The sequence below is a fragment of the Acinetobacter sp. YH12129 genome (genome assembly GCF_013418685.1).
GTDB lineage: Bacteria > Pseudomonadota > Gammaproteobacteria > Pseudomonadales > Moraxellaceae > Acinetobacter > Acinetobacter amyesii.
Genome location: NZ_VPBP01000026.1, coordinates 1 through 45387, shown reverse-complemented (window position 1 = coordinate 45387; position 45387 = coordinate 1). Strand labels below are relative to the sequence as shown.

Here is a 45387-nt window from a genome sequence, read left to right as displayed (position 1 = left end):
ACCGGTAATTCAAATTATTTTAAACTTATCAAATAAAACCTAACTTAATCAATTCAACCAAGTCATTGTTTTATCAGAAGTTTTAATCTTCATCACCGCCGATGGATGTGCATTCTACAGCATTTCATATTCGTTGCAACACCCTTTTTCATTTATTTTTAGTTTTTCATTACGTTTGTTTATTTATTCTACTAAATCAGTGTGTTTTACTTAAAAAAGTGTTTTTAGCGTACAGAAAGCATGCAATACGCCACAGGCACCCATATGATAAACATTAAAATTGGCATAACACCGTGCACTTCTTCAGGTTTTCTATACAACCATTGAATAAATGGAATGGCGATACAAAATAATGTCGCCATCAATAGCACATCAACGAATCCACCTTTCAGCAGTAGCCACAGCAAAACTGGCACACTCATCATTAAACCCATTATCAATAAAACGCAGTATTCGTATTTTCTGAGCTGCCATCGTGTGAACCCTTGAATGATCCAGAATCGCTCTGCAGATTCAAAATTTGATTTTAAGTCCATTTTGATCACACCTAGATTGAATAAACTCAGTGCAATATAGATAGCACACATCAATTGGAATAATTGTGAAGCAGTGAAATCAAGACTCATGATGTTCCAAGTATCCGCCTGTGTGGCGAACCAATACAAAATCACAACCGCTGTAACCGAAATACCGATACTGACAATACGGTGGGTTAGAAATCTTTTATGAAATGCCTGACGAATAATTAGTTTATTTTGATTGAGCCAGAGTGGGCTATATTTCTGTATCACAAATACGCTAGGTACTTGCAGCTTTATTGGTTTTGATTTCCTACCGAGCAGCCAGAATTTTATTGCCGCCATACAGATGAAAGTAGATAACAACACCGCAACGAGTTGAGCTTCCAATATCGCTAGGCTCAAAATGGGCAAATATGTCAAAAGGCAGACTAAGCCGAAATATTGATTCTGTTGTAAAAACAGGATTTGTATGATTAATAAATTAAAGATCCAAAGAAGCATCAATACACTAATACCAATGGAAGCCAAAAGTTCATACTCAACCCAAACATATAGAAGCGCTAAAACAAATGGCAGTATCAGCAAGAAGCTTAAACTGCCTAAAAATTTGATTTCCACTGCAAATCGACTTTTGAGTGTGATGGGCAATAGCGCTAGATAGCGATACCCTTCTCCACCACTCAAAGCTTTACGCTGTATCGCACACCAAAATACATTTAAGGCAAGAAAGCCAGTCCAAAGAAACAAATTCGTGATTAATGATTTGCAATAAACCAAATCAATAATGGGCTGTACTAATGATAAGAGCAGTCCGAATATCATTGGCCCGAGAATTAATGTGACTAAAATAAGTAAATGCTTTTGCCGTGCAACAGCGTCTGCTGTGGTTTTGACATAAAATGTCCATCGGTATTTCAAAAGCGTTTTTATAATTATTCGCTGCCCAACATGTCTTTGTTTATTCATGCCGCCTGCTCATTGGACTTTAGCCGATCTAGCTCGATGATTTTTGCTGCAAGACTGTCTCTAAATAAAGGATCATGGCAAGACAATAGAATCAATTTTGATTGGCTCTGTTGTAAAAGTATACTTGTTAATTCAGCCAAGGCATTTTGATCTAAGCCATTGCTCGGTTCATCCAAAATCAGTAATGGTGCCGTGGTCATTAAGGCTGCGACCAATAAAAACTTTTTGGTAGTACCAAAAGACATTTCAGCAAACGGCGTGGCTAAATAGTTTTCTAATTTAAATTTTTCAATGAAGATTTGATACTGCTCATGCGCTATCCCTCGAATATTACATATTAAATTCAAAAACTCCTGCCCTTTTAAAAAGTCATAAATAGGGCTTTTATCTGGCACATAGGCCACAAGTTTCTTGTATTCATTGTTATGAGGGGCATATTGCTGATCATTAATCAAAATATTGCCTGCATCAAAATCCAACATCCCAGCAATCATCGCAAGTAAGGTGGACTTCCCTACTCCATTCTCAGCAACAACAGCGACAATTCCGAATTCGCTTAACTCTAAATTTAAATTTGAAAATATACATTTTCCCGCAAAAGATTTGGACAATTGCTGCAAGCTCAAAGAAACCATCATGATGTTCCTGATTTATTATCTTAAGTTATTGATTTATTATTAACCTATCTTCACATATCTTGGATCAGAATTAAATAGATTCTTTAATAGACAAATTTATTTTTTCAGTGTTATACACTATCTAAATACGCCAAAATCATCTTCGACAATTCAACTTTAAGCTGTTGTTCTGTAATTAAAAAATTATTATTGCTTACGTATCGCATCATGGTAAATAAAGTACTGTTAATGATCACAAAAGAACGATGTTTCAGCGTTTCAAAGTTCCAATGTGAATAATAACGATTAAATAAATACATCCCAACTTCAAAAAAATGCTTTTCCAAAACCTGAGAGGCATCTGAATGACTGTATTGATGCCAATGTTTTAAGATCTCAATGAAGAAGCCACGATCAGCTTTCAACATATCAAAGCCAAACTGAATACAAAGTGGGATCACCTCATAAATACTGTGCTGCTCTTGCTCCACGACTATATTTTTTAGTGCTAACCCCAATTGTTCTGATTCTCTGAGCAGTAACTCTTCTACGATTTGCTCTTTATTTTCAAAATATTGATAAATCGACCCAACGCTCACCCCAGATTTTTCCGCAATTTTGGGCGTCGTCAGCTCCAGTAAACCTTGTTCTGCAATACACAACTGCGCAGCTTGCAAAATGCTTTCCACAATCATTTTCGCGCGTTGTTGTTGTGGTCTTTTTCTCATTGTACGGCTCTCCAATGCGATAGTGTTATGCGAATTGAATGCGAATAAATATTCATATTAGTGTGATATGCAACAATAACATTGAAGATCAAAACATGACCACTCACTTCAATACCCGACTGACTTCATTTCAGGCCATGCAGCAATCTAATCTGCTGAGTTTTCTACTGTCTTATTTGACGGGTCAGGCTGCACAGCCAAATTACGCCCAATATCTTGACCTCAATAAAGCCTTGCAATGTGGTGACCCACAGATGGAAAAAGTGCTCACGTGGATGATGCAGAACCCTAAACAGCATCGTGAATATTTTGAAATCGCTCTATTTAAAGGTGTCGAGCAGCTTCCCTTTTCTATTCCTGAACTCGAGCATTTTTTTAAGCATGTTGAACAAACACCGCCGTGGGTAGAGCCAGAAAAAATACAGCAAGCCCTTGAGTTCACCCATCGACTCGGGATTAACAATGGCTTTATTTTGCGAGACCTTTCACTCATGGTCGGTTATCTCTTCCCCGGTTTCAATCAGCCACTCATGCTGACCGGTGCTTTAAATAAACAAGCCGGTACACGTCTAGCTGAAACCACTAAATGGTGGGTAGATATCACTGAAGAACGCGGACTCGAACGTTTGCATGCAGGATTTACATCGACGATTTATGTGCGTTTTATTCATGCTTTGGTACGGCATCAACTCCAAAAAGGTAAAGACTGGGATTTTGCAACGTGGGGGGTGCCGATGAATCAATTTGACTTGGCGATGACCAATCTGGCCTTTAGCAGTGTGGTACTTTTGGGCATTCGCGCTTTAGGGATTTTTCCATCAAAACAAGAGACTGAAAGCTTTTTGCACTTTTGGCGTTATGTGGGTTGGTTGATGGGTATTGATGACAAATGGTTAATTGAAAAAGAATCTGATGGTTGGAAACTGTTGTATTGGATGCAATTTGTACATCCTCAATCTGATGCAAGCAGTATGGCTCTCGGCGCCAGTCTCTCTAAAGAACCTTTTGAACGACAGTACAAATACCTCCGAGCACTTCAGCAAAAACTGGCTTATCGACAACATCTGGAGCTGACACAATTTTTTATTGGCAAAAAACGCATGCATAAATTAGGGCTCAAACCCCAGTCTGCCGCATGGTTTGCTTATTATTTATTGGCTAGAAATCTTGTCCTGTATTCAGGTGCTAAGCATCTCCCAAGTTTAAATCAAAAATTACAGCAAAAAGGCCGTGCGATTCAAAAACTCGGTTTAGCACTGTATCAAAGTAAGGCCAAACAACTGGCGAGTATGCACCAATAAAAAAAAGCAGAGCGATCGCTCTGCTTTTTGGATGACAAATATCAAGATTTAGAATTTCATCGAAATACGTGCCCAATAATTGCGACCAATATTATTAAACTGTTGATCGGTCGCTAAACCTGTCCCTGCATCACCCAGTTTATTTAGATGTTCGGTATAGGTTTTATTCAAGAGATTATCTACACCCACAGATACATCTACACCCTCATCAATATGATAAGTACCATTTAAAGACAGTGTGCCAAAACCTGCACTTTCTTTCAGGTCATAACCCACGATATTGCCTTGGTGCGCACTAATACGATTTTGCCCATCAACCACACGCCAAAACGCTCCCAAAGTATAATTATCTTGGATATAACGTAAGTTGATACGTGCTTCTAACGGTGAGATTTGTGGTAATGGCTTGCCATCTGTGGTGTTTTTACCCCACGCATACATTGCGCTGACATCGGCTTGAATATGATCGCTAAATTGATAGCCAATCCCTGCTTCAGCTCCCGCAATGGTGGCATCCACATTTCGGCTATGTGCTTCCATACCCTTCATCATTCCTGATCCAGACTTATAACTTGTTAAAATATAATCTCTCACTAAACCTGCATAAGCCGATACCCAGGAATTCAAAGCACTATGTTCATGTTGATAACCCATATCTAACTGAAGCGTTTTTTCTGTATCAATATGATTGAATGTATTGTTATGACCATTTCCTGATTTTGGGCTGAATAATTCCCAATAATCTGGCATACGTTCCACATAGCCTAGACCGATATAGGTTTTACCATTGTCATGTTCAGGGTGCTTATTTTCAAAACGAATAAAAGCACTTGGTAATGTTTCATTCAGCTCCGTGTTATAGCCACTCGCTTTCGAAGCGGCGCGCTCATCTTTCACTTGCACTTGATCGAGACGAAGTCCCGAAACCAACTTATTGTTGTCACTCAATTGATAACTGACTTCTCCAAAACCACCATATGACTGAAACTTCATATCGGGTTCACGTGCTTTGTCTTTATAGCTATTGCGCATCCCTTTGCGAATGCTATGTTCATTGTTCTGTGTGTCAATGCCTGTGACAAAGTCAATCTTATCCCATTCATGTGTCACAGCCATACGTGCATTTAATGTTCTGCGAGCAACATTCGATGCCATTGGCATATTCATCATGCCACTTGGTTGAAACTCACGTAAGCTGAAGTTATCCATGACATGATCATTAAAACTATAGTTGACCTGTGCTTCGATTTTTTTAATCACCTCTGTGACATTTTTTTTCTCGACACGAAGGCCTAAGCTTTCACGGGCAAATTGCGAACCATCCATTGAACGGCCTGCGTATACCGCCTCACCATCGGCTTTACCTCCAGTAAGTTCGATCCATGTATCTTCGTTTGGCGTCCAACCAAGAGCCAAATCTGTATTCCACCGCTCCCAGTCTGACGGCACAGTATTACCATCTCCGTCTTGGTAGCTATCCGCAACAGAACGACTGGCATTCAAACGGACATATTTATGTTCATCGCCCACAGCCGCTTCGATATTATGATCTAAACGACCATAAGAACCGATCATCACACTGGCTTGACCACGGTAGTTTTTATCAGCATCCAACTGTTCAGGTTTGCGTTCAAACAAGACTGTTGCAGCAGAACCTGTATTGGCATATTGAACCGTTTGAGGGCCTTTAATCACTGAAATTCGGTCATAACTTTCAGGTGAAATATAAGACGTCGGCGAATCCATACGACTTGGACACGCCCCTAGATTTTCTGTGCCATCGGTTAAAATTTTAATGCGTGAACCAAACATGCCACGGAAGGTGACATCGCCATTGGTTCCTGCGCCACTTTTCACTGCACTAAAACCCACAATGCTTTTTAAATAATCGGCCCCATCACTGGCAGGTATCGGTTGAATCGGCTGTTTGGGGTTGGCACGAACAATCAGGCCATTGGCATCATTCCCCTGATGTGACGTCACCACAATCGGTGCCAAAGTCTGAACGGCATTGGTTTCCGTCATCTCTACTGACATCTCGTCAGCCATCACCGTAGTTGAATAGCAGGCAACACAAATTGCAGCCGCAAGAGGCTGTAGAAAAAATTTAGGCTGAGCCATGTTTATCTCACAAAATACATAAATAAAGGCGTACCTGAGTCCTCAAAGACCCAAGTTTAAAAAACGTCGGATTTATACAGCGAGTGGCGGGGCTCGACCTTGCGGAAGTAAAAAGAGTTGTTGAAGAACAAACCAGACATGCTTGAAAGCTTTTTGAAAAGCAATTAAACGAACTTGAATTCGATCAAGCACTTCTTTCACATCAAGTTCAGGGGGCAAAACCAAATTGCCATAGACCGTACAATACTGACATTGATGACTGGTATCATGTTCATGGGCAGTATGATCGACTTGAACCTGCTCAGCGTGAGCGGAAGATGAATGGTGTGAATGTGCGGTATGTTCAGCATGAACATTGGGAAGTAAAAGTGCACGCGTAATGGTTTCGCAGACCGGAGCAACTTGATATTGCTTGGGCAACAATGGCTGTAAAAAAACAGCAATCTGCAAAAAAACGGCTGCAAAGGACAGCAGCACTCCACTACGAAACAATACAGGCAAACCCTAACATTTGTCTGACCCAAGTATAACAAAGCCCAATCGAAATTGGGCTTGTCTCAGGTATTTTTTAACCGCGATCAATTAACGTTTAACTGCGACTTTATCTTTTTGACGTTGGCGAACCAACTTTTCCACTTTGTCACGTGCACGTTGACGTTTCAAAGGCGATAGATAGTCGACGAATAACTTACCATTTAAGTGATCCATTTCATGTTGGATACAAACTGCGAGAAGTCCGTCCGCTTCCACTTCAAATGATTGACCTTCAAGGTTAATTGCCTGAATTTTTACACGTGACGGGCGCTCAACTTTATCGTATATTTGAGGCACTGATAAACAGCCTTCTTCATAGGGCTGCGTCTCTTGCGTCAATGGCGTAATTTTGGGGTTAATAAACACCATGGGTTGATCTTTTTCTTCAGATAAATCCATGACTATCAGCTGAATATGGTGATCTACCTGTGTTGCTGCCAGGCCAATTCCCGGTGCTTCATACATAGTTTCAAACATGTCGGCTGCTAACTGACGAATTTCATCAGTAACTTCTTCGACTGGTTTTGCAATGGTACGAAGACGGGGATCGGGGAAACTTAAAATAGGTAATAAGGCCATACGACGTCCTCACTTATGCCATTGATCAAAAAACAAAATGAAGGAATGCTTCATCAAAAAATTGTGTGTAATATCGTTATTATAACGCAGTTACATACATAATTTTAGGAATTATGATAATGAAAAAGGTTTTGAAGGGCATGCCAACTTTTAGTGCCTTGGGGTTTAAAAAACAATTATTGGCACTTACAGTCTGTGTAAGTGTGGGGATGGGAATGGTCAGTGTTGCAGAAGCTGCCCCTGCTCGTAACATCAATCCACCATCATTGAAGGCAGGTGCGCCTCAAGTTTATGTGGTGAAAAAAGGCGATACGTTGTGGGATATTTCCAAGCGTTTCTTAAAAAATCCTGTGCGCTGGCCTGAAATCTGGGCGAGCAATAAACACGTGAAAAATCCGCATTGGATTTTCCCAGGTGACCGCCTATTAATGTGTACCTACAATGGCCGCCCAATCATCGGTAAAGATGAGGGTGATGGTTGTGAAGGCATTATTCGTCGCTATACAGGTGGCACTAAACTTCAACCACAAGTTCGTGTTGAATCCCTCAACAGTGCGATTCCGGTTATTCCATTGGAATATATTAAACAATGGCTTGAGCGCAGCATGATTGTTGCAGCTGATTCTGTGGAAGGCACACCTTACATTTTAGGTACAGCTGATCAACGTGTATTGGCAGCCAAAGGCCAAACAGTTTATGCACGCGGCCAAGGCATGCAAGTCGGTCAACGATATGCTGTTTACCGTGAAGGCGAACCGTACATCTTTACCGATGCAAACGGCAAAAAATACAACGCAGGTTTAGAACTGACTCAAGTCGCTTCAGGTGTTGCCGTTCGTGGTGAAAATGACATTACCACTTTAGAACTGACCGATACTTATAATGCCGAAGTTCGTCGTGGCGATCGTGTTCTTCCTGAATATGACCCAATGCTGCCAACACTGTTCTATCCAACCAATGCAGAAAATGTCACTGCTGGCGGTAGTATTGTTCGTGTCATGGGCTCGATTGGTACTGCAGCGGTTCACAGTGTTGTGACGATAGACCGTGGTAGCTTGCAAGGCGTTCAATCTGGTCAAGTCTTTAGCGTGAACCAAAAAGGTGAAATCGTGACTGACCCGAAAACCAAAGAACGTGTTCAACTTCCAGGAAAACGTATTGGCAACATCATGGTATTCAAAACGTTTGATAACCTAAGCTATGCTTATGTACTTGAAAGCGAATTACCAATCAAAGTGGGCGCAACGATTCAGCCACCACTGATGGATGACTAAGACCAAATCCATAAAAATGAGGCTGTATTTCAGCCTCATTTTTATTATCCAACAACAATATCACTAATAATTTTAAACCATAAAAAGAAGACATATTCAAAGGTCTCATTATGCTCAACTCATTAACTGACTTGCATTTAGATTACATTCGCCTGTGGTTTGTGGTGCAACACTCACTTCGTAGTTTCTATAAAATTCAGCAGCACTATCCTGCCCTACACTACGCCCTTAAGCCTAATCAAATCACCACATGGCAAAAATTAGGACTGCATAAAAATCATTTAAAGCGCTTTGAAGAATTTCATAGTCCAAGTGGACAGCTTAGCTTTGAAAAATGTCTCAAGGATATTGAACAATACAGTGACTTTGTACTGATTCCTGAAGACCTAAACTATCCACAACAGCTTTTACCTTATAGCGACAAGCCGCCGATTCTATTTGGGCAAGGTAATGCCCAAGCCTTGATGCAACCCCAAATTGCGATTGTGGGTAGCCGCAAACCTAGTCCCCAAGGTCGGCAAATTGCTTATGATTTTGCTTATTATCTAAGTGAGCAAGGGTTCTACATCAATAGCGGTTTAGCACAAGGAATTGATGAGGCGGCACATCGCGCTGCCATACAACACCACAGAACCATTGCCGTGATGGGCACAGGTTTAGATCAAACTTATCCGACCGCACATCAGCGTTTAAGACAAGAGATCATCCAACATGGTGGGACCGTAATCAGTGAGTTTCTTCCACACACTCCACCCCTGCAACACCATTTTCCACATCGAAATCGTATCGTCAGTGGGCTCAGCCTTGGTGTCATCGTGGCGGAAGCGGCATTAAAAAGTGGCTCACTGATCACGGCTCAACGCGCTGCCGAACAAGGCAAATCTATTTTTGCCATTCCAGGCCATATTTATAGTGAGTCACATCAAGGTTGCCATCAACTCATACGCGAAGGTGCAATTTTGATTGATCATCCACAACAGGTCATTGAAGACTTGGCATTGGCTACACAATGGCAATCGCAGGCTGCTAAAACCTTAACAACCACCGAAATAGCGACACCCGAAACAGCAATACCGGACACCCCGCCACCCGAACCTATCCCAGAACATTTAATTGCGCTGTATCGGCAACTCGATTGGGTCGGCCAAGGCCTTGATCAATTGTCCATTCAACTCAAAATTGATACCGCGACATTGACCAGTCAACTGATGGAATTAGAGTTAATGGGCCATGCCACACAACAAGCCGGACACTACCTACGTTGTCGAATGGGTAAATTAGGTTCACAATAGTCCTTTGTCGAATCAGATAAGGTCTATAGAAATGATTACCACCTCTGTTGCAGAAGCAGCTTCCTGTCTTAAAAAAGGTCAGGTTCTCGCATATCCTACAGAGGCTGTTTGGGGATTGGGCTGTGATCCCTACAATGAGCAAGCCTTTCTCGAAATTTTGCGCTTAAAACAACGTCCCATTGAAAAAGGCGTGATTTTATTGGCTGCCAATGTCGCTCAAGTTAAACACCTGCTTCAAGGCTTAACAGAAGATATGCGTCAGCAAGTCATTGCGACCTGGACCAACCGTAAACCCAATGAACGTGCAACCACATGGTTATTACCGGCTGGCGACCATATTCCAACATGGATTAAAGGCAATCATCCAAAAGTCGCAGTCCGTGTGACGACCCACTCTTTATGTGTGGCTTTATGCCAAGCTTTTAATGGCTTTATTGTGTCTACCAGTGCCAATCCTGCAGGATTAACCCCTGCACGTTCCTTACAAGAGGCCAATCAATATTTTGCCAATGAACTAAATTACTTAAATGGTGATCTCGGCCTAAGCCAAGAACCAAGCAAAATTATTGATGCTGAAACAGGTGAAATCATCCGCGCATAAGCTCGGATGCCTGTCTACACCAGCCTTTCGGGAAAATACAGACAAAAAAAAGCTCAGCCATATAGGGATGGCTGAGCATAAAAAAGGATGTGTATAAAATCACATCCAGAGGGTCTTGCAATCTCTGGGTAAATATCAAGTAATTATTAAGAATTACTTCATCATTTACGATGAAAGTATTATGTAATATTTTTTTAAATTTAACAAATAGATTTTTTATATAAATAAAACTACTGATAAGCACTTTATTTGTGATTTTATAACCACTTAGTCAAAATATGTATCTATTTTTGATTGATTTTTAAGACGAGCATTTGTTTTTTTAATTCAGTTTTACATTCAAAAATCCATTTTCAAAAGATTTGCTCTATAAAAAAATAAGTTTGTTTGATTATTTTCTAATCAACACTTCTCGTAAATTTTCAACTTTTTACTGGATTTACTTACGCTGCGCTAAGATCACCCCAGTAATCGCCATCACTGTGCCGACACTATGATAAAACATCCACTGCTCAGCCAACCAGAAATAGGCAATGATCGCAGTAAATACCGGCATCAAATTCATAAAAATACTGGTGCGATTCGGGCCGAGATGTTGTACAGCCAACATCCATACCAACGGTGCAATCAATGATGGAAAAATTGCCGCATAAAATACACTTGGCGCATTCGCAGGATTAATCGCGTCAATGCCTAAATACAACACGAATGGCAAGTGATATAAAACGGCAAAGAAAATTTGTACATATAAGCTCAACAGTAGCGGAAGTTTCAATTGCCATTTTTTTAAAAACACCCCATAAAAGGCATAAAAGAACACTGCGAAGATCATGAGGATATCGCCGAAATGTCCGCCCATATTCAGTAATTGACTGAAATCTCCTTGCGCAATGACAAACAATAGCCCCGTAAATGAAATCGCACAGCCTAAGATGGCATAGCGGTTGGGCACATCTTTAATTAAGAAAAATGCAACTGCAATCGTAAAAACAGGGATAAAGGCATTGATGATGCCCATATTGGTCGCCGTCGTATAATGCGCAGCGGTATAGCCCAAGCCTTGATATAACACCATGCCAAAAGCACTCAGCACAGCCAATTGCTGCCAATGCTGCCCGATAAGCTGTCTTTGCTGCCAAACGGTTTTGAGCATAAAAGGGGTCAGAATCAAAAATGCAATAAACCATCGATAAAAACTGATACTGACTGGTGAAATATAATCCGTCACATAGCGGGTGACGGTAATATTTAACGACCATATAAATACCGCGATCAGAGGCAAACAAATTGCAAATTTCGCCCAACGCGCTTGAAGCAACATGTCTGACTCCTCAATATATTGTGCAAAGATTGGTTTAGGTATTTTGAGTGATGTCTGTTTTAATTGAAATACATGATTTCAGACATTTATATTGTAGTTCAGACATCGACACTTAGGCTTATATGACATCAGCACCGATTGAACAACAAATCGAGCTTTTTGAAGCACACTACACCACATTAGATGCTGTCTATCCGCACAGTTGTCTTTGGGGTGATTTTAATTTTTGTCTCGATGGTATTTTCGAATATGAGATACAAGGGCAACATCATCTCTCACCTGCCAGTTATGGGGTGTGGATTCCCCCACAGACAGAACATTGCTCAGTCGCGATTGATGAGCAACCCATTCATTATGTGGCAATCCGACTAGCACCTGATCTCTGCATAAATTTCCCCAAGCAGACGGAAGTATTTAGCATCCAGCCTTTCTTTCGTTTATTGGCGCAAGAAATTTTGGCCTTTCCTACAGAGCAACATACCACACCACCCTATCGACACCTGCTACAGGTCTTATTCGACCAGTTAAAAACAGCACCCAAACATCAACATTATTTACCGCAAAGCCATGATGCGGTGTTAAAGCCGATCTTGGTGCAGCTTGCAGATGTAGATCATTTTAGCTTGAGCCTACAGCGATGCTTAGCCAATGTGGGTTTGAGTGAGCGTCAGTTACTGCGGCTGAGTCAGCACGAACTACAAATGAGCCTTTCTGAATGGCGAAACCGTGCCAAAATTATTTATGCCATTCAACAACTCCGCGCTGGTCAGTCTATTAAAGCTCTCAGCTATGAATTGGGTTATCAACACAGCTCAAGCTTTATTGAGTTTTTTAAACGCTATACAGGAAAAACCCCAAACCAACACCGTGCCACTAGTTAAATGCCAAGCACTCAAGCAAGCATCAGCTCGAATTCTGCAAACTACTACAAAAATTATGCGAAAAGCCTATCGATAAAAGCTTGCTGTTCACCAGATTTCCCTTTAAAACAAGGATGAAAGGCACAACTTCAATTAGGAACGAATATGTCAGCTTCAGTTTACGATATCCCGGTAAAAACCATCCAAGGTGATGACACCACACTCAATCAATACCAAGGCAAGGTTTTATTATTGGTCAATGTGGCCTCTAAATGTGGGCTAACACCGCAATATGAAGGCCTAGAGAAACTCTATACAGAGAAGAAATCACAAGGCTTTGAAGTCTTAGGTTTTCCTGCCAATAACTTTTTAGAACAAGAACCTGGTTCTGAAGCTGAAATTCAAGAATTTTGCTCAATCAACTACAAGGTTGATTTCCCACTTTTTGCAAAAATTTCTGTTGCAGGCACGGATAAACACCCACTTTATCAAACCTTGACCCAAGCCATTCCTGAGCGCATTGGTGAAGGTCCATGGTGGGATGATTTAGTTGAATACGGTTTAACACCAAATCCAAAGCCTGAAGTTTTATGGAATTTTGAAAAATTCCTCGTGAATAAACAAGGCGAAGTTGTGGCACGATTTGCACCTGATATCAAGGCAGATGATGCACGTATTGTCGATGCCATCAACGCTGAGTTAGCCAAATAATTCGACAATATCTCAATCTCTCAGTTAAGATTATTGTGATTTTAACTGAGATTGATCATTTTAAATTATCACAATAATATTTAATAATTATCACATATTGATAATTTACATAGTTTATCCATTATTTTAATATTTCACATATACATTGTTCAAAGTTTCCCTGTAAATACTCATTATGATGAGTCTTATCAAATCACATCCAGCAGTAAACAGGTGAACTTATGAATACATTAATGAAAGCTATCGTTTTATCTATTTCGACAGCACTTGTTGCTGCTCCAGCAATGGCTGCACCGCAAAATAGCCAACAACATGCACCTGCGCATAATCAAAATACGAAAGCTCAACAGCACACTAAACAAAACACACCAGTAAAAAACCAAAGCCAGAACAAGAAAAAAGCCGTAAATCCTTCACATGATTGGCGTTCTGGACAAAAAGTACCTTCTGAATACCGTGGTCATAGCTACAAAGTAGACCACACCAAATACAAAAAATTGTCTAAACCAGGCAAAAACCAACAATGGATTAAAGTGAATGGCGACTACATTTTAATGAATGCCGTCAGCCATGCCATTATCAAAATCATTGCGGGTTAAACCCACCAAAACATCAAAAGAGGGCAAATGCCCTCTTTTTTTTGTTCAAGCGATTATTTTGTTATTGCTTTGCAACAATCTATTTTTAATCCACATTCTGCCCCTATATTCAAAGCATAGACTTAACACATAGTGATGATTGAATGAAAAAGCTCGTGCAGAATGCTCTTCTCCCTTTTGCCATTTTTAGTGGTGTTTTGGTGCTGATTGGTTGTGAACCTGCTACAGCACCGCAACAGGAACAAGAAATCGCTGCAGAAAATGATCATCCTGCAACTGCACCAACAAGTGAAAATCAATCCGCGACACAAAGTCAGGCGACCGATCAAAACCAATTAAAAAGCGGCAATATATTTTATATCGTTCGCGATGTTGCGGATATGCAACTTAAAGCCGGCAATTATGTTGAACAACTCAAACAAACGCAGGTCGATTTAGAAGCCGCAGTCAGCAACCAAGATCATCTCCAATTGCAAAAAGCGGCAACCCAGCTGCAACAGCAGCTCAAAGGTTTCAATCAAGCTTTGAATGATTTAAATCTAAAAAGCACTGAGATTAATGATATTCGCAGCAATCTACAGGCAGCGAATCAGCAAGTATTGGCCTCACCTTTTCTCAATGGACAAGTCGATTTAAGCAAAGTTGATTTTCAGAAAATTCAAAATCAAATGGGCAATATTCAAGCGGAAATGCTGAAATTAGCAGGTATGTTGATCCAAGACCAAGCAGCTAAAAGCTCATCTAATGCACCCACTGAAACTGAATAAATAGCTAAATCTAGCATTTCCATTGCATTCTACCTGTTGTAAATCAAAAAAGCGTTAGACCTTGAGCTAACGCTTTTTTCTTACAGTTCCGCTATAGAACACGACTGTTTTTCCTTTTAGATTAAGGCTTAATAATAAAGCCAATGATGGAACAGTTATGTCAAACGCTGTGATTTATAACATTACACCCATTACCTTTCGTTTAGATTTAAAAGATCCTTTCTTATTTACTGCCCATAATATTGATCATTTTCCTGCTGCGAATACAGACATGGGGCCAAAAACAGCCGCCGAGAAAGATGAATTCAATATGTACTATGGCGATGTGGTTCCAGGTTTTCCAAAGCATCCACATACTGGCTTTGAAACCATTACCTTGGTCGAACAAGGCTATGTCGATCATTTCGATTCATTAGGCAATGGCGGACGCTATGCTGCTGGTGATGTGCAATGACTGTCCACAGGCAATGGCGTTGAACACTGTGAAATGTTCCCCCTACTGCATGAAGATAAAGCCAATCCTTTTGAACTTTTCCAAATTTGGTTTAATTCATCGGCTGAACAGAAAACCCATGATGCCGACTATAAAATGTTTTGGCGTGAAGAGATTCCTCACGTCTTTGAAACCGATAGTGAAGGAAAAAAATCGGATATTCGCGTGATTTCAGGGCAGTTCAAATCCACCGATGCCATTTCCCGACCGACACACTCATGGGCGGCTGCCGCAGAAAATAAGGTCAATATTTATTTAATCACCATGCAAGCAGGTGCAGAGTTGGTGATTCCCGCAACAACAAGTAGCTCAAACCGTTTTGCTTATTTTTATCAGGGCAATCCATTAGAAATAGAAGGTCAAACCATTCAGATGAAGCATTTGGTTGAACTCCAATCAGATGCCGACGTCCATCTCAAAGCAGGCGGATTAGAAGCACGGATTCTGTGGTTAGAAGGTGAACCGATTAATGAACCCGTGGCGATGCGCGGTCCATTTGTGCTCAATACCACTGAAGAACTCGATGCCGCTTTTAAACGCTATCGTGAAACCCATTTTGGCGATTGGCCTTGGCCGACACCAGCACCGGTCTTCAAACGTGATCAAGCTCGATTTGCCAGTTATGAGGGCGGTAAACGTGTAGAGCACCCAGAGCAGGAAAACTCACAAGCGTCTTAAAGTTCAATTAGTTGGATTGAGCAAATTCATAGGTATTACAGTTTTTATCTTGTCCAAGTGCGCGCTGAACATCTTGTTTAAAACGTGCTTGGGCAAAGGTATATTGCTTCGGCAAAAATAAGGTAATACGTGTCGTCTGTGGATCTAAACTTTCGACCAACATTTTATGCAAATACGCCCCATGTTCAGTCCGTGCCATCAATGTCCCCTGCTCCAAATGCTCTTCTAAACGATTATCGGTATAGACGTAGCGATTGTTCGCGGTAAACGCAACACAGTGATTATAGGCTTGTCGCAGATTTCGAAAGGCGGTCAAATATGGAATCTCAAGCTCCGTACTGATGCCATTATCAACCGATTCAGCGACAAGTGCAGCTTCAGTGGGAAGATTGGGTGTCGTGACGTATTGGCTTTGACATGCTAGGAGCAAACCACAACAAAGACACAGCGATAAACTGGTAAAAAATTTGAGCATACAGACCTATGTAAATTGTTCTTATTCATTTTGCAGCGATTGTAGCAAAACTGCGTTGCTGATTTAATACTCTATTATTCATTCCATGCTTTCATTGCAGACACCATGCAGCTGATTATTTTTACAGGCGTTCAAGCCTCTGGCAAATCAACCTTTTACATGTTGAATTTATATCATAGCCATTTACGTATTAATTTGGATATGTTGAAAACCCGACATCGGGAAAATATGATCTTTGAAGCTGGTTTGGCATCCAAAACCAAAATGGTGATTGATAATACCAACCCAGATCGGGAAGCTCGTGCTCGCTATATCCAACGTGCAATTGATGCAGGTTTTGAGGTGATTGCTTATTATTTTGAAACCGATTTGGACAGTACCTTAAAACGCAACAGTTTTCGTGAAGGCAAAGCCCATATTCCAGAAGTTGGCGTGCGTGCTACTTATCGCAAACTTCAAGTTCCATCACAGGATGAAGGCTTTGATCTAATTTTTAAAATTAAAATTATCAGTCACGGCGAGTTTTCAATTTTACCCATGCATGAATAACAACCATTAACCTGCTTTTTGGCTATCTTGCCATTTTTTAAAAGCCGATTGCATGGCCTGACGTTCATATGGTTTCACTAAACGACTTTCTAATGAAGCAAAATCACCTTTATAGGCAGCAGCAACCATCGATTTTGCCAGTTCTTGAATACTCACGCACCCACGGTGTTCATATTGTTGAACTTCTTCATGGGTGAGTTCAACATCCCAACATGACACTACAGAACTGAGATCAACCGCAATGCTCAAGTAATATTGATCAAAGTCTTGATAAAGTTCCCAAAAATGCGGCTCATAGGCGATAAGATTCATGGTGCAATGCTAGCTGATTGAATTTAATCACTATAAAGATTGTATTGAATAAAATATATTCAACTTTAGGTGATAGATATAAAGCCTGAGCTGAAAAGTTTAGGGGAAAATTTTGATAAGAGATTTGATGTGAATATTATGGAGAATAGAAATTTCTCAATTATTCATTACAAATAAATCACTTCAAATTCATCAAAGACAATCAAATGAAATTTACTTACCAGTTATGTTCTTTGAACTCAATATTTGGGCAATATTGTTGTATTATCTTTTCTACGTCATTATTAATTTGGTCTAAGGGCAAAATAATCCCTATACACATACCGAAGAAAACAATTAAATGAGTTTGCGTTTTCTCAATATTTGATACTAAACTCCATGAAAAAATTTGAGTGTAATACTCAGTACTTTCGATAAGATTTTTCTCTGTAATCTCAATTTCTTTATCCCCAATAAGAATTTTCGAATTTTCAGCCATTTGATCGATATATCGTATCTTAAACATATTTTGAAAAATAGAGTTTACTTTGGGCAACAATCCCAATAAAAGAGCGACCAACAAAATCAAGTAATTCAAAAGTGAAGAGTCATTTTTGAAGAAAATAAAAATAAAGAGACCGACTATTAATAGTATAAAAAATTTAAACACTAATCTGAGAAACTTAACTTCGAATTTGTCATATACAACAGGATTAATAAGCTCTTCGTTTAGCACCTGAAATACATAAAAATCTTCATTGGTTAATTTAATATTGAGTTTCATTTTATTTTTTATATCAAGATTTATTTGCTAAATATTATATCCATCTCGATTTAAGTTGTATATTTGAACATAAAAAAACCACCCTTTCGGGTGGCTCTTTCAATCTCGAACAGCGTCTTATTGAGCGCGGTTTTTGATTTTGCGGATGGTTTCCAACTGAGCAGCAGTTTCTGCAAGAGCAGCCAAAGCAGCAGCTGAGTCCAAGTCGCTCTTTTGATTTGCTAACAATTGTTCAGCTTGTTTACGAGCTTCAATAATTGCTGCTTCATCAAGGTTGTCAGCACGTACTGCAGTATCTGCAAGTACAGTAACAACGTGCGGTTGAACTTCTAGTACACCACCTGATACATAGATTAATTCTTCTGTACCATTTTCAAGCAGAACGCGGATTGCGCCCGGCTTGAGCAAAGTTACTAGTGGCGCATGGCCAGGCATAATACCCAACTCACCACCAGCACCTTTAGCAATTAGCATAGTTACAGTGCCAGAGTACAAAGACTCTTTAACACTTACAACGTCACATTGCATAGTTGACATGAGAATCTCCTAAATTAGGTAACTAATTAAAGTTTCTCAGCTTTAGCAATAACTTCGTCAATACCACCAACCATGTAGAACGCTTGTTCTGGAATGTGGTCGTATTCACCAGCTAGAAGACCTTTAAAGCCACGAATTGTTTCTTTAAGCGGTACAAGTTTACCAGGAGCACCAGTAAACACTTCAGCTACGTGGAACGGTTGAGAGAAGAAACGTTGGATCTTACGTGCACGGTATACAGTAAGTTTGTCTTCTTCTGCCAATTCGTCCATACCAAGAATTGCGATAATGTCTTTCAATTCTTTGTAACGTTGAAGAACGTTTTGAACTGAACGAGCGATTTCGTAATGCTCAGTACCCACTACAAGTGGATCTAACTGACGTGAAGTAGAGTCAAGTGGATCGATCGCTGGGTAAATACCAGAAGATGCGATGTCACGGCTCAATACAACAGTCGCGTCCAAGTGAGCGAAGGTAGTAGCAGGCGATGGATCTGTTAAGTCATCGGCAGGTACGTATACCGCTTGGATTGACGTAATAGAACCAGACTTAGTAGACGTAATACGTTCTTGAAGAACACCCATCTCTTCTGCAAGAGTCGGTTGGTAACCTACTGCAGATGGCATACGACCTAGAAGTGCTGATACTTCAGTACCCGCTAGTGTATAACGATAGATGTTGTCGACGAACAATAGAACGTCACGGCCTTTACCGTTTTCGTCTTTTTCGTCACGGAAGTACTCAGCCATAGTCAAACCAGTCAACGCTACGCGTAAACGGTTACCTGGTGGCTCATTCATCTGACCGTAGACCATTGCTACTTTGTCTAGAACGTTAGAGTCTTTCATTTCGTGATAGAAGTCGTTACCTTCACGAGTACGTTCACCAACACCAGCAAACACAGATAAACCTGAGTGAGCTTTCGCGATGTTGTTGATCAACTCCATCATGTTTACAGTTTTACCAACACCGGCACCACCGAACAGACCAACTTTACCACCTTTAGCGAACGGGCAAAGTAAGTCAATGACTTTAATACCAGTTTCTAAAAGGTCAGTAGAAGCCGCTTGTTCTGCATAAGAAGGCGCTTGACGGTGAATTGGTAAACGAGCTTCAGTACCAACAGGACCAGCTTCGTCGATAGGACGACCAAGAACGTCCATGATACGACCTAAACATGCAGTACCTACAGGTACAGAGATAGGCGCGCCAGTGTTAGTTACAGTAAGACCACGCTTAAGGCCTTCAGTAGAACCCATTGCAATAGTACGAACTACGCCATCACCAAGTTGCTGCTGAACTTCTAATGTAGTTTCAGTACCATCAACATGGAGAGCGTCATAGATCTTAGGAACGCTGTTACGTTCAAACTCGACGTCGATAACCGCGCCGATGATCTGAATGATACGACCGCTACTCATTGCTGTCTCCTCAATTCAAACTAATAATGTTAAACGGCAGCGGCACCACCAACGATCTCAGAGATTTCCTGAGTAATCGCGGCTTGACGCAGCTTGTTATAAATAAGTTGTAGGCTCTTGATCAATTCACCCGCGTTATCAGTTGCAGCTTTCATTGCAACCATACGAGCAGACTGTTCACATGCGATGTTTTCAATCACACCTTGATAAACCATAGACTCAATGTAACGAACCAATAAACCATTTAAAAGCTCTTCAGCTTCTGGTTCATAGATATAGTCCCAACCGTATTGACGGTTTAGACCTTCGCTTTCCTCAGCAGCTGCTAAAGGAACAAGCTGTTCGATTTTTTGGTTTTGAGTCATGGCGTTGACAAAGCCGTTTGACACTAGATAAATACGATCTAACTCGCCTTTATCAAACGCGTCTAACATCACCTGTACAGAACCAGTTAACTGTTCAAGACTCGGAGCATCACCTACGTTTGTAGTTGCACCAAGAACTTTACCGCCGTAGTTTTTAAAAAACGAAACCGCTTTTTGACCAATTAAAGCAAATTGAACTTCAATTGACTGCTCTTGTTGCTGTTGTACGTGTTTTACCACTTTTTTGAACAAGTTAATGTTCAAACCACCAGCAAGGCCACGATCTGAAGAAACAATGATATAGCCAACGCGCTTTACAGGACGTTCAACCATATAACGGTGTTTGTATTCAGGGTTCGCTTGTACCAAATGAGCAATTACACGGTGCATATTTTCGGCATACGGACGGCCTTGAGCCATGCGCTCTTGCGCACGACGCATCTTAGAAGCTGCTACCATCTGCATCGCGCGAGTAATTTTCTGCGTGCTTTTGATACTAGCTACTTTGGCGCGAATTTCTTTTAAATTTGCCATACGCTTAACCTAGTATTCGAAAGCCCTTTCGAGCTTCCGAAGGTTGATCCGTGAACCAAACCAAAACCAGATTCAACACAGTTGAATCTTAGTAAGTTTGAGTCGCTTTAAAGCTTTCAATACCTGCTTTGATTGCTGCTTCGATTTCTTTATCGTAAGCACCAGTCTCGTCAATTTTTTGCATTAACGCAGCATTTTCTGAACGGAAGTAAGAGATCAACGCAGCATCAAATGCAACGATTTTCTTCACTTCTACGTCAGCCATGTAGCCTTCGTTAGATGCATAAATTGAAACAGCTTGGTCAGCAATTGAGTATGGAGCATATTGTTTTTGCTTCATAAGCTCAGTTACACGTTGACCATGTTCAAGCTGTTTACGAGTTGCTTCGTCAAGGTCAGAAGCGAACTGAGCAAACGCAGCTAATTCACGGTATTGCGCAAGAGCGGTACGGATACCACCTGACAATTTTTTGATGATCTTAGTTTGAGCAGAACCACCAACACGTGATACAGAGATACCCGCGTTCACAGCAGGACGAATACCTGCGTTGAATAATGATGTTTCTAAGAAGATCTGACCGTCAGTAATCGAAATTACGTTAGTAGGTACGAATGCAGATACGTCACCGGCTTGAGTTTCAATAATCGGTAATGCAGTTAATGAACCAGTTTGGCCTTTAACTTCACCGTTAGTGAATTTCTCAACGTAGTCAGCAGATACACGTGAAGCACGTTCAAGTAAACGTGAGTGTAGATAGAATACGTCACCAGGATATGCTTCACGACCTGGTGGACGACGTAGAAGCAATGAAATTTGACGGTAAGCAACAGCTTGTTTAGACAAGTCATCATAAATGATAAGCGCGTCTTCACCGCGGTCACGGAAGTACTCACCCATTGTACAACCAGCATACGGAGCAAGATACTGCATCGCTGCAGGATCAGCTGCAGCAGCTGCTACAACAGTTGTGTACGCCATAGCGCCAGTTTCTTCTAGCTTGCGCACAACGTTAGCGATAGTCGATTGTTTTTGACCAATTGCTACGTATACACATTTAATGCCAGAGTTTTTCTGAGCGATGATCGCATCGATCGCCATAGCTGTTTTACCAGTTTGACGGTCACCGATGATCAACTCACGTTGACCACGACCAACAGGGATCATTGTATCTACTGATTTATAACCAGTTTGTACAGGTTGATCCACTGATTGACGCCAAATTACGCCTGGTGCTACTTTTTCAACAGCATCAGTAAGTTTTGCGTCAATAGGGCCTTTACCATCAATTGGGTTACCAAGAGCATCTACTACACGGCCTAAAAGTTCTGGACCAACCGGAACTTCTAATACACGACCTGTGCAACGAGCTTTTTGACCTTCTTGAAGGCTTAAGTAGTTACCTAAGACAACGGCACCCACTGAATCCTGTTCTAGGTTCAGTGCCATACCAAATAAGCCGCCGTCGAATTCGATCATTTCACCGTACATTGCATCAGCAAGGCCGTGAATGCGCACAATACCGTCGGAAACCATAACAATGGTCCCTTCGTTCTTAGCGGTCGCGCTGGTGTCCAGATCGCCGATACGCTGTTTAATGAGCGCACTGATCTCGGATGGATTCAGTTGTTGCATTGCGCTATACCTCAATCTTTTTAAAGTTCAGTCTTCGAGCTGTTAAGCAAGAAGACGAGTCCGCATTTTTTCAAGCTTGTTAAGCGCAGAATCATCTATCACTTGGTCGCCTGCACGAATAACTACACCCGCGATTAACGCTGGGTTAACTTCTACAGAAACATTTACGGCAGCTTCGAATTTTTTCTCTAATGCATGCGCAAGTAATTGTTCTTGTACAGAAGTCAATGGGAATGCAGATTCAATCACTACATCCACAGTATTGTTATTCTGTGATTTGAGCTGTTCGTATTCTTCTGAAATTTCAGGAAGAAGTGCCAGACGGTCATTATCGGCAAGCAATGTCAAAAAGTTTGACACTGCTGCAGTCTGGTCTTCACCTAAAACTTTTGCGAAAACACTTACCTGCTCAGCAGGAGTAAGCTCAGGGCGATTTAGATAAGCTGAAAATGCTTCGTCTTGCACCGCAGCACTGAGCAAATTCAATGCATTTGACCAAGCGTCAGTTGCATTTTGCTCAGAAGCGTAAGCAAATGCTGCTTTAGCGTATGGGCGTGCCAACGTCAAGAGTTCAGCCATAATCCGCCTCTCTTAAAGTTTAGCAGCCAGCTGAGTCAGCATGGCATTGTGAGCTTCTGCGTCAACTTGCTGGTTCAGAATTTTTTCTGCGCCAGTAACTGCAAGAGCAGCAACTTGTTGACGTAATTCTTCGCGAGCAGCATTGATTTCAGTATCAACAGCTTCTTTAGCTTGTTGACGAATACGCTCACCTTCAGCCGCAGCTTGAGTACGCGCTTCTTCTACCAATTGCGCACCACGACGGTTCGCTTGTTCGATCAATTGAGCCGCTTGTGCTTTAGCCGCGTCTAATTCAGCTTTCACTTGTGCTTGCGCATCCGCAAGGTCAGCTTTTGCTTTTTCAGCAGCGTTTAAGCCATCAGCGATTTTACGCTGACGCTCACTAATCGCATTGATTAGTGGTGGCCATACAAACTTCATGCAGAATGCGACAAAAATCGCAAATGCAATCGCTTGGCCAATCAATGTGAGGTTGATATTCATTGCTATTCCTCAATAGTTTAATTTAGGAATTAAGCTGATTAACCTACAAATGGATTAGCGAAGATGAAGAACAAGCCAATACCAACACCGATCATAGGCACAGCATCAAGAAGACCTGCGATTAAGAACATACGAGTTTGAAGTTGTGGAGCCAATTCTGGTTGACGAGCAACAGCTTCTAAGAAACGGCCGCCTAGAAGACCAAAACCAATCGCAGTACCTAAAGCACCAAAAGCGATCAAGATAGCAGATGCAATTGCAACTAGACCTAAAGTGAGTTCCATGATAATTCCTCAGAGGTTAGGTTTATACCAAATTAAGTTAAAAAATTGTGTGCCCAACCACCCTTTGACAGTTGAGCAATACCATTAATGCTTTTCGCTAGCCATACTCATATATACGATAGTCAACATCATGAAAATGAATGCTTGTAACGTAATAACAAGAATATGGAAGATCGCCCAAGGCACAGACAACGCCCACTGGATCCAGAACGGTAGTAATGCGATCAAGATGAAGATCAACTCACCCGCATACATGTTACCGAACAGTCGAAGAGCCAATGAGATTGGACGTGCAATAAAAGTTACTAATTCAAGAATAATGTTTACTGGAATAAGTAATGCTTTTAAAACTGGGTTACTTGGGTTAAATGGGTTAAGTGCAAATTCTGCACCGAATCCGACAAGACCTTTCTCACGGATACTATAGAAAATAGTTAACGCAAATACTGACAATGCCATACCCAAGGTAATGTTAGGATCAGTAGATGGAACGATTTTGAAGTAAACGTGGTGAGGATCCATACCAAACACGTTAGCACCGATCAATTGAGCTGTATAAGGAATCCAGTCAACAGGGATCAAGTCCATCAAGTTCATGAGGAAAATCCACACGAAGATGGTCAACGCTAACGGCGCGATTAAGCGCGATTTGCCATGGAAAGTGTCACGGACACTTGAGTCAACGAACTCGATAATCATTTCGATTGCAGACTGGAACTTGGTCGGAACACCAGAGTTTGCAGCTTTCGCTACAACCCAGAACAACAAACAGAAAACAATACCAAGGCCAATAGACCAACCCATTGAATCCAAGTGAATAGCAGTGAACCCCATCTCTTGAGCTTCTTTAGCAGTCTCAGCTAACTTCCAAGTACCATCTGGCATTTTGCCATAGGTCAAGTTAGTCAAGTGATGCTGAATGTACTCGGTCGAAGTAAGGGCATGTTCTTCAGCAGCCATAAATCACACCTGGTCAATGTCAAAACTAATAGAGAAAACGAATATCGCGTGCTGCCTGATATCTCGTTACTCTCCAAAAAACTTTTCAATTTTTTGTTGTGTTTATACTCGTTTTTTTAAGCGTGTTGCCCAAAAAGGAGCGACCCACGACATACTTTGTACGAGCATAAAACCACAAAACAATGCCACCGCTGACAACGGTTTGACATTGATCAAAATCAAAATGAATCCAACAATCACGATTGCAAACTTGCCCATTAAGCCACGATACATGTTTGACAGCACCTGTTTAGAGGCACGGGCACCAGCCGCACGAAACGACTGCCATGAAAAGTAGCTACTTGCTAGCCAACATACCAACGCACCCAAAGCTGCACTATATGCTGTGATTGTGTCTTTAAGGACCCAACCAATCAGGGCTGAAACAGGAATCATTACTGCTTGTAAGATGACTAAAGCTTTCGCTAATCGTCGATCAATCATGCGACTAGTTCGACTCATTTTTGTTCACTCACAGCAATTCTGCTTGACAAGTTTAACTGATGATTATTTTTAATCGCAGGCATTATAGAGTTACACCCCTTAACTTGCAATCTTTTCCCGACCTTAGTCGTGTTTTTTTAAATTGGCAAACTGCTTTCAAACTAATCAATAGTTGTTTATTTTTTACTTTACTTTCGTGCATTTAGTGTGCATTTCAGGGTTTCATCAGCCAACATCTTCCATGCTGTTACAAAATCCCCTGCCCCACTCATCGTTTCGTCCACCGGCTGAAAGACGATGCCACCGAGCTTTTGATACTGATTTTGGCTGGCATGTGCTTCTGCAAGTAAGCATATTTTTGGCTGCGCGCGATGGTCTTTCAGGTATTTGATTTGTGCCAATGTCGGTGCGACATGTGGATCATCGGTCAACGCACCGGTAAATTTCAAATTCAGTGAGCGCTCAAGATATTGATAGGCATCGTGGTAAGACCAGTAAGGCTGAGCACGGCTCGACACATCTGTTTTTTGGGCTGTGATCAAGAGTTTCTGCGCAAATGCACGCGCATTAGCCCAATATTTTTCACGATGTTCTGGAAACTGTTGTGAACGTAAAGCAGCAATAAAAAAGCCGATTCGAACCGCATTGTTTGGTTCAAGCCAGACATGTGTATCGATTGTGCCTTTTAATGCATTGCCACGAACATCCCGCAAAGGCAACGCACTGATAATGCCTGAGTCTAAAATAGCGATACTTTTGCCACTTTCATCCAACATTTTTGCTAAAGGTGCTTCGTGTGCATGGCCTAACCATAAAACCAAGTTGGCATCTTGCACGGTTTTACGGTGTGCAGGCGTCAAGCTCACATCATGTCCAGATTGATGGTCAAGCAGTAGTTTGGGCTGCTCTACGCCCTTAAGTACATCCTTCGCGATTAAATAAATCGGTTGTGTAGAAACAACGAGACCTTGCGCCCAGCTCATCACACTGAATAAAGCCAAACTACAAAAAAGAAATACACGGGACATGGGGAGAGAGCACCATAAAATGAATAGTGTTATAATATAACAAAATCGTAAAAAAACCTACGTCTGTTCGTAAGTCCTTACGCTTCATGTTAAGATTTAAAGTCTTTTTCTTTATACAGTTTCGTACTCGAGGTTGGCTATGAGCGCATGTTCACACGAACATCATAATGCTTTGCATGGTGTACACGATCATCATAATGTCGAACAGCGCCTTGCTGAAGCTGAGAGTCTCTGTAGTGCGACGGGTGCTCGACTTACGCCCTTGCGTAAAGAAGTATTGGAACTGATCTTAAATGCAACGGGGCCAATGGGCGCTTATGACCTTTTGGCTAAAATCAAAAGTGAGTCTGACCGACCTGCAGCGCCACCGACGGTATACCGTACGCTGGATTTTCTGCTTGAAAAAGGTTTGATTCACCGTCTAACATCGATTAATGCTTACATCCCGTGTTGTCATCCGCGCGAAGGACATCAAGCCGCATTCCTGATTTGCACCGATTGTAAAATAGTCAAAGAAGCATCTGCTCAAGGCTTGATGGCGCAACTCGATGAATTGTCTGCATCCGATGGCTTTACTGCACATCACAGTATTATTGAAATTTCAGGGATCTGTCAGCAGTGCCGCAGCAAACACTAAATATGAAGCCCATTGTGGCTTTAGAGCATGTTCATGTCCGAATCGATGAACGTGACATTTTAAAAAATGTAGATTTCGCCTTACACGAAAAAGAAATTGTCACCTTGATTGGTCCTAACGGTGCAGGCAAATCCACGCTCATCAAAGTGTTATTGGGTATTGTAAAACCTGTATCTGGTAAAGTGATCAGCATACAAAAATTAAAATTCTCATATGTGCCACAAAAATTTAATCCATCACACAGCTTACCGCTACGTGTGTGTGATTTATTGGCATTAGAAAAATGTGATGCCAGCATTAAGCAAGAAATTATTCGTGATACAGGCATTGCCAAGTTACAACAATCTAAAGTTCAGCAACTATCGGGCGGCGAACGTCAACGTGTATTGATTGCACGGGCTTTATTGCGTCAACCGAATGTATTGGTTCTGGATGAACCTATGCAAGGTCTAGATATCCAGTCTGAAGCGGAACTGTATGACTACGTGCGTAGCCTGCCTGAAAAATATGGCTGTGCAGTTTTGATGGTCTCTCATGATTTACAGTGGGTCATGCAAGGAACACATCGTGTAGTTTGCCTCAATAAGCATATTTGCTGTAGTGGCTTGCCTGAAAATGTGCAGCAACATCCTGAATATCAAGCGATCTTTGGGACAAACCGTGTGTTCTATCAACACCATCATGATCACTGTGCGCATGGCGATAGTGCAACGCCTTGCCAGCATGACTCTCGTCCTCATATTCACCCTGAACCGGAAGCATAATCCATGATGGAATGGCTACAACTCCTTTTGCCAGCATGGATCATGGGCACTTTGCTGGTGTTCCTGACTGCACCGCTTGGCTGTTTAATGTTATGGCGTCGCATGTCATTTTTTGCGGACACCATGGCACATGGCACCTTACTCGGTGTCGCCATTGCCGGTGCAATGAGTCTACCGCTTTGGACGGGCGTTACATTGATTGCGCTCTTATTGGTTGCAATCTTATGGGTGTTACACGATCCACGCTTGCCCAATGACGCCTTGCTCGCGCTTTGTTCGGCTACACTCCTGTGCTCAGGCTTACTCTTCATACAACATTTGCCAAGCTTAAGACCTGAATTACTCAGCTATTTATTTGGTGATTTACTCACCATTTCTTGGTCAGATTTGCCTGTCTTTGCAGTGGTGATCATTGTGGCACTGACCGTGCTGTATAAAAGTTGGCAATCTCAGATTCAGATTGCCATTGACCCCGATATTGCGGTCAGTGAAGGTGTCAGCGCTAAATGGCAACGTCTGATTTTTATGTTATTACTGGCATTATTTACTGTATTGGCTTTACGTGCTGTCGGCTCATTGCTGATGGGTGCATTGTTAGTGATTCCTGCATTAACCGCTCGTTTATTGGCAAATTCCCCGAAGCAAATGGTACTGTGGTCTTTCATCATTGCCCAAGTCGGTGTAACTGTAGGTTTATGGTCAAGTGCTGGTTTAAACACCTCTACAGGACTGACCATTGTATTAACTATGGCGCTGCTCTTTGCCCTGATTTTTATTATGCAAAAATTTAAGAAAGTCGCTTGAGTAGCAACGTTCATTGCTCAATTCGCCACATATCAAAATAAAAAAGCCATGCAACTGCATGGCTTTTTTTGCACGTCAAATACGATGCTCAGAATCATCTCACTGGATTTATTGATGCACCAAACTCAATAAACTCGCAGCACAAGCAAATAATACCGCAAAGGTTCGATTCAAATATTTTTGTTGTTTAGGTGATTTTAATAACCGCAGCACTTTTGCAGCGAGACCAGTATACCCCGCCATGACAATCAGATCGATGCTAATCATCGTTGCCGCCATAATGACATATTGAATCCATTGGGGTTTGGATAAATCTAAAAACTGCGGCAAAACCGCCAACAAAAATACAATCGCTTTAGGGTTGCTCATATTGACCAAAAAGCCATGTACAACTAATTTTAAACGTGATTTATTTGGTAAATTTTGTTGGATTTCAATTGACTGTGTTGGCGCTGTCCACTGTAAATAAGCCAAATACAATAAATAGCCCACACCAAACCATTTCACGATCAGAAATGCCCATGGTGTCGTCGCAAATAAGACTCCTGCCCCAGCTGCAACAATGGCAATCTGAACCAAAAGTGCCAATTGCAGGCCGATTGCATTCCAATACCCATGCTTAAACCCATAATTCAAACCACTCGACATAGACGCAATTGCACCTGCACCTGGGGAAACACTAATCACCCAACATGCCAACATATATGCAATCCAGATTTGATAGGACATCATTAGCTCAAGTTTGAAATGGGTCTGTATTATATGACATTTACTCTATTTTCATGACAATAATGCACGCTAAAAGGCCAAATGAAGGCTACACTCTCAGCGCTGCTTAAGGCACAATACACACAGCCACTCAGAAATTATAATTTTTAGGAGCCATGAATGTCTGCTCAATCTGTAATTTTGCCATTACCCTCAGATCATGCTCGTTTTATTGTTTTACGTTTAAAAGATTTAACGATTAGCGAATTAAAAGAACAACTTGAAGACTTACTTAATACTCGTGATCGTCTGATTACCCAACATCCAAATGCACAGATTAAAACGGCTGTGGCTTTTGGACCAGAACTTTGGGCACAACTTTACAGTCAATCCCCGGCAGGCTTTAAACAACTTGATCCAATTCAAGGTTCATTTAACATGCCTGTAGCCCCAGCAGATGTATTTATCCATATTGCAGCACAGCGTACAGATATTTGCTTTGCGCTGAGCCAAGCATTCTTTGATGGTATTCAAGATAAAGTTGACGTACTGGATGAACGTGTGTGCTTCCGCAATTTTGATGGCCGTGATTTAACCGGCTTTATTGACGGAACTGAAAATCCGCAATTTCCAGATGATCGTGCTGAAACAGCATTACTAGCTGAAGAAGCTGGCGTATTTGCCAATGGCTCTTTTATTTTTGCACAGCGTTATGCGCATAATTTGGATAAATGGAAAAAGCTGAAAGTCGATGCGCAAGAGCATGTAATTGGCCGTACTAAACTTGAGTCTATTGAGTTAGATGAAGATGAACAGCCTGAAAACTCACATGTATCACGTACAGTTGTAGAAGATGGTGAAGGTGAAGAAATGGCGATTTTGCGTCATTCACTCCCTTATGGTGATGGCCGTGGCGATCAAGGCTTGTTCTTTGTGGCATATACCAATGATTTAAGCATTATCGACAGCATGCTAGTACGTATGTTTGGCACCAGTGGTGACGGCATTCATGACCGCTTACTTCACTTTGTTACGCCAATGGACGGAGCGTATTACTTTGCACCGAGTGAAGAGTTATTAGAAGAAGTTTTAGAAGGTTAAATAAATAAAGCCGACGAGAGTCGGCTTTTTATTCTTAGAAAATCAAATTATTTTAAAATAAATTTTCTCTCCCTCAGAACACACTCTATAAAAAATTCCGGAAAAATTGTTTTTTGGATCTAAATCACTCATATAAGAATTACAATCCAATAAGTAAGTATTGTCTTTTTGTTTTTCCAAAATAATTTTTTGCGGTTGCTTAAATGAATATTCATCATAATATTCATTAAGGTAATAAATACTTTCTTTTGATTTAGATGATTCAACATCTTTAAAAGAATCACCTCCTCCTATTGGGTTCATCTTTCCATAGGATTGAAATATTTTATCGACATTAAAAATCAGATTTTCATTATTGTTTAACCGAGTTAACTTGGCCCATCCCATCTCAATATTTTCTATCATAAAAATTTTGTAAAAAATTTCGTAATTTTCACCATTTTTTTTGATAAAAAACTCATCGTTATTTGGTTTGTAAGCATTTAGAAAATAACTTTCATCTAGCACACTAGGCTTAAGAATTCTGCAATTCCGTTTGACATTGCATTGTTTAAACGCATAATAAAAATCAACTCTTTCATATATTTTCTCATTTTTATTACTAACTGCATTTAAATCAATATTTTGTTCGCGATCCGATGAATTACATCCTACTAACAAACTACAAGCTATTATTATATGATAAAAATTCATTGCATAATCTCAATATGCATAGCGCCCTCACCTTTTGCATCACCCGGAATAAATCCAGAAATTTTTCCTTCAGACTTAGCTTTAATACAGACATTTTTAAATTTTTGCCCTAAATTACTTAAGTTTGTATTCGAACCAAATCCATTACTATTTAATCCAATGTCTACTACATTCATCTTTTCATACTGAGTTTGAGATACACAATGCAGCGAAACTCTTAGTCCTTTACCTTGAAACTCAATAATTTTTTCAACCATTTTTTTTATGGTAGCATCTTTAGATAAGCCTTTTTTCTTACAATCATCACGTACTCTTTTTACTGCCTCACCAGGTGCACTGTAACTAATAGTTGTGTTGTACATTGCTCTTGCTTGTGATTCTGGAGTTCTTATAGTACTTGTGATCAGAATTTCTTTCATTCCCGCTTCCTTCGCAAGATACGCTAGTACATTTTTTGTTTTTTGACTAACAATATCTTTCCTCCACTGTTCAGCTACACCATTAAATCCAACATTAACTCCTTGTACTGCCAATGGTATTGAAGGTTTATCTATTTTTAAATCTATATCTTTCATTCCATTTCTGATTACATCATTAAAATGGACTATCTCCTTTTCAGATTCAAGTGTGATAACTTTTATATTCTGACCAACATTAGCTTTATGTATTTTTTTTCCTAATCCATGAGTACCACTTGAATGATTTCTTTTGTTACCTCTATATTCTATTAAATAATTACCACCACTAAATAGCTGATCAGTTTTTTTATCATATGTAAGAACACTGAACTCTGCTTCTTCATTATTGTCATTAACTGTAGTTTTTGGGTGTCCATCTTGACTTGTTGCTTGTGTTTGATCTCTTTTGGGAGTTTCATCTCGAGTTTGTTGCTCTTGGCTAGTATTTTTGGTTTTTGATGATTTTTTTTCAGCATTTATCAAATCTAAATCTTTACTTGCTTGTTCCAACACCTGAGAGTCAACATCTATGAATCTAATAGTTTTATTTTTATCGACTTTTATTGTTAATAAATTTTGACCATTTCTTAATTTATAATTTAAATCAAAACCTGGCATAGCATTTACAATTATCTTACCTTCATCATTAGTTTTTTTAGGGTATTCTTTACCTCTGTACCATTGTACTAAATTTAAATTTTTTATAGATTTTCCACTTTTTTTATGCCTAAAAATTATTTCAAATTTATGTAACTTAATTTGTATATCATATATTTTTTTATCATTTAATACAGTGAAAATTCCAACTTCTTGTTTGGAATCTCTTCCACTAACTAAAACTGCGATTTTTTCTCCACTTTCTGCCTGAATACCTTTTTCAACACCATCATTTTCAGTTGAGTGTTTTTTCTCTTTTCCCTTATATTTTAAAAAATAAGAAATTCTTGAAATCGGTTTTCCATCACTATCTAAAACTCTAAGATCAAATTTTACATCCAATTTATTAGAATTATTTTCTTGATTATTACTATTTTCAGTATTTCCTCTTCCGTCTTTATTATTTTGTGGTAGCTCCTGGTTATGTTTATCTGTTCGTGTTTTTATACCACCCATTCCATTATCTACTACAATTATGACATGATGGTTTTTTCCATCAGCAATCAACATTAATTCTTTATTATTTTCATCTTTCACAGATGAACCATCAACAGAAAATCTTGCTCCCCATCCACCCTTTACTAAAATAGATCTAATAAAGCCCTCTTCATCTATTAACAAATTACTCATTGTTGGAATATATTTTGTCTTCTTATAACTTACATTGACTCTTGATCCCATTAATTTTTTAGCAGATTGATCGATGAATTTAATAAAAAATCGTGAAGTTCCTTTATACCTTATCCAGCACATATCATCATTTTCAGTACCATTTATTTTCACTTCTTCTGTTAATTCGTTGACAAAATTTGGTGGATATTTATAATTTTTTGGGTCCTTATTATTCAAAAATTTTTGAGCTTTTGGGCTATAATATAATACCACTCCATTTGTGAAATCTTCTTCTTCCCTCATGTAAATAGGGTACACAGCATCTATAATATCTTGAGTATCCTTTGAAACCTTATTAGAATTCATTTCAGCTTTAACCTTTTTTACAGCAGCCGTTTGTTCAGTTAAAGCATCAAAATCATCATATAAATATTGTATAATGCTTGGATGACCTACCCACTCACCAAACCCTAATCGATTCATAATACAATGTGCAACTGCTTTTTTTGAAGTAATGCTACAAACACCTGCTTCTCCAGAGATTGTTGCAACAAATGCTATAAATTCATCTGAATACTTCATTATTTTCTCCGCATGGTTTTATTATTGTTTTTTTAATTAATAAACTTGAATAATCATCTGCCAACAATATTAAATTACCATTTTCTAAAAATTTACTTTTCTTTTTAAAATAATTATAATAATCAAATCTTTGATTTAACCCCAAGTATTCCTTATCATTTAAATCAGCAATAATTTTTTTCCTACCAGTGAAAATTATCCTTGCATATATTTTCTTCTTAACACTATCACTTTCTATCAAACAATGATTATTTTCATTAAAAGCAATAAATTCATTAGTAGAATCTTCACTAGTTTCTCCATAAAAAAAGTTTACTTGGCATGGAGATCCACACGAAACTCTAACCCTAAATATATCACTATTAATCTTTGTGATAATTGGAGACTTAACATCTTCTAGCAATAATTTATTGTCCCCATCAACTACTCTGTAAATATTGCAACTTGATTCATATTCGTCTGTGCATTTTGAAACTATTTCAAAATCAGGCCCTTTGGCGTATATTATATTGTTGATAGAAAAGAAATTTATCAAAAACAATCCAATTAAAATATATTTATTCAAGATAATACCTTCTATATTTCTAAATTAATTTCATCACAAAGATGCATTTCGTCATCACATCCGCAACCTTGAATTTCTTCATCTAAAGACTCTGCATCCATTGCTGCATTTTTTTGATATAGAGTTATATAAGCACCTGGTACTAATGCCAGTTCTACATTTTCAATAGCATCACTATAAATACGTGCACTACTTTGTTGCTCAAACTGGTACTCAGCTTCAATTTTTTTAGAATGGTTAATAAGTTTATATTTCATATTTTTTAATATATTAGTATCAAATATTTGACTTAAGTCAAATCTCATACTATACAGCCCACTTTCAGGCAGCTTAGGCAATTGTGCATTTACAGTCGCTCCCCCCACAAAACTATGCTGCCCCGCCTTACTCTCAAACTTGCCGCCTGTTGTTGTAAATATTCCACTGCCATTAATTTTCAGTTGCGAGCCCCCTGCGGTCAGTACGATTTCTTTAGGACTGGTAATTTCAATTTTATCTTCCGTTGAAATGAGCTTAATCACCTTTCGTGCAATTGCTTCAATAGCATCATCTTGGGCTTGTAATTCAACTTTCCCTTTTGCGGCATAAGCACTCAGGCCCTTTTGAGCCGCAAACAAACTGATTTTGTCTTGTGCATGACCAACAATATTCTTTTGAGCACTGAAATTAATCGAACCTTGTGCACTTTCTGCAATATCCTGTGAGGCTTGTAATACAATATCTTCCGGTGTAGTGAGTGCAATACCATTAGGTGATGCAAGCAACATCAACGCTTGGCGGAATAATTTGCCTTGTTCTTGTTTTGCCGCTGTATTGGATTTTTCTAAACCTTGCGCATAGCCTTCCATAAAGCCTTGTACTTTTTCTAATGCTTTTATGGGTGTCATCGCTGGTGGCAAACCAAAACCACCATTATTCAACAAATCATCGGGGTTAAATTTGATGTCCTCTATCAATTTACCCACATCTTTTAATGCTTTTAATGGATCTTCTTTTAGGTTGCTTTTCAGACTTGCGACTCTCCCCTGAATCATATCTTTACCATTTTCTTCAATATGATCTATGACAGACTTTAAGTTATCAAAGGCATCTTCGGCATCATTAAAAAATGCTTTAAATTCTTTTACAGTACTTTTGACATCATGTGCGATTGAGCCCATTTCTTTGACAAAACTTTTGCAGTTCTTTAACGCTACCAATGGGTCTCGACTTAGCTCCTCCTTGAACAAATTTAAAGTCGCTTTGACACCTTCAGTAGTACTTTTGATTTCTAAAGAGTTTATTAACTTCGGCAAACGGTTAATCACATTCAATGCATCGGTCTGTTGCTTTACGGCTAAACCGCTCAGCATATTCATGCTCTGATGCCCTTGATTTAAAAGAGACTGAGCTTCAGCAGCAGCAAGATGATCGGCAACTGCTTTATCCTGTGCATAGGTACTAATGAGTAAACCTTTACCTGCACGCATTGCCCCCCAAGCATCCGTTCGCAGCTCAAAACCCTCACCACGGCCATGGCTACTGTCTTGTTCTTTAGGATGGCTAAGATTACCTAAATTCAGCTGTGTCGCTGCATGACTACTCTGTAATTGGGTACTGATCTGACCCGTCGTATCATCAAAGCGTAGTTGGTTAAAGCCTGCTCCCGCAACTTCTTGCGAGCGGATACCACTGAGTTTTTTGGTTTTAGGAAGTTGACCTTTGAGGTCAAACATGGTCTGAGAGCGTTCAGCTTCATGTATTCGTCCTACAACAAAGGGACGATCCACATCTCCCTCAAAAAAGTCGATGACCACAATCTCACCAATACGAGGATGGAAACGTGCGCCATAACCTTCTCCCGCCCATGGGGTCAGTACATCAACCCATGCCGAGTCACTGTCATTATCATTACTCCCTGCTCCACCATCATGACTGTGGTCATCGCTGCGGGTGAACGTAAACCGAACTTTGATACGCCCCCAAGCATCGACATAAATACTTTCACCTTCTGGACCGACCACTTTGGCACGCTGTGGAAACGCAGGTGGCCGATGTAATAAAGGATCATATTCAGGAACCACGGAAATTTGCCGACGGACCACATATAGGTCATTGGCCTGCCGTTCATCCCCTAAAGATAGCCAACGGCTCGCGGCAAGTAACTTCTCTAATTGAACCAAAATATCTTTGGGTAAATTATTCTGGTTATAAAATGCTTTGCCCAATATGAGAAATTCACGATCTGTCGTTTGATGTTGATCAATTTCAGGATGATTTTCTAATTCAAACCAATATCCAACTTGTGCATCCCTTACGCTACTGCTGGCGGTAAAATATTTGGCTTGTAATTCCTGATATTGATTGAGTTGCCGATTCAACTGATCCAATTGCTGTGTATTTGAAGTGGTCGCCTGATCTGCACCTTTAAGGTCAGTTGTCCAAGCCGAACTTACGGTCCAAGCCTGCTCTAAACTTAAGGTTTCATTGTGCTGTTGCTCACTCTGTGCATGGGCGCTTAAGAGCGGATTACTTTGGTCTTGTGCCAAATGTTGAGCTTGCCAACGCTGCGTTTGAATCGTGGTCGATTGTAAAAAGCGTTCTGCCACAAAACTGGTGATTGTGTCCAAACGTTCCGTGGCATGACTACGATGAAAGCGAATCTTTTTCCGTTCCAAAGCACTATAAGCCTGATTCGTATCAATTAAACGCAGCTGCTGTGCTTGCATCGGTGCAGCCGAAAATGCGACAAATAACTCCGCTTCATCAATTAACCAATTGATCCCTTCACTGCGCCAAAGGCGGGTCAAAAATGCATAATCACTTTCATTCGCCTGCATGGTGAATGGACGCACATCATAGGTACGTGCCAGTCCCTCTAAGTTCAAGCTTAAACTGGCAGCAAACAGCGCACTTTTTTTCTGCCATTCACTAAAAATAATCTCGGTCATCTCCCCTACCGATTTATTCATAAAGACACGGCTGTTACGACGCTTATGCCAGAGTGCTGTGGCATCCTCAATCACCAGTTTATAAACGGTCAGTGCACCATCACTTTGACCTTGGCTAGCCCCAGTAATCACACCAGTCAGGCGACTGAGTTGTCCCAAATCTGTCACTTGATCGACAGCCACTCGGCCGCCTATAAACTGCTTTAAAGCAAGATGAGCATTGGTCGAGAGACAAATAATTTCCGCACGAAAGCCTTGATTGATACGGTGTTGACCTTCAATCCGTTGAATAAAAACTTCAGAATTTAGGTGTTCATTTGAGAAATGAATGTGTAGCGCACGTTTCTGTACGCTAAAGCCAAAGTTTTCCACCATGGCGTGAATATTTTTAAGCATTGTTATTATGTATTTAATTTTTTAATGACGGCATTTTAGGAAATGATTGTTTTTTCGTCTACCCCATTTTGCAAATAATTTGTTGAATTCTTCTTTTTGGCTTTTGCAACACTTTAGTATTCAAGTGAATAGGATCATCAATGCAGGATCAATTTTACGGATCTAACTTTTCGCAGTCGCTGAGATGCTGCTACACTCAAAATGCAACCTATTAAAAATTTTTAAGCTCCATGATCACAATTGAATCCAAACTGCCTGCACAAGGTGTGACTATTTTTAGCGTCATGAGCGCAATGGCGCAGCGTCTAAATGCACTGAATTTATCTCAAGGTTTTCCTGATTTTCCTGCACCTCCAGCGCTGTTAAATGCGCTAAGTGATGCGACGCAACAAGGTTTTAACCAATATTCACCCGGCGATGGACTGATACATTTGCGTGAACAATTGGTCCAACTGTTTGCCCATCGAGACCAATTAAATATTGACCCTCACACCGAAGTGACCATTACCCCGGGTGCAACCATTGGTATTTTTAGTGCCATTCAAGCCGTGGTTCATACGGATGATGAAGTGATTATTTTTGATCCGAGCTATGACAGTTATGCGCCCAGTGTAAAATTGGTTGGGGCTCAACCCATTCATATTACCTTAGAGACGCCACATTTTACTGTGGATTGGAATCGTGTTGCCGCTGCAATTAACCATAAAACCCGGATGATTATTGTCAATACACCGCACAATCCAACAGGTGCTATTTGGGATCGTGAGGACTGGCTCAACTTGATCGAACTGATTCGAGATAAAAATATTATTGTGCTGTCGGATGAGGTTTATGAGCATTTAATTTTTGATGGTCGTCAGCATCTATCTGCTTTGTCATTTCCTGAGCTGCGTGAACGCAGTTTTGTCGTGGGCTCATTTGGTAAAACCTTTCACGTCACAGGTTGGAAAACCGGTTATTGCATTGCAGCGCCAGCCTTGATGCAAGTGTTTCGCCAAATCTATCAATTTGCAAATTTCTGCGGTGTCACGCCCGTACAAATGGCATTGGCTAACTTTATGGCAGAACATCCTGAGCACATTGCTGAATTGGCCGATTTTTACCAAGCCAAGCGTGACCGTTTCAATGCGGGCTTAAGCCACTCGAGATTTGAGTTGATTCCATCGGCAGGTACCTATTTCCAAAACCTTGATTACAGTGCCATACGCCCAAATTTAAGCGATGTGGAAATGTGTCAGTTGTTGGCAGAACAACATAAAATCGTGGCGATTCCTGTCTCGGTATTCTATGAAAAACCGCCGGAAAATTTACGATTATTACGTTTCTGTTTTGCCAAACAAGATGCCACCTTAGATCGAGCTGCAGAGATTCTCTCCGCGGTTTAAAGCCGTATCTGCCCAAACGTTTTTTTAAAACAGACATGTAGAAATAATGAAGCCTTGGTTACTCAAAAACTAAGGCTTTTTTGAATGCCAACATGATAGTGTTATCAGTAACTTAAAATCATAAAAAGCCGCGTCTAGGACCTGAGCATGTCAAAACAACAGTCCCTCGTTACTCAGCAAAATTTATGGAAAACGTTTTTAGTTTTTCTGGTGCCTTTGATCGCCACCAATATTTTGCAGAATTTATCTGGGACCATTAACACCGTTTTTGTCGGTCAGATGCTTGGGGTGCATGCCATTGCAGCCGTTGCGGTATTTTTCCCGATCTTGTTCTGTTTAATGGCTTTTGTGATTGGACTCTCGGCAGGTGCAACCGTGTTGGTGGGGCAAGCTTGGGGCGCGCAGAATCTTGAAAAAGTTCGTACTGTGGTGGGTTCCACCCTTTTTATGACCTTGATTGGTGGCAGCATCATTGCCTTTTTAGGGGTGATATTTGCCAAGCCCATTTTATTGGCCTTAGGCACAGCCCCTGACGTGATGCATTTATCTTTGCCTTATGTGCAATGGATGCTTGCCGGTAGTCCACTGCTCTTTATTTATATTATTTACACCTCGATTTTGCGTGGGGTCGGTGACAGTACAACACCGCTCATAGCGTCAGGAATGACCATTGGTTCAGGACTGATCATTACACCGGTGCTAATCGCAGGAAAATTTGGATTTCCAACATTAGGTATTATTGCCCCTGCCATTGCCAGTCATATCGGCTTTTTAATTGCCTTGGTATTTTTATATTTCTACTTAAAAAAGAAAGATCATCCGCTCAAACTTGACTTCGAGTTGCTTCGTCATATTCGCCATCAACATGATCTCAGCAAAATTATCTTAAAACTAGGCATTCCTACGGGTATACAGATGGTCACGACCTCTGTGGCTGGTCTCGTGATTGTCGGTTTAGTTAACCGCCATGGTGCTGATGCCACTGCTGCATATGGCGCGGTCAATCAGGTTTTGAACTATATCCAATTCCCGGCCTTGTCCATCGCGATTGCAGCTTCTATTTTTGCCGCGCAAGCCATCGGTTCGGGTCAATCTGAACTAATTAATCGCGTGAAACGTACGGCCATCGGGATGAATTTCATTATTACTGGCATCTTGGTGGCATTGGGCTATTTGTTCTCTAAATATTTAATGGCGCTATTTATTACAGACCCTCAAGTTGTGGTTCTCGGTCAAGAATTGCTGTTCATTGTGCTTTGGTCGATTTTATTTTTTGGTGCCAGTGCTATTTTTGCTTCCATTATGCGGGCTAGCGGAACGGTGACCGTGCCGATGATTATTAATATTATGGCGATTATTTGCATTGAAATGCCGTGTGCCTACCTATTCAGTGAATGGTGGGGCTTAAAAGGCATTTGGTATGCCTATGCTTTGGCTTTTGTCAGCTTATGTATTTTACAAGGGCTGTATTACCAACTGGTATGGAGACAAAAAGCCATCAAAGTATTGCTATAAAGTTTGCTAATAGCGTTCAATGCCAATACACGCTTTAAGTTTACATATGGAAAATCTTGTACAGATCCATGCATAAAGTTTGCCGTTAAACTGCTGTTTATTTTTCAACATTTGGTTTTATATCCTGTTGATTTATCTACACCTAGAACCAATTAAAATTAAAAATTGCATATTTTCAAACAATTACGGTTTGGCATAGATTTTGTTCTTATCCCTTTTATCTTTTAAGAATAATTGGGATGAGAAATTTTTTATGTCTAAACGTCAAATAAAGCTTGGGGCTTTTATTCCAACCACCTCACAGCATGTCGCGGGTTGGCGCCACCCAGAATCTCGCCCACAAGATCATCTCAATATTGATTATGCAATTGAACTGGCAAAAACCGCAGAACGTGGTCTATTCGATGCCTACTTTCTTGCCGATGGTCTATCTGTCCGTTGGAGTTCTGCTGTCGAAGGTGAGAAAGGTTTGGGCGATAAAGGCGTCGGCTTTGAACCCGTCACATTGTTTGCAGCCCTGTCTGCTGTGACGCAAAATATTGGCTTTATTGCCACAGCGTCCACGACTTATGAAGACCCCTACATTTTGGCGCGAAAATTCGCTTCTTTAGATCATATTTCTAAAGGTCGTGCTGCGTGGAATGTAGTAACGACAGCCTCTGCCGATGCCGCAAAAAACTTTAACATTCAGCAGCACCCTGAACCCAAAGAGCGTTACGAACGTGCCGATGAATTTATTGAGGTGACTCAAAAACTTTGGGACTCATGGGAGGATGATACCTTCCATTACAACAAAGAAACTGGGCAATTTTTTGATGCCCGAAAACAACATCAGCCCAATCATCAGGGCCAATACTATCAGGTACTGGGTGCTCTCAACGTCTCTCGCCCACCGCAAGGCTATCCGGTGATTGTTCAAGCTGGGCAATCTGAAGATGGTCGTGAACTAGCCGGTAAATATGCCGAAGTGATTTTTACAGCACAGCAGAACTTAGCAGATGCGCAAGCCTTTTATCGTGATGTCAAAAACCGCTTAGTGAAATATGGCCGCCATGCAGATGACCTGAAAATTATGCCGGGGGTTTCGATTTTTGTTGCCAAGACAGCACAAGAAGCCCAAGAAAAATATGACTTTTTAAATAGTTTAATTCACCCAGAAGTGGGTTTAAGTTTATTGTCTGCTTTGGCAGGTGGCATTAATCTGGCCAAATTTGATCTAGATGCCCCTTTCCCGAAAATAGAAGATGCAGACATTAATTTCTCCAGTCGTCAGCAGATGATGATTGATATTGCCCGGAAGCACAATTTTAGTATTCGTCAGCTCTATCAATATATCGCTTCAGCCCGTGGACATTGGACCTTGATCGGCACGCCTGAACAAGTCGTAGACCAACTGCAGGAATGGTTTGAGAATGACGCTGCCGATGGTTTTAATGTCCTACCGCCAACAACACCTGCGGGGTTAAATGACTTTGTCGATCTCATCGTTCCTGAACTGCAACGTCGTGGTCTATTCCGAACGGCTTATGAAGGCAAGACCTTACGAGAAAACTTAGGTTTAAAACGACCTGAAAACCAATATGTTTTAGAAAAAAGACATACCTCCCAAGCCTCATAAACCAACGTTTGATAAAACTGAAAAACAAATGCCTCAACAGGGGCATTTTTATGGACTGATATTGATCCAACTTAAGCGATGATCATACTGACCTATATTTGATAAGCCTAAAAAAAGCCCTGAATTCAGGGCTTTGAAAAGTTTAGGTGATGGTCAATTCAGACTTACCATGCAAATTTATAATCGGCAAATCGGTGAGATAAAGGTTCAAGCAACTGATCTTTTACTGGATCACTAAAGTCAGTCAAAATGTCATTTTTAATATTGGTCAGACGGACATCTTCGCGTTTACGCGGATGGGCTAAATGAATATCTACAATACGTTTAATTCGTCCCGGATGCGGCTGCATGACCACCACTCGATCGCCCAAAAATACCGCTTCTTCGACATCATGGGTGACAATAATCATGGTGATTTTTTCACTTTGCCAGATTCGCTGTAATTCATCCTGTAAATTTTGCCGCGTCAATGCATCGAGTGCGCCAAAGGGTTCATCGAGTAATAAAATCTGTGGTCGATTCACCAAACTACGGGCAATCGCCACACGTTGATTCATCCCACCAGACAACTGCGAAGGATAAGCATCTTTAAATTGGGTTAATTTGACCAACTCTAAATGTTCATCAATCAATACATCTTCTTCTGCACGGCTAAACTGACTTTTATGCAATGCAATCCGTACATTTTCTCTTACCGTCAACCATGGAAACAGGCGATGATCTTGAAACACGATACCACGTTCCAAACTCGTGCCCTGTATAGGCTGACCATCAACCAAAATCTGGCCCTGAAACTGACGCTCTAGACCAACCAACAACCGTAATAATGTGGATTTTCCGCAGCCACTACTTCCCACAATACTAATGAACTCACCCGGCTGAATATTCAGGTTAATGTCCTCAAGTACGGTTAGGTCTTCTTGCTTTTGTGTGGGATAATGTTTCGTTAGCTGCTGAATAGAAACCGAACCAGCTTGTTCTACGCTCATATCATTATTCTCTATTTGTGCTGACAAACTTTGCTGGACTAAACCTTAGAGTTTAGCCAGTGATACTTCCGTCGATTTAATTAACACCACCACCTCTGAACCTACTTTTAAGTCTAAATCCTTCACCGAACGCGTCGTGATCACGGACGTAAAAAAGCCTGCTTTGGTTTCCACATCAACTTCTGAAACCACTGGACCTTCTACGATTTCATTAATCACGCCTTTGAATTGGTTTCGCACATTTACTGAAGTAATCGCCATTTTAATTATGCCTTTTGTTATTAAGAGAGCTTTACTATAAAACAGTTCAATCACTTGCTATATCTTGATTTATCCTTTAGTTATCCCGATTTTATTTATCTTAAAATCAGATAAATAATCCATACATGAATTTATCGATGAAACTGATATTTAAATATCGAATTATTATTTATCTTTTATTTTTAAATCTTTCATCATGATCTGCATTTTCAACAACTATAAGAAACGATATGTCTATTTTGACCCACCCTGCAGTGCCCTCTGCACTGAAACATAAACGGGCAACAGCGACGGTCTTTGCAGACCCGTTATCGCAAGCGTTGTTGTCACGAATTGAACAAATTGCGCCAAGTGAGGCCAATGCACTCATCATTGGTGATACGGGCACAGGTAAAGAGTTGGTTGCACGCCAAATTCATCAATTGAGCCATCGTGCCAAAGGTCCTTTTATCGCGGTCAACTGTGGTGCCTTTACCGAATCCTTGGTCGAAAGCGAATTATTTGGACATGAAAAAGGAGCGTTTACAGGGGCAATTAATAGCCGTGTCGGTTGGTTTGAAGCAGCCCATAATGGCACCTTATTTTTAGATGAAATTGGTGATCTGTCCTTACAAATGCAAGTCAAATTACTCCGTGTTTTACAAGAAAGAGAGATCGTTCGAGTCGGCTCCCTCAAATCCATTCCGATTAATGTTCGGATCATTGCCGCAACCAATGTCGATTTGGAGCATGCCGTACAGGACGGGCGTTTCAGGGAAGATTTATTCTACCGCTTACATGTGGCGTTGCTACGTATTCCACGTCTCGCAGAGCGTCGTGGTGACATTTTGCCTTTGGTTAAACACTTCATTCAGGTCTATCAAACCAATCCACATGACACACCATTACGCCTCAGCCAACTGGCTCTCAAAAAACTCAGTTTACATAGCTGGCCGGGCAATATTCGCGAATTAGAAAATACCATTCAACATGCGATTTTAGTCAGTGAAAAAGGCGTAATTGAACCGGAAGATATTAGTTTTTCGAGTATTCAAAGTACATCGTCGTTTTCACGTGCAGAACCGTTTAACTTACAAAATGCCACCTCGGCTGTAGCCAATATCAAGGATATTCAAGATGCTGGACAGTTACTTGAGCAGACCTTTTTACAAATTTTTCAAGCCGCAAATCAACTTAAGCATGACAATATTAATGAGCTGATTGAAGAAAAATTTATCCGAAGTGCGTATCAGCACTGTCAATACAATCAAGTGCATACGGCTCGTTTGCTTGGAGTGACACGCAACGTCATTCGCACTCGCCTAATTAAATATGGCTTATTATAAATAAGTCATATTTTTATTTTCTCCACATTAAAATAATAATCCATACAAAACTGATAAATAAATAGTCATCTACATTATTCTTTATTCATTGCATTATTTAAAATATAAAAAATCAGTAATAAAAAACCTCGGTATATCCCGAGGTTTTTTATTTATTTTTCTATTGCATTTAGATTATTCCACAGGGTTACGTTTCCATGCTGTAAAGTATTTTTCTAGTCCAATCAAGAAGTAGTTGAAGGATAAACCCACGAGGGTAATGACTAATATGCCTACAAACATTTGTGGAATTTCAAAGCTAAATTGCGAATAAATAATCAGATATCCCAGACCTGCTTTGGCACCAAACATTTCTACTGCCACTAAGGCCAAAATCGAAATCGCCCCTGCCAGACGGATACCGACAAAAATCGTGGGTACGGATGCAGGCAGAATCACTTTTCGGAACAATTGATAGGGTTTTAGGCCCATGGTTCGTGCCGATTTAATCAGTAAAGGATCGACTGTTTGTACGCCTGTAATGGTGTTCAATAAAATCGGCCATGTGCATGCATACACTAACAGACTGATTTTTGAGGTTTCACCAATGCCTAAAAATAAGATGAACAGCGGCATTAATGCTAGTGCTGTGGTATTTCGAAACAGTTCTAACAATGGATTTAAGGTTTCAGCCACGAGCTTGTACCAACCGATGATGAGACCCAAAGGAATAGCGATCGCTAGGGCCAAAATGAAACCAATAATTGAACGCTTTATACTGGCCAAGAAATGGATGCCTAATTGACCGCTTTGATATAGCTGCCATGTGGTTTCCAATACTACAGATAACGGCGGTAAAAAAGCCGGATTGACCACACCACTCCGCGGCAGAATCTCCCACAGCAAGAAAAAAGCTATAGCCAAATCCTAAAAACTATAGAACAATAGAGATATGGGATATTCAAAAGATTTTAAAGACAAAGTCATAGAAATTATGATTCGAGATGAAATGTCTGTGCGAAAAGCAGCACAGCATTTT

General features: G+C 40.5%; 45 protein-coding genes and 1 pseudogene. 18 read left to right on the top strand and 28 right to left on the bottom strand.

Annotated features, from left to right (window positions below; all coding sequences use genetic code 11):
* Nucleotides 1-224: 224 nt before the first annotated feature.
* The 3 genes from FTU65_RS12575 to FTU65_RS12565 all read right to left on the bottom strand — a co-directional run bounded on the left by FTU65_RS12575 (nt 225) and on the right by FTU65_RS12565 (nt 2832).
* Nucleotides 225-1487, bottom strand: coding sequence for a hypothetical protein (locus FTU65_RS12575; RefSeq protein ID WP_180066850.1), 1263 nt, complete (start codon nt 1485-1487; stop codon nt 225-227).
* Nucleotides 1484-2125: an ABC transporter ATP-binding protein gene (locus FTU65_RS12570; protein ID WP_180066848.1), complete on the bottom strand. Its 642-nt coding sequence runs from the start codon at nt 2123-2125 to the stop codon at nt 1484-1486. Before FTU65_RS12570 ends, FTU65_RS12575 begins: the two co-directional genes overlap by 4 nt.
* A gap of 110 nt (nt 2126-2235) precedes the next feature.
* Nucleotides 2236-2832 (bottom strand): TetR/AcrR family transcriptional regulator, encoded by a 597-nt coding sequence (locus FTU65_RS12565; RefSeq protein WP_180066847.1) that lies wholly within the window; start codon nt 2830-2832, stop codon nt 2236-2238.
* A gap of 95 nt (nt 2833-2927) precedes the next feature.
* Here FTU65_RS12565 and FTU65_RS12560 point away from each other — a divergent pair, with 95 nt between their 5' ends.
* Complete coding sequence (locus FTU65_RS12560; RefSeq protein WP_180066845.1) at nt 2928-4133, top strand: oxygenase MpaB family protein; 1206 nt, start codon at nt 2928-2930, stop codon at nt 4131-4133.
* A gap of 48 nt (nt 4134-4181) precedes the next feature.
* Here FTU65_RS12560 and FTU65_RS12555 read toward each other — a convergent pair whose 3' ends face one another.
* The 3 genes from FTU65_RS12555 to def all read right to left on the bottom strand — a co-directional run bounded on the left by FTU65_RS12555 (nt 4182) and on the right by def (nt 7367).
* Nucleotides 4182-6254, bottom strand: a complete 2073-nt coding sequence (locus FTU65_RS12555) for a TonB-dependent copper receptor (protein ID WP_180066843.1) — start codon at nt 6252-6254, stop codon at nt 4182-4184.
* Between the two features lie 72 nt (nt 6255-6326).
* Entirely contained in the window at nt 6327-6746 is a 420-nt protein-coding gene (locus FTU65_RS12550) for a DUF2946 family protein (protein ID WP_180066841.1), read from the bottom strand.
* 90 nt (nt 6747-6836) lie between these two features.
* Complete coding sequence (gene def, locus FTU65_RS12545) at nt 6837-7367, bottom strand: peptide deformylase (RefSeq protein WP_078191459.1); 531 nt, start codon at nt 7365-7367, stop codon at nt 6837-6839.
* 119 nt (nt 7368-7486) lie between these two features.
* Here def and FTU65_RS12540 point away from each other — a divergent pair, with 119 nt between their 5' ends.
* The 3 genes from FTU65_RS12540 (at nt 7487) to FTU65_RS12530 (ending at nt 10534) form a co-directional block, all read left to right on the top strand.
* Entirely contained in the window at nt 7487-8641 is a 1155-nt protein-coding gene (locus tag FTU65_RS12540; RefSeq protein ID WP_180066839.1) for a LysM peptidoglycan-binding domain-containing protein, read from the top strand.
* A gap of 110 nt (nt 8642-8751) precedes the next feature.
* Nucleotides 8752-9933, top strand: a complete 1182-nt coding sequence (gene dprA, locus FTU65_RS12535) for a DNA-processing protein DprA (protein ID WP_180066837.1) — start codon at nt 8752-8754, stop codon at nt 9931-9933.
* Nucleotides 9934-9964: 31 nt separating this feature from the next.
* Complete coding sequence (locus FTU65_RS12530; protein WP_180005333.1) at nt 9965-10534, top strand: L-threonylcarbamoyladenylate synthase; 570 nt, start codon at nt 9965-9967, stop codon at nt 10532-10534.
* Nucleotides 10535-10973: 439 nt separating this feature from the next.
* Here the strand turns inward: FTU65_RS12530 and FTU65_RS12525 are convergent, their stop codons facing one another.
* Nucleotides 10974-11855 carry a DMT family transporter gene (locus FTU65_RS12525; RefSeq protein WP_180060109.1) on the bottom strand — a complete coding sequence of 294 codons (882 nt, stop codon included), beginning with the start codon at nt 11853-11855 and terminating at the stop codon, nt 10974-10976.
* Nucleotides 11856-11977: 122 nt separating this feature from the next.
* Between FTU65_RS12525 and FTU65_RS12520 the strand changes: the two genes are divergently transcribed.
* The 5 genes and pseudogenes from FTU65_RS12520 (at nt 11978) to FTU65_RS12500 (ending at nt 15963) form a co-directional block, all read left to right on the top strand.
* Complete coding sequence (locus FTU65_RS12520) at nt 11978-12736, top strand: helix-turn-helix transcriptional regulator (RefSeq protein WP_180065676.1); 759 nt, start codon at nt 11978-11980, stop codon at nt 12734-12736.
* Between the two features lie 144 nt (nt 12737-12880).
* Nucleotides 12881-13426 (top strand): glutathione peroxidase, encoded by a 546-nt coding sequence (locus tag FTU65_RS12515; protein ID WP_180065674.1) that lies wholly within the window; start codon nt 12881-12883, stop codon nt 13424-13426.
* A 221-nt stretch (nt 13427-13647) separates the two neighbouring features.
* On the top strand, nt 13648-14025 hold the full coding sequence (locus tag FTU65_RS12510) for an RcnB family protein (protein WP_078191466.1): 378 nt from the start codon (nt 13648-13650) through the stop codon (nt 14023-14025).
* 143 nt (nt 14026-14168) lie between these two features.
* Nucleotides 14169-14792: a hypothetical protein gene (locus FTU65_RS12505; protein WP_180010753.1), complete on the top strand. Its 624-nt coding sequence runs from the start codon at nt 14169-14171 to the stop codon at nt 14790-14792.
* Nucleotides 14793-14949: 157 nt separating this feature from the next.
* Nucleotides 14950-15963 (top strand): annotated as a pseudogene (locus tag FTU65_RS12500) (pirin family protein).
* Between the two features lie 7 nt (nt 15964-15970).
* Here the strand turns inward: FTU65_RS12500 and FTU65_RS12495 are convergent.
* The gene (locus FTU65_RS12495) at nt 15971-16438 is read right to left on the bottom strand and encodes a hypothetical protein (protein ID WP_180010756.1); all 468 of its coding nucleotides are present in this window, start codon (nt 16436-16438) and stop codon (nt 15971-15973) included.
* Nucleotides 16439-16543: 105 nt separating this feature from the next.
* On the opposite strand from FTU65_RS12495, the gene FTU65_RS12490 reads away from it, so the two are divergent.
* Nucleotides 16544-16987: an AAA family ATPase gene (locus tag FTU65_RS12490; protein WP_180010757.1), complete on the top strand. Its 444-nt coding sequence runs from the start codon at nt 16544-16546 to the stop codon at nt 16985-16987.
* 6 nt (nt 16988-16993) lie between these two features.
* On the opposite strand, the gene FTU65_RS12485 is transcribed toward FTU65_RS12490, so the two are convergent.
* The 12 genes from FTU65_RS12485 to FTU65_RS12430 form a co-directional block, all read right to left on the bottom strand.
* On the bottom strand, nt 16994-17299 hold the full coding sequence (locus FTU65_RS12485; RefSeq protein WP_180010759.1) for a hypothetical protein: 306 nt from the start codon (nt 17297-17299) through the stop codon (nt 16994-16996).
* A 217-nt stretch (nt 17300-17516) separates the two neighbouring features.
* Nucleotides 17517-18062 (bottom strand): hypothetical protein, encoded by a 546-nt coding sequence (locus FTU65_RS12480; protein WP_180010761.1) that lies wholly within the window; start codon nt 18060-18062, stop codon nt 17517-17519.
* 117 nt (nt 18063-18179) lie between these two features.
* Nucleotides 18180-18599 (bottom strand): F0F1 ATP synthase subunit epsilon, encoded by a 420-nt coding sequence (locus FTU65_RS12475; RefSeq protein WP_078191472.1) that lies wholly within the window; start codon nt 18597-18599, stop codon nt 18180-18182.
* Nucleotides 18600-18625: 26 nt separating this feature from the next.
* Nucleotides 18626-20020, bottom strand: a complete 1395-nt coding sequence (atpD, locus tag FTU65_RS12470) for a F0F1 ATP synthase subunit beta (protein ID WP_078191473.1) — start codon at nt 20018-20020, stop codon at nt 18626-18628.
* 29 nt (nt 20021-20049) lie between these two features.
* Nucleotides 20050-20919 (bottom strand): F0F1 ATP synthase subunit gamma, encoded by an 870-nt coding sequence (atpG, locus tag FTU65_RS12465; protein WP_078191474.1) that lies wholly within the window; start codon nt 20917-20919, stop codon nt 20050-20052.
* A gap of 88 nt (nt 20920-21007) precedes the next feature.
* The gene (gene atpA, locus FTU65_RS12460; RefSeq protein ID WP_078191475.1) at nt 21008-22552 is read right to left on the bottom strand and encodes a F0F1 ATP synthase subunit alpha; all 1545 of its coding nucleotides are present in this window, start codon (nt 22550-22552) and stop codon (nt 21008-21010) included.
* 42 nt (nt 22553-22594) lie between these two features.
* Nucleotides 22595-23131, bottom strand: a complete 537-nt coding sequence (locus FTU65_RS12455; RefSeq protein WP_078191476.1) for a F0F1 ATP synthase subunit delta — start codon at nt 23129-23131, stop codon at nt 22595-22597.
* Between the two features lie 12 nt (nt 23132-23143).
* The gene (locus FTU65_RS12450) at nt 23144-23614 is read right to left on the bottom strand and encodes a F0F1 ATP synthase subunit B (RefSeq protein WP_078191477.1); all 471 of its coding nucleotides are present in this window, start codon (nt 23612-23614) and stop codon (nt 23144-23146) included.
* A gap of 38 nt (nt 23615-23652) precedes the next feature.
* Nucleotides 23653-23898: a F0F1 ATP synthase subunit C gene (gene atpE / locus FTU65_RS12445; protein ID WP_000424060.1), complete on the bottom strand. Its 246-nt coding sequence runs from the start codon at nt 23896-23898 to the stop codon at nt 23653-23655.
* 84 nt (nt 23899-23982) lie between these two features.
* Complete coding sequence (gene atpB / locus FTU65_RS12440) at nt 23983-24858, bottom strand: F0F1 ATP synthase subunit A (RefSeq protein WP_078191478.1); 876 nt, start codon at nt 24856-24858, stop codon at nt 23983-23985.
* Between the two features lie 102 nt (nt 24859-24960).
* Nucleotides 24961-25359 carry an ATP synthase subunit I gene (locus FTU65_RS12435; protein ID WP_078194025.1) on the bottom strand — a complete coding sequence of 133 codons (399 nt, stop codon included), beginning with the start codon at nt 25357-25359 and terminating at the stop codon, nt 24961-24963.
* Nucleotides 25360-25529: 170 nt separating this feature from the next.
* Complete coding sequence (locus tag FTU65_RS12430; protein ID WP_180022172.1) at nt 25530-26369, bottom strand: metal ABC transporter solute-binding protein, Zn/Mn family; 840 nt, start codon at nt 26367-26369, stop codon at nt 25530-25532.
* A gap of 139 nt (nt 26370-26508) precedes the next feature.
* Here FTU65_RS12430 and FTU65_RS12425 point away from each other — a divergent pair, with 139 nt between their 5' ends.
* From FTU65_RS12425 to znuB, 3 genes are read left to right on the top strand one after another with little or no spacing between them, the layout of a single operon-like run.
* Complete coding sequence (locus tag FTU65_RS12425) at nt 26509-27006, top strand: transcriptional repressor (protein WP_078191481.1); 498 nt, start codon at nt 26509-26511, stop codon at nt 27004-27006.
* Nucleotides 27007-27008: 2 nt separating this feature from the next.
* The gene (gene znuC / locus FTU65_RS12420; RefSeq protein WP_373683469.1) at nt 27009-27770 is read left to right on the top strand and encodes a zinc ABC transporter ATP-binding protein ZnuC; all 762 of its coding nucleotides are present in this window, start codon (nt 27009-27011) and stop codon (nt 27768-27770) included.
* A gap of 3 nt (nt 27771-27773) precedes the next feature.
* Nucleotides 27774-28574, top strand: a complete 801-nt coding sequence (znuB, locus tag FTU65_RS12415; protein ID WP_078191483.1) for a zinc ABC transporter permease subunit ZnuB — start codon at nt 27774-27776, stop codon at nt 28572-28574.
* A 108-nt stretch (nt 28575-28682) separates the two neighbouring features.
* Here znuB and FTU65_RS12410 read toward each other — a convergent pair whose 3' ends face one another.
* Nucleotides 28683-29303 (bottom strand): LysE family transporter, encoded by a 621-nt coding sequence (locus FTU65_RS12410; RefSeq protein ID WP_180010767.1) that lies wholly within the window; start codon nt 29301-29303, stop codon nt 28683-28685.
* 159 nt (nt 29304-29462) lie between these two features.
* Between FTU65_RS12410 and FTU65_RS12405 the strand changes: the two genes are divergently transcribed.
* Nucleotides 29463-30383: a Dyp-type peroxidase gene (locus FTU65_RS12405; protein ID WP_180010769.1), complete on the top strand. Its 921-nt coding sequence runs from the start codon at nt 29463-29465 to the stop codon at nt 30381-30383.
* A gap of 42 nt (nt 30384-30425) precedes the next feature.
* Here the strand turns inward: FTU65_RS12405 and FTU65_RS12400 are convergent, their stop codons facing one another.
* Genes FTU65_RS12400 through FTU65_RS12385 form a run of 4 tightly spaced genes read right to left on the bottom strand, consistent with a single transcriptional unit; the run spans nt 30426 to nt 37276 of the window.
* Nucleotides 30426-31076, bottom strand: coding sequence for a hypothetical protein (locus tag FTU65_RS12400; protein WP_180005344.1), 651 nt, complete (start codon nt 31074-31076; stop codon nt 30426-30428).
* Entirely contained in the window at nt 31073-33385 is a 2313-nt protein-coding gene (locus tag FTU65_RS12395; RefSeq protein WP_180010771.1) for a hypothetical protein, read from the bottom strand. Before FTU65_RS12395 ends, FTU65_RS12400 begins: the two co-directional genes overlap by 4 nt.
* Nucleotides 33369-33950 carry a hypothetical protein gene (locus tag FTU65_RS12390; RefSeq protein ID WP_180003511.1) on the bottom strand — a complete coding sequence of 194 codons (582 nt, stop codon included), beginning with the start codon at nt 33948-33950 and terminating at the stop codon, nt 33369-33371. The genes FTU65_RS12395 and FTU65_RS12390 overlap by 17 nt, the downstream gene beginning before the upstream one ends.
* A gap of 11 nt (nt 33951-33961) precedes the next feature.
* Complete coding sequence (locus FTU65_RS12385; protein WP_180010773.1) at nt 33962-37276, bottom strand: type VI secretion system Vgr family protein; 3315 nt, start codon at nt 37274-37276, stop codon at nt 33962-33964.
* Nucleotides 37277-37506: 230 nt separating this feature from the next.
* On the opposite strand from FTU65_RS12385, the gene FTU65_RS12380 reads away from it, so the two are divergent.
* From FTU65_RS12380 to FTU65_RS12370, 3 genes are all read left to right on the top strand, one after another.
* Nucleotides 37507-38661, top strand: coding sequence for a methionine aminotransferase (locus FTU65_RS12380; protein ID WP_180010775.1), 1155 nt, complete (start codon nt 37507-37509; stop codon nt 38659-38661).
* A 147-nt stretch (nt 38662-38808) separates the two neighbouring features.
* On the top strand, nt 38809-40176 hold the full coding sequence (locus FTU65_RS12375) for an MATE family efflux transporter (RefSeq protein WP_180010777.1): 1368 nt from the start codon (nt 38809-38811) through the stop codon (nt 40174-40176).
* Nucleotides 40177-40429: 253 nt separating this feature from the next.
* The gene (locus FTU65_RS12370; RefSeq protein WP_180010779.1) at nt 40430-41794 is read left to right on the top strand and encodes an LLM class flavin-dependent oxidoreductase; all 1365 of its coding nucleotides are present in this window, start codon (nt 40430-40432) and stop codon (nt 41792-41794) included.
* A 164-nt stretch (nt 41795-41958) separates the two neighbouring features.
* On the opposite strand, the gene FTU65_RS12365 is transcribed toward FTU65_RS12370, so the two are convergent.
* Together FTU65_RS12365 and FTU65_RS12360 are read right to left on the bottom strand one after the other, a co-directional pair.
* On the bottom strand, nt 41959-42783 hold the full coding sequence (locus FTU65_RS12365) for an ABC transporter ATP-binding protein (RefSeq protein WP_078191493.1): 825 nt from the start codon (nt 42781-42783) through the stop codon (nt 41959-41961).
* Between the two features lie 45 nt (nt 42784-42828).
* Complete coding sequence (locus tag FTU65_RS12360; protein WP_180065672.1) at nt 42829-43044, bottom strand: molybdopterin-binding protein; 216 nt, start codon at nt 43042-43044, stop codon at nt 42829-42831.
* Nucleotides 43045-43274: 230 nt separating this feature from the next.
* Here FTU65_RS12360 and FTU65_RS12355 point away from each other — a divergent pair, with 230 nt between their 5' ends.
* Nucleotides 43275-44369, top strand: coding sequence for a sigma-54-dependent Fis family transcriptional regulator (locus FTU65_RS12355; protein WP_180065670.1), 1095 nt, complete (start codon nt 43275-43277; stop codon nt 44367-44369).
* Between the two features lie 174 nt (nt 44370-44543).
* Here FTU65_RS12355 and FTU65_RS12350 read toward each other — a convergent pair whose 3' ends face one another.
* Nucleotides 44544-45272 (bottom strand): ABC transporter permease, encoded by a 729-nt coding sequence (locus tag FTU65_RS12350; RefSeq protein ID WP_180065668.1) that lies wholly within the window; start codon nt 45270-45272, stop codon nt 44544-44546.
* Between the last annotated feature and the right edge of the window lie 115 nt (nt 45273-45387).

Bases quoted from the DNA above. Each gene is read 5' to 3' on its own strand.
- FTU65_RS12575 (WP_180066850.1), bottom strand. From the start codon at position 1,487: ATGAATAAACAAAGACATGTTGGGCAGCGAATAATTATAAAAACGCTT.
- FTU65_RS12570 (WP_180066848.1), bottom strand. From the start codon at position 2,125: ATGATGGTTTCTTTGAGCTTGCAGCAATTGTCCAAATCTTTTGCGGGA.
- FTU65_RS12565 (WP_180066847.1), bottom strand. From the start codon at position 2,832: ATGAGAAAAAGACCACAACAACAACGCGCGAAAATGATTGTGGAAAGC.
- FTU65_RS12560 (WP_180066845.1), top strand. From the start codon at position 2,928: ATGACCACTCACTTCAATACCCGACTGACTTCATTTCAGGCCATGCAG.
- FTU65_RS12555 (WP_180066843.1), bottom strand. From the start codon at position 6,254: ATGGCTCAGCCTAAATTTTTTCTACAGCCTCTTGCGGCTGCAATTTGT.
- def (WP_078191459.1), bottom strand. From the start codon at position 7,367: ATGGCCTTATTACCTATTTTAAGTTTCCCCGATCCCCGTCTTCGTACC.
- FTU65_RS12540 (WP_180066839.1), top strand. From the start codon at position 7,487: ATGAAAAAGGTTTTGAAGGGCATGCCAACTTTTAGTGCCTTGGGGTTT.
- dprA (WP_180066837.1), top strand. From the start codon at position 8,752: ATGCTCAACTCATTAACTGACTTGCATTTAGATTACATTCGCCTGTGG.
- FTU65_RS12530 (WP_180005333.1), top strand. From the start codon at position 9,965: ATGATTACCACCTCTGTTGCAGAAGCAGCTTCCTGTCTTAAAAAAGGT.
- FTU65_RS12525 (WP_180060109.1), bottom strand. From the start codon at position 11,855: ATGTTGCTTCAAGCGCGTTGGGCGAAATTTGCAATTTGTTTGCCTCTG.
- FTU65_RS12520 (WP_180065676.1), top strand. From the start codon at position 11,978: ATGACATCAGCACCGATTGAACAACAAATCGAGCTTTTTGAAGCACAC.
- FTU65_RS12515 (WP_180065674.1), top strand. From the start codon at position 12,881: ATGTCAGCTTCAGTTTACGATATCCCGGTAAAAACCATCCAAGGTGAT.
- FTU65_RS12510 (WP_078191466.1), top strand. From the start codon at position 13,648: ATGAATACATTAATGAAAGCTATCGTTTTATCTATTTCGACAGCACTT.
- FTU65_RS12505 (WP_180010753.1), top strand. From the start codon at position 14,169: ATGAAAAAGCTCGTGCAGAATGCTCTTCTCCCTTTTGCCATTTTTAGT.
- FTU65_RS12495 (WP_180010756.1), bottom strand. From the start codon at position 16,438: ATGCTCAAATTTTTTACCAGTTTATCGCTGTGTCTTTGTTGTGGTTTG.
- FTU65_RS12490 (WP_180010757.1), top strand. From the start codon at position 16,544: ATGCAGCTGATTATTTTTACAGGCGTTCAAGCCTCTGGCAAATCAACC.
- FTU65_RS12485 (WP_180010759.1), bottom strand. From the start codon at position 17,299: ATGAATCTTATCGCCTATGAGCCGCATTTTTGGGAACTTTATCAAGAC.
- FTU65_RS12480 (WP_180010761.1), bottom strand. From the start codon at position 18,062: ATGAAACTCAATATTAAATTAACCAATGAAGATTTTTATGTATTTCAG.
- FTU65_RS12475 (WP_078191472.1), bottom strand. From the start codon at position 18,599: ATGTCAACTATGCAATGTGACGTTGTAAGTGTTAAAGAGTCTTTGTAC.
- atpD (WP_078191473.1), bottom strand. From the start codon at position 20,020: ATGAGTAGCGGTCGTATCATTCAGATCATCGGCGCGGTTATCGACGTC.
- atpG (WP_078191474.1), bottom strand. From the start codon at position 20,919: ATGGCAAATTTAAAAGAAATTCGCGCCAAAGTAGCTAGTATCAAAAGC.
- atpA (WP_078191475.1), bottom strand. From the start codon at position 22,552: ATGCAACAACTGAATCCATCCGAGATCAGTGCGCTCATTAAACAGCGT.
- FTU65_RS12455 (WP_078191476.1), bottom strand. From the start codon at position 23,131: ATGGCTGAACTCTTGACGTTGGCACGCCCATACGCTAAAGCAGCATTT.
- FTU65_RS12450 (WP_078191477.1), bottom strand. From the start codon at position 23,614: ATGAATATCAACCTCACATTGATTGGCCAAGCGATTGCATTTGCGATT.
- atpE (WP_000424060.1), bottom strand. From the start codon at position 23,898: ATGGAACTCACTTTAGGTCTAGTTGCAATTGCATCTGCTATCTTGATC.
- atpB (WP_078191478.1), bottom strand. From the start codon at position 24,858: ATGGCTGCTGAAGAACATGCCCTTACTTCGACCGAGTACATTCAGCAT.
- FTU65_RS12435 (WP_078194025.1), bottom strand. From the start codon at position 25,359: ATGAGTCGAACTAGTCGCATGATTGATCGACGATTAGCGAAAGCTTTA.
- FTU65_RS12430 (WP_180022172.1), bottom strand. From the start codon at position 26,369: ATGTCCCGTGTATTTCTTTTTTGTAGTTTGGCTTTATTCAGTGTGATG.
- FTU65_RS12425 (WP_078191481.1), top strand. From the start codon at position 26,509: ATGAGCGCATGTTCACACGAACATCATAATGCTTTGCATGGTGTACAC.
- znuC (WP_373683469.1), top strand. From the start codon at position 27,009: ATGAAGCCCATTGTGGCTTTAGAGCATGTTCATGTCCGAATCGATGAA.
- znuB (WP_078191483.1), top strand. From the start codon at position 27,774: ATGATGGAATGGCTACAACTCCTTTTGCCAGCATGGATCATGGGCACT.
- FTU65_RS12410 (WP_180010767.1), bottom strand. From the start codon at position 29,303: ATGTCCTATCAAATCTGGATTGCATATATGTTGGCATGTTGGGTGATT.
- FTU65_RS12405 (WP_180010769.1), top strand. From the start codon at position 29,463: ATGTCTGCTCAATCTGTAATTTTGCCATTACCCTCAGATCATGCTCGT.
- FTU65_RS12400 (WP_180005344.1), bottom strand. From the start codon at position 31,076: ATGAATTTTTATCATATAATAATAGCTTGTAGTTTGTTAGTAGGATGT.
- FTU65_RS12395 (WP_180010771.1), bottom strand. From the start codon at position 33,385: ATGAAGTATTCAGATGAATTTATAGCATTTGTTGCAACAATCTCTGGA.
- FTU65_RS12385 (WP_180010773.1), bottom strand. From the start codon at position 37,276: ATGCTTAAAAATATTCACGCCATGGTGGAAAACTTTGGCTTTAGCGTA.
- FTU65_RS12380 (WP_180010775.1), top strand. From the start codon at position 37,507: ATGATCACAATTGAATCCAAACTGCCTGCACAAGGTGTGACTATTTTT.
- FTU65_RS12375 (WP_180010777.1), top strand. From the start codon at position 38,809: ATGTCAAAACAACAGTCCCTCGTTACTCAGCAAAATTTATGGAAAACG.
- FTU65_RS12370 (WP_180010779.1), top strand. From the start codon at position 40,430: ATGTCTAAACGTCAAATAAAGCTTGGGGCTTTTATTCCAACCACCTCA.
- FTU65_RS12365 (WP_078191493.1), bottom strand. From the start codon at position 42,783: ATGAGCGTAGAACAAGCTGGTTCGGTTTCTATTCAGCAGCTAACGAAA.
- FTU65_RS12360 (WP_180065672.1), bottom strand. From the start codon at position 43,044: ATGGCGATTACTTCAGTAAATGTGCGAAACCAATTCAAAGGCGTGATT.
- FTU65_RS12355 (WP_180065670.1), top strand. From the start codon at position 43,275: ATGTCTATTTTGACCCACCCTGCAGTGCCCTCTGCACTGAAACATAAA.